This is a genomic window from Streptomyces sp. CNX435 (genome assembly GCF_059570575.1).
Genome location: NZ_JCANTA010000006.1, coordinates 283,694 through 340,354 on the forward strand (window position 1 = coordinate 283,694; position 56,661 = coordinate 340,354).

General features: G+C 73.9%; 49 protein-coding genes (1 of these 49 running past the window's edge). 26 read left to right on the top strand and 23 right to left on the bottom strand.

What is annotated here, in order from left to right:
• The 5 genes from T328_RS13880 to T328_RS13900 form a co-directional block, all read right to left on the bottom strand.
• On the bottom strand, positions 1–220 hold the start of the coding sequence (locus tag T328_RS13880; RefSeq protein ID WP_496496309.1) for a hypothetical protein. 761 nt of this gene lie to the left of the window's left edge; the window shows 220 of its 981 coding nt (coding positions 1–220); the start codon lies at positions 218–220; its stop codon lies off the left edge, out of view.
• Positions 205–885, bottom strand: a complete 681-nt coding sequence (locus tag T328_RS13885; RefSeq protein WP_496496310.1) for a hypothetical protein — start codon at positions 883–885, stop codon at positions 205–207. The genes T328_RS13880 and T328_RS13885 overlap by 16 nt, the downstream gene beginning before the upstream one ends.
• Before the next feature lie 199 nt (positions 886–1,084).
• On the bottom strand, positions 1,085–1,882 hold the full coding sequence (locus T328_RS13890; protein WP_496496311.1) for a sugar phosphate isomerase/epimerase family protein: 798 nt from the start codon (positions 1,880–1,882) through the stop codon (positions 1,085–1,087).
• 96 nt (positions 1,883–1,978) lie between these two features.
• Positions 1,979–2,899, bottom strand: a complete 921-nt coding sequence (locus T328_RS13895; protein ID WP_496496312.1) for a bifunctional helix-turn-helix transcriptional regulator/GNAT family N-acetyltransferase — start codon at positions 2,897–2,899, stop codon at positions 1,979–1,981.
• A 194-nt stretch (positions 2,900–3,093) separates the two neighbouring features.
• Positions 3,094–4,137 carry a LacI family DNA-binding transcriptional regulator gene (locus T328_RS13900; RefSeq protein WP_496496313.1) on the bottom strand — a complete coding sequence of 348 codons (1,044 nt, stop codon included), beginning with the start codon at positions 4,135–4,137 and terminating at the stop codon, positions 3,094–3,096.
• Positions 4,138–4,385: 248 nt separating this feature from the next.
• On the opposite strand from T328_RS13900, the gene T328_RS13905 reads away from it, so the two are divergent.
• The 3 genes from T328_RS13905 to T328_RS13915 are packed head-to-tail and all read left to right on the top strand — an operon-like array spanning position 4,386 to position 7,578.
• Positions 4,386–5,555, top strand: coding sequence for a Gfo/Idh/MocA family protein (locus T328_RS13905; RefSeq protein WP_496496314.1), 1,170 nt, complete (start codon positions 4,386–4,388; stop codon positions 5,553–5,555).
• Entirely contained in the window at positions 5,552–6,730 is a 1,179-nt protein-coding gene (locus T328_RS13910) for a dihydrodipicolinate synthase family protein (RefSeq protein ID WP_496496315.1), read from the top strand. Before T328_RS13905 ends, T328_RS13910 begins: the two co-directional genes overlap by 4 nt.
• Positions 6,727–7,578, top strand: a complete 852-nt coding sequence (locus tag T328_RS13915) for a sugar phosphate isomerase/epimerase family protein (protein ID WP_496496316.1) — start codon at positions 6,727–6,729, stop codon at positions 7,576–7,578. Before T328_RS13910 ends, T328_RS13915 begins: the two co-directional genes overlap by 4 nt.
• A gap of 90 nt (positions 7,579–7,668) precedes the next feature.
• Here T328_RS13915 and T328_RS13920 read toward each other — a convergent pair whose 3' ends face one another.
• Positions 7,669–8,265, bottom strand: coding sequence for a DUF937 domain-containing protein (locus T328_RS13920; protein WP_496496317.1), 597 nt, complete (start codon positions 8,263–8,265; stop codon positions 7,669–7,671).
• Between the two features lie 311 nt (positions 8,266–8,576).
• Here T328_RS13920 and recD2 point away from each other — a divergent pair, with 311 nt between their 5' ends.
• Entirely contained in the window at positions 8,577–10,793 is a 2,217-nt protein-coding gene (gene recD2 / locus T328_RS13925; RefSeq protein WP_496496318.1) for an SF1B family DNA helicase RecD2, read from the top strand.
• A 169-nt stretch (positions 10,794–10,962) separates the two neighbouring features.
• Positions 10,963–12,252 (top strand): citrate synthase, encoded by a 1,290-nt coding sequence (locus tag T328_RS13930; protein ID WP_496496319.1) that lies wholly within the window; start codon positions 10,963–10,965, stop codon positions 12,250–12,252.
• A gap of 401 nt (positions 12,253–12,653) precedes the next feature.
• Here the strand turns inward: T328_RS13930 and T328_RS13935 are convergent, their stop codons facing one another.
• Positions 12,654–12,881 carry a heavy-metal-associated domain-containing protein gene (locus T328_RS13935; RefSeq protein ID WP_496496320.1) on the bottom strand — a complete coding sequence of 76 codons (228 nt, stop codon included), beginning with the start codon at positions 12,879–12,881 and terminating at the stop codon, positions 12,654–12,656.
• Between the two features lie 291 nt (positions 12,882–13,172).
• Between T328_RS13935 and T328_RS13940 the strand changes: the two genes are divergently transcribed.
• The 5 genes from T328_RS13940 (at position 13,173) to T328_RS13960 (ending at position 21,074) form a co-directional block, all read left to right on the top strand.
• Positions 13,173–14,690 carry a CoA-acylating methylmalonate-semialdehyde dehydrogenase gene (locus T328_RS13940; protein ID WP_496496321.1) on the top strand — a complete coding sequence of 506 codons (1,518 nt, stop codon included), beginning with the start codon at positions 13,173–13,175 and terminating at the stop codon, positions 14,688–14,690.
• 260 nt (positions 14,691–14,950) lie between these two features.
• Positions 14,951–16,621, top strand: a complete 1,671-nt coding sequence (locus T328_RS13945; protein WP_496496322.1) for a vWA domain-containing protein — start codon at positions 14,951–14,953, stop codon at positions 16,619–16,621.
• Positions 16,622–16,891: 270 nt separating this feature from the next.
• Positions 16,892–18,010 (top strand): PucR family transcriptional regulator, encoded by a 1,119-nt coding sequence (locus T328_RS13950; RefSeq protein WP_496496323.1) that lies wholly within the window; start codon positions 16,892–16,894, stop codon positions 18,008–18,010.
• 169 nt (positions 18,011–18,179) lie between these two features.
• A complete protein-coding gene (locus T328_RS13955) occupies positions 18,180–18,932 on the top strand; it encodes a VTT domain-containing protein (protein ID WP_496496324.1) in 753 nt (250 codons plus the stop codon).
• Positions 18,933–19,016: 84 nt separating this feature from the next.
• Positions 19,017–21,074, top strand: coding sequence for an APC family permease (locus T328_RS13960; RefSeq protein WP_496496325.1), 2,058 nt, complete (start codon positions 19,017–19,019; stop codon positions 21,072–21,074).
• Between the two features lie 171 nt (positions 21,075–21,245).
• Here T328_RS13960 and T328_RS13965 read toward each other — a convergent pair whose 3' ends face one another.
• From T328_RS13965 to T328_RS13975, 3 genes are all read right to left on the bottom strand, one after another.
• A complete protein-coding gene (locus T328_RS13965; RefSeq protein ID WP_496496326.1) occupies positions 21,246–22,565 on the bottom strand; it encodes a hypothetical protein in 1,320 nt (439 codons plus the stop codon).
• 267 nt (positions 22,566–22,832) lie between these two features.
• Positions 22,833–23,573, bottom strand: a complete 741-nt coding sequence (locus tag T328_RS13970) for a cupin domain-containing protein (protein WP_496496327.1) — start codon at positions 23,571–23,573, stop codon at positions 22,833–22,835.
• A 364-nt stretch (positions 23,574–23,937) separates the two neighbouring features.
• Entirely contained in the window at positions 23,938–24,795 is an 858-nt protein-coding gene (locus T328_RS13975; RefSeq protein ID WP_496496328.1) for a polysaccharide deacetylase family protein, read from the bottom strand.
• Between the two features lie 378 nt (positions 24,796–25,173).
• On the opposite strand from T328_RS13975, the gene panD reads away from it, so the two are divergent.
• Complete coding sequence (panD, locus tag T328_RS13980; protein WP_496496329.1) at positions 25,174–25,578, top strand: aspartate 1-decarboxylase; 405 nt, start codon at positions 25,174–25,176, stop codon at positions 25,576–25,578.
• A gap of 100 nt (positions 25,579–25,678) precedes the next feature.
• On the opposite strand, the gene T328_RS13985 is transcribed toward panD, so the two are convergent.
• Positions 25,679–26,224: a YceI family protein gene (locus T328_RS13985; protein ID WP_496496330.1), complete on the bottom strand. Its 546-nt coding sequence runs from the start codon at positions 26,222–26,224 to the stop codon at positions 25,679–25,681.
• A 116-nt stretch (positions 26,225–26,340) separates the two neighbouring features.
• On the opposite strand from T328_RS13985, the gene T328_RS13990 reads away from it, so the two are divergent.
• Positions 26,341–26,925 (top strand): MarR family winged helix-turn-helix transcriptional regulator, encoded by a 585-nt coding sequence (locus tag T328_RS13990; protein WP_496496331.1) that lies wholly within the window; start codon positions 26,341–26,343, stop codon positions 26,923–26,925.
• A 133-nt stretch (positions 26,926–27,058) separates the two neighbouring features.
• On the opposite strand, the gene T328_RS13995 is transcribed toward T328_RS13990, so the two are convergent.
• Positions 27,059–28,045, bottom strand: coding sequence for a M28 family metallopeptidase (locus T328_RS13995; RefSeq protein ID WP_496496332.1), 987 nt, complete (start codon positions 28,043–28,045; stop codon positions 27,059–27,061).
• Between the two features lie 156 nt (positions 28,046–28,201).
• On the opposite strand from T328_RS13995, the gene ppgK reads away from it, so the two are divergent.
• The 6 genes from ppgK to T328_RS14025 all read left to right on the top strand — a co-directional run bounded on the left by ppgK (position 28,202) and on the right by T328_RS14025 (position 36,082).
• Complete coding sequence (ppgK, locus tag T328_RS14000; RefSeq protein ID WP_496496333.1) at positions 28,202–28,948, top strand: polyphosphate--glucose phosphotransferase; 747 nt, start codon at positions 28,202–28,204, stop codon at positions 28,946–28,948.
• Between the two features lie 83 nt (positions 28,949–29,031).
• Entirely contained in the window at positions 29,032–30,855 is a 1,824-nt protein-coding gene (locus T328_RS14005; protein WP_496496334.1) for a BCCT family transporter, read from the top strand.
• Positions 30,856–30,962: 107 nt separating this feature from the next.
• Complete coding sequence (locus tag T328_RS14010) at positions 30,963–33,221, top strand: MMPL family transporter (protein ID WP_496496335.1); 2,259 nt, start codon at positions 30,963–30,965, stop codon at positions 33,219–33,221.
• Between the two features lie 5 nt (positions 33,222–33,226).
• Positions 33,227–34,606, top strand: a complete 1,380-nt coding sequence (locus T328_RS14015; protein WP_496496336.1) for a sensor histidine kinase — start codon at positions 33,227–33,229, stop codon at positions 34,604–34,606.
• Positions 34,603–35,256, top strand: coding sequence for a response regulator (locus T328_RS14020; RefSeq protein ID WP_496496337.1), 654 nt, complete (start codon positions 34,603–34,605; stop codon positions 35,254–35,256). The genes T328_RS14015 and T328_RS14020 overlap by 4 nt, the downstream gene beginning before the upstream one ends.
• Positions 35,257–35,353: 97 nt before the next feature.
• The gene (locus T328_RS14025; RefSeq protein ID WP_496496338.1) at positions 35,354–36,082 is read left to right on the top strand and encodes a S1 family peptidase; all 729 of its coding nucleotides are present in this window, start codon (positions 35,354–35,356) and stop codon (positions 36,080–36,082) included.
• Here the strand turns inward: T328_RS14025 and T328_RS14030 are convergent.
• Positions 36,069–36,998 carry an alpha/beta fold hydrolase gene (locus T328_RS14030; RefSeq protein WP_496496339.1) on the bottom strand — a complete coding sequence of 310 codons (930 nt, stop codon included), beginning with the start codon at positions 36,996–36,998 and terminating at the stop codon, positions 36,069–36,071. The genes T328_RS14025 and T328_RS14030 overlap by 14 nt on opposite strands.
• A 113-nt stretch (positions 36,999–37,111) precedes the next feature.
• On the opposite strand from T328_RS14030, the gene T328_RS14035 reads away from it, so the two are divergent.
• Positions 37,112–39,874 (top strand): AfsR/SARP family transcriptional regulator, encoded by a 2,763-nt coding sequence (locus T328_RS14035; RefSeq protein ID WP_496496340.1) that lies wholly within the window; start codon positions 37,112–37,114, stop codon positions 39,872–39,874.
• Positions 39,875–39,917: 43 nt separating this feature from the next.
• On the opposite strand, the gene T328_RS14040 is transcribed toward T328_RS14035, so the two are convergent.
• The 4 genes from T328_RS14040 to T328_RS14055 form a co-directional block, all read right to left on the bottom strand.
• On the bottom strand, positions 39,918–40,403 hold the full coding sequence (locus T328_RS14040) for a pyridoxamine 5'-phosphate oxidase family protein (protein ID WP_496496341.1): 486 nt from the start codon (positions 40,401–40,403) through the stop codon (positions 39,918–39,920).
• A 235-nt stretch (positions 40,404–40,638) separates the two neighbouring features.
• Positions 40,639–41,235 (bottom strand): flavodoxin family protein, encoded by a 597-nt coding sequence (locus T328_RS14045; RefSeq protein ID WP_496496342.1) that lies wholly within the window; start codon positions 41,233–41,235, stop codon positions 40,639–40,641.
• 138 nt (positions 41,236–41,373) lie between these two features.
• Positions 41,374–42,414, bottom strand: coding sequence for a DUF3500 domain-containing protein (locus tag T328_RS14050; RefSeq protein WP_496496343.1), 1,041 nt, complete (start codon positions 42,412–42,414; stop codon positions 41,374–41,376).
• A 217-nt stretch (positions 42,415–42,631) separates the two neighbouring features.
• A complete protein-coding gene (locus T328_RS14055) occupies positions 42,632–43,303 on the bottom strand; it encodes a DUF6596 domain-containing protein (protein WP_496496344.1) in 672 nt (223 codons plus the stop codon).
• Here T328_RS14055 and T328_RS14060 point away from each other — a divergent pair.
• The 3 genes from T328_RS14060 to T328_RS14070 all read left to right on the top strand — a co-directional run bounded on the left by T328_RS14060 (position 43,292) and on the right by T328_RS14070 (position 45,028).
• A complete protein-coding gene (locus tag T328_RS14060) occupies positions 43,292–43,999 on the top strand; it encodes an MFS transporter (protein WP_496496345.1) in 708 nt (235 codons plus the stop codon). The two genes, T328_RS14055 and T328_RS14060, sit on opposite strands and share 12 nt — an antisense overlap.
• Before the next feature lie 227 nt (positions 44,000–44,226).
• The gene (locus T328_RS14065; RefSeq protein WP_496496382.1) at positions 44,227–44,601 is read left to right on the top strand and encodes a helix-turn-helix transcriptional regulator; all 375 of its coding nucleotides are present in this window, start codon (positions 44,227–44,229) and stop codon (positions 44,599–44,601) included.
• A 10-nt stretch (positions 44,602–44,611) separates the two neighbouring features.
• Positions 44,612–45,028, top strand: a complete 417-nt coding sequence (locus tag T328_RS14070) for a VOC family protein (protein WP_496496346.1) — start codon at positions 44,612–44,614, stop codon at positions 45,026–45,028.
• Between the two features lie 75 nt (positions 45,029–45,103).
• On the opposite strand, the gene T328_RS14075 is transcribed toward T328_RS14070, so the two are convergent.
• From T328_RS14075 to T328_RS14085, 3 genes are all read right to left on the bottom strand, one after another.
• Positions 45,104–45,703, bottom strand: coding sequence for a hypothetical protein (locus T328_RS14075; RefSeq protein ID WP_496496347.1), 600 nt, complete (start codon positions 45,701–45,703; stop codon positions 45,104–45,106).
• A gap of 243 nt (positions 45,704–45,946) precedes the next feature.
• Positions 45,947–47,446, bottom strand: coding sequence for a nitrosuccinate lyase (locus T328_RS14080; protein WP_496496348.1), 1,500 nt, complete (start codon positions 47,444–47,446; stop codon positions 45,947–45,949).
• Positions 47,443–49,458 carry an FAD/NAD(P)-binding protein gene (locus T328_RS14085; RefSeq protein WP_496496383.1) on the bottom strand — a complete coding sequence of 672 codons (2,016 nt, stop codon included), beginning with the start codon at positions 49,456–49,458 and terminating at the stop codon, positions 47,443–47,445. Before T328_RS14085 ends, T328_RS14080 begins: the two co-directional genes overlap by 4 nt.
• Positions 49,459–49,630: 172 nt before the next feature.
• Here T328_RS14085 and T328_RS14090 point away from each other — a divergent pair, with 172 nt between their 5' ends.
• Positions 49,631–49,966: a hypothetical protein gene (locus T328_RS14090; protein WP_496496349.1), complete on the top strand. Its 336-nt coding sequence runs from the start codon at positions 49,631–49,633 to the stop codon at positions 49,964–49,966.
• Here the strand turns inward: T328_RS14090 and T328_RS14095 are convergent.
• Positions 49,963–50,823 (bottom strand): helix-turn-helix domain-containing protein, encoded by an 861-nt coding sequence (locus tag T328_RS14095; RefSeq protein ID WP_496496350.1) that lies wholly within the window; start codon positions 50,821–50,823, stop codon positions 49,963–49,965. The genes T328_RS14090 and T328_RS14095 overlap by 4 nt on opposite strands.
• Positions 50,824–51,348: 525 nt before the next feature.
• Here T328_RS14095 and T328_RS14100 point away from each other — a divergent pair.
• Complete coding sequence (locus T328_RS14100) at positions 51,349–52,161, top strand: MBL fold metallo-hydrolase (RefSeq protein WP_496496351.1); 813 nt, start codon at positions 51,349–51,351, stop codon at positions 52,159–52,161.
• 120 nt (positions 52,162–52,281) lie between these two features.
• Here the strand turns inward: T328_RS14100 and T328_RS14105 are convergent, their stop codons facing one another.
• A complete protein-coding gene (locus T328_RS14105) occupies positions 52,282–54,288 on the bottom strand; it encodes a glycoside hydrolase family 9 protein (protein WP_496496352.1) in 2,007 nt (668 codons plus the stop codon).
• Positions 54,289–54,513: 225 nt separating this feature from the next.
• On the bottom strand, positions 54,514–55,128 hold the full coding sequence (locus T328_RS14110) for a short chain dehydrogenase (protein ID WP_496496353.1): 615 nt from the start codon (positions 55,126–55,128) through the stop codon (positions 54,514–54,516).
• Between the two features lie 144 nt (positions 55,129–55,272).
• On the opposite strand from T328_RS14110, the gene T328_RS14115 reads away from it, so the two are divergent.
• Together T328_RS14115 and T328_RS14120 are read left to right on the top strand one after the other, a co-directional pair.
• Positions 55,273–56,082 carry a helix-turn-helix domain-containing protein gene (locus tag T328_RS14115; RefSeq protein WP_496496354.1) on the top strand — a complete coding sequence of 270 codons (810 nt, stop codon included), beginning with the start codon at positions 55,273–55,275 and terminating at the stop codon, positions 56,080–56,082.
• Positions 56,083–56,175: 93 nt separating this feature from the next.
• The gene (locus tag T328_RS14120; protein WP_496496355.1) at positions 56,176–56,451 is read left to right on the top strand and encodes a hypothetical protein; all 276 of its coding nucleotides are present in this window, start codon (positions 56,176–56,178) and stop codon (positions 56,449–56,451) included.
• Positions 56,452–56,661: the final 210 nt, after the last annotated feature.

Sequence of the window (56,661 nt, forward strand, 5' to 3'; positions counted from 1 at the left end):
AGCACTTCGGCGGCGACCAGTTGCCGCCGATCGGTGTCATCGGCGAGGTCTCGCCGGAGCCCGGGCTGCTGGCGCTGTACTGCACCCGGGAGCCGATCGTGTCGGAGTCGCCCTGCTCCGTTCCGTCGCCCGCCGTCGCCGGCCCCGTCGTCGCGAGGACCAGGGCGGCGCCGGCTATGGACACCGCTGCCGTGCGCCGTGTGCTCAGGAGGTCACGCACTCTGCTTCTCCCTCTACGTCGGACTCGTGCACCATCTGCCAGACACCGTCCGCCGTCTTGCGCATGGTCGAGACGTGCTGGATGTAGTCGTCGTCGCTCGGCTCGGTCTTCAGCACCTTGCCGGACTCGGCGATCTTCGCGTATGAGTTCGTCTGGTCCTCGCAGTACTGGACGGACGCCACGTCGCCCTTGTGCGAGATGACCTCGCGGTCGTAATACCGCACGGTGCCGGTGACCGTCTTGCCGTCCGCGACGAACTCGTCGATGCCCGCGCGCCAGCCCACGAGGGCGTCGCCGGCGAGGTACCGCTCCAGGACGTCCAGGCGCGGGTCCTGCTTCGCGTAGCCGAGGCGGATCGACTGCACGGCGTAGCCGTGGTCACGCAGGATCGCGTCCTCGGCGGCATCGCCCGTCGGCTCGCTCTCCACCTCGACCGTGACGTCCTCGGGGAAGGCGAACTTCGGCGCGTCGGCGTCGCTGTCGGCGGCCCCGGACGGCGAGGCGGCCGGGGACTCGTTCGACTCCCCGGTCCTGTCCTTCGCGCCGGTGATCGGGTCCGCCTCATCGTCGGACGACCCGCACGACGTCAGCAGCGTGACCGCCATGGCCAGTGCCACGGCACTCGCCGGTGCGCAGAGCTTCATGGCGGATCGAACCCCCGTCATCCCGTGTGCTTCTGCAAGTCGGGGCCAGCGTAGGCAGAGCGCAAGGATTAGGCCAGTCGGCCCCTGGTTTCACAACCGGGCTGTGACATAAGGCGCCCCGGACCGCGGGCCCGAGACCCGCGCCGAGGTGCGGAGTTGAGCGGTCACCCACCGTGGCGGGGCCCCCGGGTGGCACCGGGCGCGCCGCGGGGCCGCGGATTCAGGCCACGTCCGCCAGCAGCCGCAGCAGGTGCTCGCGGCCCGCGGCCAGCAGGTCCGGCAGCTCCCGGGCGTCGGGGTACCAGCGCTTCTCGTACTCCCAGCACAGCCAGCCGTCCCAGCCCGCCTCCGTCAGCACCGCGAGGCACTCCGCCAGCGGCACCGACCCCTCGCCCAGCGCCAGCGGCGTCAGGTCCTCCGCCGACGCCACGTCCTTGACCTGCACGTAGCCGAGGTACGGGGAGAGCGCCGCGAGCGTGTCCCGCGGCTCCTCGCCGCCGAGCCAGGTGTGCATCACGTCCCACAGCGCACCGGTGCTCTTGTGCTTGACGAGGTCCAGCACGCGGGCGACGTCCGCGCCGGTGCGGTGCGAGTCGTGCGTTTCGAGCAGCACGCGCACGCCGAGGTCCGACGCGTACGGGGCCACCGCGGCGAGCCGGCGGGCGGCGGTGGGGTCCGCCTCGACGGGCGGCTGCTCGCCGCCGCGCGGGAACACCCGGATGTTCGCGGCACCCACGTCCCGGGCGAGCGCCAGCAACTCGCGCATCTCGGCCACGACCGGCTCGTCGTCCCCGGCCTCGGCGACGCCCGCGTAGCCCGCCAGCGTCAGGATCTCCACACCGGCCGCGGCGAACGCCTCGACCACGTCGGCCCGCTCCTCGATCCCGAGCCCGGTGTGCACCGGCTCCTCGGGGTGGCATCGCAGCTCCACGCCCTGGTAGCCGTCGTCACGTGCGAGCCGGACGACCTCGGCGAGGGGAAGCCGAGGCAGGCCGAGGGTGGAGAAGGCGAGTCGCATGCCGTGAGTCGATCAGACCCCATCGGCCCTGGCAACCCCGAAGTCCACCACCTGAACCAGCCGGCCGCACCGGCGACCGCCATGCGGTGGAACGGCTCAGAGCGCCAGCCGCCAGTACTGGCCCACCAGGTCCGCGCCGTAGCTGTGGTGCGGCTTCTCGGCTATCAGCTCGAAGCCCGCCTGCTCGTAGACGCGGCGGGCGGACGTCAGCACCGAGTTCGTCCACAGCACCAGCTCGCGGTACCCCGCCGTACGGGCGAAGCGGACGCACTCGTCGACCAGCCGCGCCCCCAGCCGGTGCCCCCGCACCTCCGGGTCCACCAGCAGCAGCCGCAGCCGGGCGGTGTCCGGGGCGTCGTCCCGTACGCACATGACCGTGCCGACCGGCCGGCCGCCGAGGTCGGCTATCCATGTCCGCTCGCAGGCCGGGTCGCGGTGCGCGGCGTGGTCCGCGACGATCCGGGCCACCAGCGCCTCGAAGTCCGCGTCCCAGCCGTACTCCTGCGCGTACAGCTCGCCGTGACGCTGGACGATCCAGCCCAGCTCGCCCGGCCCCGGCTCGCGCAGCTCGATCTCCCCGACCAGGTCGGGCACGGCCGACTCCGACAGCAGCTCCCGCACCGTGCCCATCGCGACGGCCAGCTGCGCGCGCCGGTCCGGCGGCACCTGCGCCAGCAGCGTCCCCACCTGCTCCCGCGAGCGTTCCTCCAGCAGATGGGCCGCCTCCCGCCCGCGCGGGGTGAGCGCCACCCGCTGCCGCCGGGCGTCGGCGGCCGACGGCCCGCGCGTGATCAGGCCGTCCTTCTCGAACTTGCCGAGCAGCCTGCTGAGATACCCCGCGTCCAGCGTGAGCGCCCCACGCAGGTCGGCGGCGTCCGCCTGCGGGGCGTGGTTCAGCTCGTAGAGGACGCGGGCCTCGGTGAGCGTGTACGGCGTGTAGAGATGGCGGCTGTAGTCGAGGGCGCCGATCAGATTCGTATAGAAGCGGTTGAACGAGCGGATGTCCTCGATGGTCACGGAACCCCACCTCCTGGCGCGCAGATTTTCTTTGACTGAGTCAAAGGTACCCCCGCGCGCCGACCCCGTGCAGAGTTATCCACAGGCGGTCTCGCTCCAGCCGGAACCCCCGAGGCCCCGCTGCCCCGCTGCCCCGCTGCCCCGCTGCCCCGCTGCCCCGCTGCCCCGCTGCCGCTACCCCGCGCCGCCCCCTGCTACGCCCGCGCCGCCGCCGTCGACGCCCGCGCCACCAGCTCCGCCGGCACCATGTGGCGCCCGCCCGCCGGCGACTCCTCCCGGCCCAGCGCCAGCCGCGCGGCCCGCGCCGCCGCCTCTTGCAGCGGCAGCCGCACCGTCGTCAGCGCCGGCGTCGCGTCCGAGCTGAACGGCAGGTCGTCGAAGCCGGCGACGGACACGTCGCCGGGGACGTCGATCCCCTTCTCGCGCAGCGCCGCGCAGATGCCCAGCGCCACCGCGTCGTTCGAGCCGACGACGGCGGTCAGCTCCGGCTCGCGGTCCAGCAGTTCGAGCGCGCCGTCGTAGCCGGACTGCCGGGAGTACGGGCCGTGCACCGTCAGCCGGCCGAGTTCCTCGGCGTCGCCGCCGAGGTCGTGGGCGGCGAGCGCGGCGCGGTGGCCTTCGAGGCGGTGCCGGGTGGTGGTGCGGTCGGCGGGGCCCGCAACGTAGCCGATGCGGCGGTGGCCGAGGGAGACGAGGTGCTCGGTGAGCCGGCGCCCGCCCTCCCGGTTGCCGAACTCGACGGCGAACGCGGAGCCCTCGGGGGCGGCGCTCGCCGGCCGGCCGAGGAGGACGACGCGGGTGCCGTTCGCCGCGAGCCGGCCCACCTTCGCCGCGCTGGCCGTCGCGTACTCGGGTGTCTCGACCGCGCTGCCGGTGATCACGACGGCGGCGGCGCGCTGGCGCAGCAGGAGCGTGAGGTACGTCAGCTCGCGCTCCGGGGAGCCGCCGGTGTTGCAGACGACGGCCAGCTTCTCGCTGCCCAGCTCGGACTGCACGGCGCTGGCCATGATGCCGAAGAAGGGGTCGGCGACATCGTTGACGAGGACGCCGACCAGGTCGGAGGTGGCGGCGGCGAGTGCGCTCGCGGGGCCGTTGATGACGTAGTCCAGCTCGTCCACCGCGGCGAGCACGCGCGCACGGGTGGCCTCGGCCACCGGGTAGTTGCCGCTGAGCACCCGGGAGACGGTCGCGGCGGAGACGCGGGCGCGGGCCGCGACGTCCGCGAGGGTGACTGCCATCGCTCTGCCTCCCGTTGGGTACGACGTTCCGGCCGGCGCCGGAATCCCCCGGGGCCCCGTGCGGGCCCCGCCCGGCGCCGGTCGTCGGCCCGAGCTGTGAGCGGAAGTCTTGCACGTCGCGGCGCCCGCGTCGCGGGAGTGGCAGGAGTGTGCACGGCCCGGGTCCGTACCCGGCCGGGCACTTGCGCGGCAGGCCGGGCGGGGATAACTTTCTCCCGGGGCAGCAAGCGCTTACTACAGGAGACCAGATGCCACGTAGGACGCTGCGTATCGCCATGAACGGCGTCACCGGGCGGATGGGGTACCGACAGCACCTCCTCCGGTCGATTCTTGCCATTCGCGAGGAAGGCGGGCTGGATCTCGGCGCCGGCGACGTGCTGTGGCCCGAGCCGGTTCTGGTGGGTCGCAGGGAGCACGCGCTGAAGGACATCGCCCGCCGGCACGACCTGCCGGAGTACTCCACCGACCTCGACGCCGTGCTCGCGGACGACTCCGTCGAGCTGTACTTCGACGCCCAGGTCACCTCCGCCCGCGAGGAAGCGGTGAAGAAGGCCGTCGCGGCCGGCAAGCACATCTATGTAGAGAAGCCGACCGCCACCTCCGCGTCCGCCGCCCTCGAACTCGCCCGGATGGCGCAGGGCGCGGGTATCAAGCACGGCGTCGTGCAGGACAAGCTCTTCCTGCCGGGCCTGCTCAAACTCAAGCGCCTCGTCGACGGCGGCTTCTTCGGCCGCATCCTGTCGGTGCGCGGCGAGTTCGGCTACTGGGTCTTCGAGGGCGACTGGCAGCCCGCCCAGCGGCCCTCCTGGAACTACCGCGCGCAGGACGGCGGCGGGATGGTGCTCGACATGTTCCCGCACTGGGAGTACATCCTGCACGAGCTGTTCGGCCCGGTGCGCAGTGTGCAGGCGCACGTGACCACGCACGTGCCGCGCCGCTGGGACGAGAACGGCGAGGCGTACGAGGCGACCGCCGACGACGCGGCGTACGGCATCTTCGAGCTGGCCGCGCCCGGCGGCCCGGTCGTGGCGCAGATCAACTCCTCCTGGACGGTCCGCGTTCACCGCGACGAACTGGTCGAGTTCCAGGTCGACGGCACCGAGGGCTCCGCCGTCGCGGGCCTGCGCGGCTGCCGCGTACAGCACCGGGCGGCGACGCCGAAGCCGGTGTGGAACCCGGACCTGCCGGTCACCGAGACCTTCCGCGACCAGTGGCAGGAGGTGCCGGACAACGCCGGTCCCGCCGGCTTCCCCAACGGCTTCCGCGCGCAGTGGGAGCTGTTCCTGCGGCACCTGGTGCTCGACGAGCCGTACCACTGGGACCTGCTCGCCGGCGCGCGCGGGGTGCAGCTCGCCGAGCTGGGCCTGAAGGCCGCCGCGGAGGGGCGGCGCGTCGTGGTTCCGGAGCTGGCCCGATGACGACGACGATCCCGCTGCCCCGCGCGGGGGGCGTACTGGAGGCGTACGAACCGCGCGCGGAGCCCGCACCGGCGCTCGCCACCGGCGGTCCGCGCCCCTCCTGCCGTACGGTCTTCGCCGCCGCGCACGTCGTCGCCGACCCGTACGCCGACGGCAGCCCCGGCGACCCGGCCGCCCCCGCCGCGGTCGACTGGGACGCCACCCTCGCCTTCCGCCGCCACCTGTGGTCCCACGGCCTCGCCGTCGCCGAGGCCATGGACACCGCGCAGCGCGGCATGGGACTGGACTGGCCCCGCGCCGCCGAGCTGATCCGCCGCTCCGCCGCCGAGGCCGCCGCCCACGGCGGCCGCGTCGCCTGCGGCGCCGGCACCGACCAACTCGCCGCCGCGGGGGCCACCCTCGCCGACGTGCGGGCCGCGTACGAGGAGCAGCTCGCCCTCGTCGAGGACGCCGGCGCGCAGGCGGTGCTCATGGCCTCCCGCGCGCTGGCGGCGTGCGCCCGCGGACCCGAGGACTACGTGGAGACGTACGGCGCGCTGCTGCGCCAGGCGCGCGAGCCGGTGATCCTGCACTGGCTGGGCGACATGTTCGACCCGGCGCTCGCCGGTTACTGGGGCGGCTCCGATCTCGACGCCGCCACGGACACCTTCCTCGACGTCATCGCCCAGCACCCGGACAAGGTCGACGGCGTCAAGGTCTCGCTCCTCGACGCCTCCCGCGAGGTCCGCCTGCGCCGCCGGCTGCCCACGGGAGTGCGCTGCTACACCGGCGACGACTTCCACTACCCCGAGCTGATCGAGGGCGACGAACACGGCTTCAGCCACGCCCTCCTCGGCGTGTTCGACCCGCTCGCGCCGCTGGCCGCCGAGGCCGTACGGACCCTCGACACCGGCGACGCCGCCGGCTTCCGCAAGGTCCTGGACCCGACCGTGCCGCTGGCCCGCCACCTCTTCCAGGCGCCGACGCGCTTCTACAAGACGGGCGTCGTCTTCCTGGCCTGGCTCGGCGGCCACCAGAGCCACTTCACGATGGTCGGCGGGCAGCAGTCCGCCCGTTCCCTGCCGCATCTCGCGCGCGTGTACGAACTGGCCGACACGCTCGGCCTGTTCCCCGAACCGCAGCTCGCGGCGCGGCGCATGACCTCCTTCCTCGCCGTCCACGGAGTCGCCCAGTGAGCACCGGACAGCGGGCGGGCGCGCAGGCCCGCCTCAGCCTCAACCAGGAGACCATCAGGCAGTGGTCGCTCCGCGAGCTGGCGGACGGCTGTACGGCCGCCGGGCTGCGCGGCGTGGGGCTGTGGCGCGCGCCCGTCCAGGAGTACGGAGTGGAGGCCGCCGCCAAGCTGTTCCGCGAGGCCGGGCTGACGGTGACGAGCCTGTGCCGCGGCGGGTTCTTCACCACCGACGACCCCGTGGAGCGCGCCGCGGCCCTCGACGACAACCGCCGCGCCATCGACGAGGCGGCCACGCTGGGGACGGACACGCTCGTGCTCGTCTCCGGCGGGCTACCCGACGGCAGTCGCGATCTGCACGGCGCACGGGAGCGCATCGCGGATGCGCTGGGTGCCCTCGCGCCGTACGCGGCGGAGCGCGCCGTGCGGCTGGCCATCGAGCCGCTGCACCCGATGTTCGCCGCCGACCGGTGCGTGGTATCCACGCTGGCCCAGTCGCTGGACCTGGCCGAGCGCTTCCCCGCGGACCGGGTGGGCGTGGTGGTGGACACGTACCACCTGTGGTGGGACGACACCGTCGCGGCGCAGATCACGCGCGCGGGGGAGTCCGGCCGGATCGCGGCCTTCCAACTGGCGGACTGGGTGACGCCGCTGCCGGAGGGGGTGCTGCTGGGGCGGGGGCAGCTGGGTGAGGGAAGCGTCGACCTGCGCTGGTTCCGGGAGCGGGTGGACGGGGCCGGGTACACCGGCTTCGTCGAGGTCGAGATCTTCAACCCGGGGCTGTGGGCGCGGGACGGCGCGGAGGTGCTGGCGGAGATCGTCGAACGGTACGAGCGGCTGATCGCGAACTGAGCGGCGCCCGGCGCCCGGCGCCGCCGTGCGCCGGGCGGTGGCGGTCCCGGGGCCGGCCCGTCGCGTACGGGCCGGCCCCGGGCCGTGCCGTCAGGCGCGGTGGCGTCCGCCGCCGTACGACTGCCCGCCGCCGAACAGCCGCGCCAGCGCACCGAGCGGCCCGCCCGGCGTACGGGACGCCTGCTGCTCCTCCGCGAGCATCGTGGACAGCCCCTCCGCCTCGATCCTGCGGTTCTTCGCCGTCCGGGAGACGGCGGTCATCGCGATCGGCGTGAGGATCTTCAGCGCCCGGGACACCTGCGCCATCGGGATGCCCGTGCGCTGCGAGACGGCGCGGGCCACGGGCATGCTCGTCCGGCCGATGATCGTCGCGAGCATCCCGCCGCCGAGCCCGCCCCCGGCGTACGGCATCGCGCCGGCCAGCGCGGAGGTGCCCTTCACCGGGCGTACGCCGACGCCGGCGCCCGCGGGCGCCGCCCCCTGTGCCTCGTCGAGCGCCTGCTCCACCTCGTGTGCCCCGTGCGCGGAGGAGGCCTCCTGCGCGAGCGAGCCGGTGAGGGCGGCGACCGTCTCGCCGACGACCCGCTTCGCGCCCCGGTTGCCGGTTCCCAGCTCGGTGGCGACCTGATGCAACCGCTCCGGACCGAGGTCGTCCAGGACAGCCTTGTGTATTGGTTTGTCCCTCATGTCTGAAACGTTACGGCCGATCACCGATGTCGGCACGTCGGATTACAGGTCGACGTCGGGTTACAGATCGATAAAGTGCCGAAGCCGTGCAACCCTTCGCCGCCGATCGGGGTCGTATAGGGCATCGGGCTTCCCGGGGGGGAGTACCAGGGGGGTGGGGAAGCCTTCGGAGGGGAACGTGAGGGGGCCCGGCCTGTGAGGGCCGGGCCCCCTCACTGCGCCCGGCCGCCCGCGGTGGCGGGTTGTCCACAACCGCCGAGTAGTCCACAGGCCGGGCCGCGATGTCGGGGCCGGGCGATAGCGTCTCTCCCATGACACAACCGGCGGTGGTGGAGGGGGTCCTTGAGCGGATCACGTACGCCAACGAGGACAACGGGTATACGGTCGCCCGCGTCGACACCGGCCGCGGCGCCCGCGACCTGCTCACCGTCGTCGGCGCCCTGCTCGGCGCCCAGCCGGGCGAGTCGCTGCGCATGGAGGGCCGCTGGGGCTCCCACCCGCAGTACGGCAAGCAGTTCACCGTGGAGAACTACACGACGGTCCTCCCCGCCACCGTCCAGGGAATCCGCCGCTATCTCGGCTCGGGGCTGATCAAGGGCATCGGACCCCGCATCGCCGAGCGGATCGTCGACCACTTCGGAGTCGACACGCTCGACGTCATCGAGGAGGAACCCGGGCGGCTCATCGAGGTCCCGGGCCTCGGCCCCAAGCGGACCAAGCTGATCGGCGCCGCCTGGGAGGAGCAGAAGGCCATCAAGGAGGTCATGCTCTTCCTCCAGGGCGTCGGCGTGTCCACGTCCATCGCCGTGCGGATCTACAAGTCGTACGGAGACGCCTCCATCTCGGTGGTGAAGAACCAGCCGTACCGGCTGGCCGCCGACGTCTGGGGCATCGGCTTCCTCACCGCCGACCGCATCGCCCGCTCCGTCGGCATCCCGCACGACAGCCCGGAGCGCGTCAAGGCCGGCCTGCAGTACGCCCTGTCCCAGTCCTCCGACCAGGGCAACTGCTTCCTGCCCGAGCAGCAGCTCATCACCGAGGCGGTCAAGCTGCTGCAGGTCGACACGGGCCTGGTCATCGAGTGCCTGGACGAGCTGGTGAAGGAGGAGGGCGTCGTCCGCGAGACGGTGCCCGGGCCGGCCGGCGAGGAGGACGTGCAGGGGATCTACCTCGTGCCGTTCCACCGCGCGGAGGTCTCCCTGGCCGCCCAGCTGCTGCGCCTGCTGCGCACCGAGCGGGACCGGATGCCCGCCTTCCAGGACGTCGACTGGGGCCGGGCGCTGACCTGGCTCGGCGATCGCACCGGCGCGGAACTCGCACCCGAGCAGGAGCAGGCGGTCCGGCTGGCGCTGACGGAGAAGGTCGCGGTGCTGACGGGGGGCCCGGGCTGCGGCAAGTCCTTCACCGTCCGGTCGGTGGTGGAACTGGCCCGCGCCAAGCGGGCGAAGGTGGTGATGGCGGCGCCCACGGGCCGCGCCGCCAAGCGGCTGGCGGAGCTGACCGGCGCCGAGGCGTCGACGGTGCACCGGCTGCTGGAGCTGAAGCCGGGCGGCGACGCCGCGTACGACCGGGACCGGCCGCTCGACGCCGACCTGGTCGTCGTCGACGAAGCCTCGATGCTGGACCTGCTGCTGGCGAACAAGCTGGCCAAGGCCGTGCCGCCGGGGGCGCACCTGCTGCTCGTCGGCGACGTCGACCAGCTGCCGTCCGTCGGCGCCGGCGAGGTGCTGCGCGACCTGCTTGCCGACGGCGGCCCGGTGCCCGCGGTCCGGCTCACCCGGATCTTCCGGCAGGCCCAGCAGTCCGGCGTGGTCACCAACGCCCACCGCATCAACTCCGGGGTCCAGCCCCTCACCCAGGGCCTCCCGGACTTCTTCCTCTTCGCCGAGGACGACACGGAGGCCGCCGGCCGGCTCACGGTGGACGTGGTGGCCCGCCGCGTCCCGGCCAAGTTCGGCCTCGACCCGCGCCGCGACGTGCAGGTCCTCGCCCCCATGCACCGCGGCCCCGCGGGCGCCGGCGCGCTGAACGGGCTCCTCCAGGAGGCCGTCACGCCCGGCCGCCCGGGGCTCGCCGAGAAGCGCTTCGGCGGCCGTACGTTCCGCGTCGGGGACAAGGTCACGCAGATACGGAACAACTACGAGAAGGGCCGCAACGGGGTCTTCAACGGCACCGTCGGCGTCGTCACCGCCCTGGACACCGACGAGCAGCGGCTGACGGTGCTCACGGACGAGGACGAGGAGGTGCCCTACGACTTCGACGAGCTGGACGAGCTGGCGCACGCGTACGCGGTCACCATCCACCGCTCGCAGGGCAGTGAGTACCCGGCGGTGGTGATCCCCGTCACCACCGGTGCCTGGATGATGCTCCAGCGGAACCTGCTGTACACGGCCGTCACCCGGGCCAAGAAGCTCGTCGTGCTGGTGGGCTCCCGCCAGGCCCTGGGGCAGGCGGTGCGCACCGTTTCCGCAGGCCGGCGCTGTACGGCGCTGGATCATCGGCTGCGTGGGCGAGTGGGGCTCCCATAACCCGTGCGGACAGGGCACGATGGCCGGTAGGTGGCACGCAGTGCCGTATGTTGATCCGGCAGCCGACCCCGAGTGCACGGAACCGCTCCGTATGGGGGAAGCTGGAGGGTAGTCAGGGCACCTCAAAGGCACCTCAAAGAAGAGGCACGATACGTCGGGTGAGGACAGAGTGAGCGACAAATCTGCAGTACTTCGGTACGGCGACGGTGAGTACACCTTCCCGGTCGTCGACAGCACCGTCGGAGACACCGGCGTCGACATCGGAAAGCTGCGCTCCCAGACCGGGCTGGTGACCCTGGACAGCGGTTACGGCAACACCGCGGCGTACAAGTCGGCCATCACCTATCTGGACGGCGAGAAGGGGATCCTGCGTTACCGCGGCTACCCCATCGAGCAGCTCGCCGAGCGCAGCACGTTCCCGGAAGTCGCCTACCTGCTGATCAACGGTGAGCTGCCCACCGTCGACGAGCTGTCGGTGTTCAAGGGTGAGATCACCCGCCACACCCTCCTGCACGAGGACGTCAAGCGCTTCTACGACGGCTTCCCGCGGGACGCGCACCCGATGGCGATGCTGTCCTCCGTGGTCAGCGCGCTGTCGACCTTCTACCAGGACAGCCACAACCCGTTCGACGAGGAACAGCGGCACCTGTCGACGATCCGGCTGCTGGCCAAGCTGCCGACGATCGCGGCGTACGCGTACAAGAAGTCCGTCGGCCACCCGGTGGTCTACCCGCGCAACGACCTCGGGTACGTCGAGAACTTCCTGCGGATGACGTTCTCGGTGCCCGCCGCCGAGTACGACCTGGACCCCGTCGTGGTCAGCGCGCTCGACAAGCTGCTGATCCTGCACGCCGACCACGAGCAGAACTGTTCGACCTCCACCGTGCGGCTGGTCGGCTCCTCGCAGGCCAACCTGTTCGCCTCCATCTCGGCGGGCATCAGCGCGCTGTGGGGGCCCCTGCACGGCGGCGCCAACCAGAGCGTGCTGGAGATGCTGGAGGGCATCCAGGCTTCGGGCGGCGACGTCGACACCTTCATCCGCAAGGTGAAGAACAAGGAAGACGGCGTGAAGCTCATGGGCTTCGGGCACCGCGTCTACAAGAACTTCGACCCCCGGGCGAAGATCATCAAGGCGGCGGCGCACGACGTCCTCTCCGCGCTGGGCAAGTCCGACGAACTGCTGGACATCGCCCTGAAGCTGGAGGAGCACGCGCTCGCCGACGACTACTTCGTCGAGCGCAAGCTGTACCCGAACGTCGACTTCTACACCGGCCTGATCTACCGCGCGATGGGCTTCCCGACCGAGATGTTCACGGTGCTCTTCGCGCTCGGGCGGCTGCCGGGCTGGGTCGCCCAGTGGCACGAGATGATCAAGGAGCCGGGCTCCCGCATCGGCCGTCCCCGGCAGATCTACACCGGTGAGGTGTTGCGGGACTTCGTCCCGGTCGAGGAGCGCTGAGCGGCCGGCACGCACGCCTGCCCCATGGCCAAAATGGCCAAAATGGCCAAAAGGAAACGACGCGCAGGAACGCGAAGGCGCCCCGTCTGCGATCCCCCCACGGATCTGTCGACGGGGCGCTTCGCTCTCCCGGCTCCGGTAGGGGCCGGGCGCCTCGTGCCGCCGGGACGCCGCCGCGGGAGGGGCCGCTCAATGCTCCTCGCACGTGCCGTCCCGGCCTCGTGCACGTCGACTCCGCCGGGTGTCGACGTCACCCGAATAGACACGCGACCGGCACCGATGGTTACCCCCCGATCGGTGTGATCTCGATCACTCCCACGCGCGCCGTGCTACCGGCGGCCCCGACGCCGACGCCGCCCCCGCACGAGGCGGCGGGGACGGCGTGCGGAGGGGTGTGCGGGTCAGGCCCTGCCGACCAGCTCGTACCCGGCCTCGTCGACGGCGGCGCGCACCTTCTCGTCGTCGAGCGGGGCGGCGGAGGTGACGGTCACCTCGCCGGTGGCGGCCGTGGCCTTGGCCGAGGAGACGCCGTCGAGCCCGGAGAGCTCGGCGCTGACGGCGCCCTCGCAGTGCCCGCAGGTCATGCCGGAGACCTTGTAGACGGTGGTGACGGAGGTCTGTGCGCTCATGGATGTCTCCCTTGTCGACGGTGGGCGCAGCCGTGTCCTGCTCCCGGTGTTCACACTATACCCCCTAGGGGTATTTTCGCATCCTGCTGATCACGCGGTCAGCCGGGCGGGCGGGGCGCCGGGGCGGCGCCCCGGCCGACCACCGCCGGGGTGTTGTCGAGCAGCTGTGGTGGGGAACCCGCGTAACCGTGACATTGGTGACGGGGCGCGCGCGCAGCGTGATCGGCGCATGATTGACACGCTCCACGGCGGAGGTTAGACCGAACCCGTAGCTGGACGAAGGGATTGCCCATGAAGACCATCGGCCACTGGATCGGCGGCAAGGCAGTCGAGGGCGCCTCGGGACGGTCGGGACCGGTCTACGACCCCGCCACCGGAGCGCAGGCCGCCGAGGTCGCGTTCGCCGCCGCCGCCGAGGTGGACGCCGCCGTCGCCGCCGCCCGTCAGGCACTCGCGCAGTGGAGCGTGTCGTCGCTCGCGCAGCGCACCGCCGTGCTGTTCCGCTTCCGCGAACTGCTCGCCGCCCGCCGCGAGGACGTCGCCCGGCTGATCACCGCCGAGCACGGCAAGGTGCGTTCCGACGCGCTCGGGGAGGTGGCCCGGGGGCTGGAGGTCGTCGAGGTGGCCTGCGGCATCCCGCAGTTGCTCAAGGGCGAACTGTCCACGCAGGTCTCCAGCCGCGTCGACGTCGCCGCGATCCGGCAGCCCGTCGGCGTGGTCGCGGGCATCACGCCGTTCAACTTCCCCGCCATGGTGCCGATGTGGATGTTCCCGCTGGCCATCGCCTGCGGCAACACCTTCGTCCTGAAGCCGAGCGAGAAGGACCCGTCGGCGTCCGGCCTGCTCGCGGAGCTGCTGGCCGAGGCGGGGCTGCCGGAGGGCGTGTTCAATGTCGTCAACGGCGACAAGGAGGCCGTCGACCGGCTGCTGGAGCACCCGGACGTCGCCGCCCTGAGCTTCGTCGGCTCCACCCCGATCGCGCGGTACGTCTTCACCACCGGCACCTCCCACGGCAAGCGCGTCCAGGCGCTCGGCGGGGCGAAGAACCACATGCTGGTCCTGCCCGACGCCGACCTGGACGCGGCCGCGGACGCCGCGGTCTCGGCGGCGTACGGCTCGGCGGGGGAGCGCTGCATGGCGGTCTCCGCCGTGGTCGCCGTCGGCGGCACCGGCGACGAGCTGGTGGCGAAGATCGCCGAGCGGGCGCGCAAGGTCCGTATCGGCCCCGGCGACGACCCGGACTCCGAGATGGGCCCGCTCATCACCCGCGCGCACCGCGACAAAGTCGCCGGCTATGTGCGGGGTGCCGCCGCGCAGGGCGCCGAGGTGGTCGTGGACGGCACCGGCTACACCGTTCCGGGCCGTGAGGAGGGCCACTGGATCGGGGTCAGCCTGCTGGACCGGGTGCCGGTGGAGTCCGACGCGTACCGGGACGAGATCTTCGGGCCGGTGCTGTGCGTGGTGCGGGCGGAGACGTACGAGGAGGGCGTGCGGCTCGTCAACGACTCGCCGTGGGGCAACGGCACCGCCATCTTCACCCGCGACGGCGGCGCCGCCCGCCGCTTCCAGCTGGAGGCCACCGCCGGCATGGTCGGCGTGAACGTGCCGATCCCGGTGCCCGTGGGCTACCACTCCTTCGGCGGCTGGAAGGACTCCCTCTTCGGCGACCACCACGTCTACGGGGAGGACGGCGTCCGCTTCTACACCCGGGCGAAGGTCGTCACGACCCGCTGGCCCGCCGTGCCGGTCAGCGGCTCCGCCGCGGGCGCCGACGGCGGAGTCGACCTGGGCTTCCCGACGTCCCGCTGAAAACCGGTGCCGTCGTCGGGGAGGCGGATTGTGCGGTCGGGGAGTATTTTTCGAGTATCGGTGCGACTTGTCTGCTGCACCGGGATCCGGACGGTTCCGGTGTTCCGCACCGCCTCCACCATCAACCGTCGCGTGGGCGAGGAGCTGATGCCGTGTCACTGATGTCCCGGGCCGAGACCGAGTATTCGGCGGAGTAACGGCACCGAATCGCCCCCTCCTTCGTCACAGTCCCGATGAGGACAGCACGAGGGAGGGGCGCGATGAGACGCGCGGTGCTTACGGGAATCGCAGGAATGCTGACGGTGCCGCTGCTGCTGACGGGCTGCAGCGGGGACGGGAACGACGGAAAGGAGCAGGCTTCGGCGGACATGGGCGGCGGCGGAGGAGGTGCGCCCCCGCCGGACGCGGCCCCGGCCCCGGCCGCCCCCGAGGGTTCGAACGACGCCGCCCCCGAGGCCGCCGGCAAGGAGCGGACGGACGCGATCGTGCCCGAGCCGGACATGGTCTCCACCTTCGCGCTGGACGTGGACACCGCCTCGTACAGCTACGCCCGCCGCACCATCGGCGCCGGGTCCCTGCCGCAGCCGGACACCGTGCGGCACGAGGAGTTCATCAACAGCTTCCGCCAGGACTACGCCGCGCCCGAGGACGACGGCTTCTCCGTCACCACCGACGGCGCCCGCGCCCCGGCCGGCGGCGAGGCCGACGAGGCCGGCGAGGCGGGCGACGGCTGGTCGCTGATGCGGGTGGGGCTGTCGACCCGCCCGGAGAGCAACGAGTACGGCACGCAGGCGCGCCGGCCCGCGGCGCTCACCTTCGTGGTGGACGTCTCCGGCTCGATGGCGGAGCCCGGCCGGCTCAGCCTCGTACGCGAGGCCCTGCACACCGCGGTCGACGAGCTGCGCGACGACGACTCGCTGGCGCTCGTGGCGTTCAGCGACGAGGCCCGCACCGTGCTGCCGATGACGGCCGTCGGCGGCGCCGAGGACCGTATCCACGACGCGGTCGAGGAGCTGCAGCCCACCGACAGCACCAACGTCGAGGCCGGCATGACCCGCGGCTACGACGAGGCGGTCGACGGCCACCGCAAGGGCGCCACCAACCGCGTCGTCCTGCTCTCCGACGCCCTCGCCAACACCGGTGCCACCGACGCCGACACGATCCTCGACCGCATCGCCGCGGCCCGGGAGGACTACGGCATCACGCTGTTCGGCGTCGGCGTCGGCAGCGAGTACGGCGACGCGCTGATGGAGCGGCTGACCAACCAGGGCGACGGTCACACCACCTACGTCTCCGAGACCGACGAGGCCCGCGAGGTGTTCGTCGAGGACCTGCCGCGCAACGTCGACCTGCGCGCCCGCGACGCCAAGGCGCAGGTCGTCTTCGACCCGGACGCCGTCTCGGACTACCGGCTGATCGGCTACGACAACCGTCAGGTCGCCGACGAGGACTTCCGCAACGACGCGGTCGACGGCGGCGAGGTCGGCCCCGGCCACAGCGTCACCGCGCTCTACGCCGTCCGGCTCGCCGAGGGCGCTTCGGGCAGCGTCGCCACGGCCACCGTGCGCTGGCTCGACCCCGACACCCGCGCCCCGCACGAGGAATCCAGCACCGTCGACGCGGCCGCCCTGACCGGCGACCTGTGGGGCGCGGCCTCGCCCCGGCTGCAGGTCACCGCGCTCGCCGCCTACTTCGCCGACGCCCTGCGCGGCGGCTCCGGCGCCGGCACCACCCCGGAGCCGTACGAGGACGACGGTGCGGACACCAGGGAGGGCGGCGGTGCCACCGGCGGCGGGCCCGCCCCGCTGCCCGGGGCGCCGACGGTCGGCGAGCTGGCCGGTTACGCCGAGGATCTGGCCGCCGAGACCGAGGACCCGGCGGTGGGCGACCTGGCCGAGACGGTCCGGCAGGCGGTCGAGCTGACGAGCTGAGGCGCAGAGGCGCTGAGGCACTGAGGCACTGAGGCACTGAGGACGAAGACGCGCTGACGCGCCGATGCGGTGACGCCCTGCGGCGCAGTCGTGCCGGCGGGCGGTCGTAGCGAGGGCCGGGGCGGCGGGGACAACAGGGTCCCGCCGCCCCTCACCTCGTACGGGCCGAACTTCCCCGCCCGACCCCCGTGCCGTACCCTGGGCGCCACATTTCCGGGACCCGGCAGCGACGGCGGTGTCCCGTCTCCAGGATCCGGCAACCGGGGAGCGGTGGTGGCGCGAACGCGCGTGGCGGGGTCATGCCCCGACGTCCTCGTCGGCTACGCGGAGTTGCTGGCCGACGTGTCCGCCACCGGCCGGCTGCTGCGCCGCCCCGAACTGGACGCGCTCCGCGAGCTGGGCGAGCAGGCCGCCGAGTCCGGCCGCAGCCTGCGCGAGCTGGTCGTCGACCACCTCGCCGAGACCCGCCGCACCTGGGGCACCCTGCCCGGCGTGGCCCGGGCCGCGAGCGCCGCCGAGCGCGCCCGCAGCGGCGACGCCGTACTGGCCGCGGTCGAGGCGGCCGTCACGGCGCTCGGCGAGGGGCACGAGCGCGCGCAGCGGCTCGCGGTCCGGCAGGAGGAGGCCGAGCGCCGCGAGTTCGTCGACGACCTGCTCTACGGCCGCAGCGACCTCGGCCGGCTCGCCGAGCGCGCGGAGCGCTTCGGTCTGCGCCTGGCCCACGCCCACGCGGTCGCGGTCGCCGCCGGCGAGGAGCCCTTCGCCGACGTGCACCCGCTGGTGCGGCGCATCGAGCGGGAGCTGCTCGGCCGCTTCGGCGAGCGCGACGTGCTGCTCACCACCAAGGAGGGCCAGCTCGTCTGCGTCGCCGGCAGCAGCGAGCGCGCGCTGCTCGACGCCTTCGCCAAGGTGGCCCTGGAGCCGGGCAGCGGGTACGCCGCCGCCACCCGTGTCGCCCTGGGCCGCGAGCACGCCGGCCCCGGCGGGGTCGTACGCAGCTACGAGGAGGCGCTCGGCGCACTCGACATGGCCGGTGCGCTCGGCCTGGTGCAGCCGGTATTGCAGGCCGCGGAGCTGCTGGTCTTCCCGGTGCTGCTGCGCGACCGGGCGGCGATGGCCGATCTGGTACGCACCGTCCTCGGGCCGCTCACGCAGGCCCGCGGCGGCGCCGAGCCGCTGCTCGCCACGCTGCAGACGTGCGCCGCCGCCGGGTACGTCAACGCCGAGGCGGCCCGGCGGCTGGGCGTGAGCGTGCGCACGCTGTCCTACCGGCTGGCGCGGATACGTACCCTGACCGGCTACGACGTGGCGGACTCCCTGCACCGCTACACCCTGGAGACCGCGGCCATGGGCGCCCGTCTCCTCGGCTGGCCGGAGCAGCAGGTCTGAACACCGCGCCCCGCGCACCCCGCCCCGCGCACCCCTCCGCCCCGCCGCCTCGCCGCGCCCCGCGCCCCGCCCGGCGTCCGGAACCGCACACCTCCGGCTTGCGTTCTCACCTGTGGGTGGCCCACTCTTCTCCCTGCCGCCCGTCCCAGATGTCTGGAGTCCCGAACCCATGAACACGCTTGCGCTCGGACCGGGATGGCTGGATCCCGACTTCCTGATCGACAAGTTCGGCGTGCTCGGCGTGCTCGTGATCGTCTTCGCCGAGTCGGGGCTGCTCATCGGGTTCTTCCTGCCGGGCGACTCGCTGCTGTTCACCACCGGCCTGCTGATCACCTCGGACGTGCTCGACTTCCCGCTGTGGCTGATGTGCGTGCTCATCGCCCTCGCGGCCGTCGTCGGCGACCAGGTCGGCTACCTTTTCGGCCGCAAGGTCGGCCCCACCCTCTTCAGACGCCCGGACTCCCGGCTGTTCAAGCAGGAGAACGTGCAGAAGGCGCACGAGTTCTTCGAGAAGCACGGCCCGAAGTCGCTGGTGCTGGCCCGCTTCGTGCCCATCGTGCGCACCTTCACCCCGATCATCGCCGGGGTGAGCCGGATGAACTACCGGACGTTCGTCATCTTCAACGTCATCGGCGGCATCCTCTGGGGCGTCGGCGTCACTCTCCTGGGTGCCGCGCTCGGCCAGGTCGACTTCGTGCACCAGAACATCGAGGCGATCCTCATCGGGATCGTGCTGCTGTCGGTGCTGCCGATCGTCATCGAGTACCTGCGGGCCCGCAGCCGCGCCAAGCAGGCGCCCCCGGCAGGCTCTTCGGCAGGCCCTTCGGCAGGTCCGTCCGGCGATTCGCCGGCCGCCCCGTCGGAGCCCGCCGCCGACGGCGGCGACGGCGGGCCGCAGAGCGGTCGGCATGCCCGGCGTTAGGGTTGCGTCAAAACCAGGGCGCTGTCCTGGGCAAAGCGCACTTCGCTGCCCACAGCGGTATTTCGGATCACTTACGATCGCCCCGTGTCCAAGCTGACCGAACTGCCGAAGCGCATACTGATCGGCCGTGCGCTACGCAGCGACCGGCTCGGCGAGACGCTGCTCCCCAAGCGCGTCGCGCTCCCGGTCTTCGCCTCCGACCCGCTGTCCTCGGTGGCGTACGCCCCGGGCGAGGTGCTGATCGTCCTGTCGATCGCCGGCGTCGGCGCGTACACGTACAGCCCCTGGATCACCGGGGCGATCGTCGTGCTGATGGTGGTCGTCGTCGCCTCGTACCGCAAGACGGTGCACGCCTACCCCAGCGGTGGCGGCGACTACGAGGTCGCCACCACCAACCTCGGCCGCCGGGCCGGCCAGGCCGTGGCCAGCGCGCTGCTCGTCGACTACGTGCTCACCGTCGCGGTGTCGGTCTCCGCGGGCGTGGAGAACCTGGGCTCGGCCTGGAGCTTCGTCGCCGAGAACAAGGTGCTCTGCGCGCTGATCGTGATCGGCCTGCTGACCACCATGAACCTGCGCGGCGTGAAGGAGTCGGGCACCCTCTTCGCCATCCCGACCTACGTCTTCGTCGCCAGCGTGCTGATCATGATCGGCTGGGGCGTCTTCCGCGCCGTCGCGCTCGGCGACACGATGCGCGCCCCCACCTCCGACCTGGAGATCCACAGCGAGCACGCGGGCGGCCTCGCCGGCTTCGCGCTGATCTTCCTGCTGCTGCGGGCCTTCTCCTCCGGCTGCGCCGCGCTCACCGGCGTCGAGGCGATCAGCAACGGCGTGCCCGCCTTCCGCAAGCCCAAGAGCCGCAACGCGGCCACGACGCTGGCGATGATGGGCGCGCTGGCGATCGCCATGTTCGTCGGCATCATCGCCCTCGCCATGCACACCGACGTGCGGATGGCCGAGCGGCCGGCCGAGGAGCTGTTCCGGAACGGCGAGGCGGTCGGCTCGGAATTCGTCCAGCACCCGGTGATCGCCCAGGTCGGCGCGGCGGTCTTCGGCGACGGCTCGCTGCCGTTCGTCATCCTGGCGGCGGCCACGGCGATGGTGCTGTTCCTGGCCGCCAACACCGCGTACAACGGCTTTCCCGTGCTCGGCTCGATCCTCGCCCACGACCGCTTCCTGCCGCGCCAGCTGCACACCCGAGGCGACCGGCTGGCGTTCAGCAACGGCATCCTCTTCGTCGCCCTGCTTGCCGGCGCCCTCGTCTACTTCTTCGAGGCCGACTCCACCCGGCTGATCCAGCTCTACATCGTCGGCGTCTTCGTCTCCTTCACCTTCAGCCAGACGGGCATGGTCCGGCACTGGAACCGGATGCTGGAAACCGAGCACGACCCCGCCGCCCGCCGCCGTATCCTCAAGTCGCGGGCGATGAACGGCTTCGGCGCGGTGTTCTGTGCGCTGGTGCTGGTGGTCGTGCTGGTCACCAAGTTCACCCACGGCGCGTGGATCGCCGTCGCCGGCATGGTCTTCTTCTACGCGGTGATGGCCGCCATCCGCCGCCACTACGACCGGGTCGCGCAGGAGGTCGCGGTCGCCGAGGACGAGGACGAGGACGCCATGCCGCGCCCCGGACACGTGCACTCCATCGTGCTCGTCTCCCAGCTGCACCGTCCCACGATGCGCGCGCTGGCGTACGCGAAGCTGGTGCGCTCCGACAAGCTGGAGGCGCTGACCATCGGGGTCGACGCCGAGGAGACCAGGCAGCTGCAGCAGCAGTGGGTGGACAGCGAGCTGGACGTGCCGCTGACCGTCATCGAGTCGCCGTACCGGGAGATCACCAGGCCGCTGATCGAGTACGTCAAGCGGCTGCGCCAGGAGAAGCCGGACACGGTCGTCAGCGTCTACATCCCGGAGTACGTCGTCGGGCGCTGGTACGAGCACCTGCTGCACAACCAGAGCGCGCTGCGGCTGAAGGCGCGGCTGCTGTTCACGCCGGGGGTGATGGTGACCTCGGTGCCGTACCAGCTGGGCTCCAGCGAGCGGGCCAAGCGGCGGGCGCGGCGCGGCGCGGAGTGGCAGGCGCCGGGAGCGGTGCGCGGGCCGGCGCCGGCGGGCGCGCGGAAGCGGCGGGAGACGGCGGGCCGGTAGGCGTCGTCGTAGTCGAAGCAGCAGGACCGCGTACGGCGTACCGCGTACGGGGGTGGCGGGGGGCGGGCGAACGGGTACGGAGCCGGGTGCCCGGTGCGTACGGGGGCGTGCGCCGTGACGCGTGCGCTCGACATCCTGGAGCTGGGTCCGGCACGTACCGGGGGCGTGCGCTCAGAAGCCGCCGAAGTCCCCGCCCCCGCCCCCGCCGCCGAAGTCGCCACCGCCGAAGCCCCCGCCGAAGTCGCCGGAGTCGAAGTCAGCGCCGGTCTGGTCCCCGCCCTCGTAGCCCCCCTCGCCCATGCCGTCGGTCGCCGCCCAGACGCCCGGCGCGTACATGAGCTGCCCCAGCATCGTGCCCACCAGCAGCGCCGGCAGCAGCCCGCCGCCGAAGTAGCCGCCCGCCCAGGGCGCGTACGCCGGGCCGGCGTTCCAGTACGGCTGCCGCCCGCGGTCCGTCTCCACCGTGCGGGTCATCGGCTCCTCGTCCGCCGCCAGCAGGTTCGCGTCCGCCGCGCACGCCGGCACCGTACGCGCCGCGGCGCCCGGCGGCGCCCACTCCACGTCGGCGGTCGACGGTCCGTGGCGCGGGTCGAAGAAGCACGGCGGGCGGTGCTCGGGCAGGGCCGCGCCGGTGCGCCGCGCCGCCAGCGTCGTCAGCGCGAACCGCCCCTCCTCCAGCGCCTGCGTCACACCGCGCACGTCGCCGGGGACGCGGGCGGCGTCCATCCGGGACTTGGCCGTCTCGTAGGCGTCGAGCGCCTTCTGGTAGTCCTCGCGCATCGCGTCGTCCGCGGCCGGGTCGGCGGGGTCGAAGGCGATACGGGTCATTTCCTCGCCGTACGCCGTGATGTCCTCGTCGACGACCGTGCGCAGTCGGGCCAGCTCCACCCGGGCCTCCTCCGCGCGCCGGCGCCTGCCGCGCTGCCGGACGAGCAGGACGCCGCCGGCGACCAGCAGGACCACCACGCCGAGGGTGACCACCCCGGTCACGCCGATGCCGGCGCTGTCGTTCCAGCCGGACGGTTCGCTGCCGCGGGCCTGCTCGGCGGCCTCGTCGGCGAAGGTGACGAGCTGGTCGGTGGCGTCGTCGGGGTGGGCGCCGACGGCGGCGCGGCGGAGGTTGTCGACGGCCCGCTCGGAGAGCACCCGGGAGTCGGCGGCGGCGCCGAAGCCGTCACCGAGGCGGACGGCGTAGACGCCGGCGATGCCGGTGCGGGCGCGCAGGTTGGGCAGCACGTCGCGGGTGGCGATGTCGGAGTCCGCGGGGAGCACGGCGACGAAGACGGGGCGGTCGGCGTCCTTGAGCCGGGCGGCGAGGTCGTTGGCCCGGCCGACCGACATCTGGTCCCGGGCGTCGGGGTGGACGTAGACGGGGCGTTCGCGCAGCGCCTCGGCGGCGTCGCCGACGGGGTCCGAGTTCTGGGCGTGCGCGGGGGACGCCGTGAGGAGTGCGGCGAGGAGGGCGACGAGCGCGACCACGATCCGGTACATATCACACATTCTTCCCAATGAGTGCGTGGTTGTACCCCGGGTTCCCGCGGTTGCCGCGACTCAGTCCCGTACGGGCGGATCGGTGGGCGGCGGCGGCGGGGGGCGCCGGGTGGGGCGCTCGGGTGCGGTGGCGCTGTCAGAGGGGGTGCCTACCCTTGGGCGGGAGTGCGGGGATGGGGCGTGTGCGGGCGAGAGCGAGGGGGCGTGGGGTCTCGTGGCCCTTCGCCGGCCCCCGGCCGCGACTCGCTACGCCCCGACCGCGACTCGCTACGTCCCGACCGCGACCGCCCCGTCCAGGTCGCACGCCTGCAGCCGCCCGCACATCCCGTACCGCGACGCCGCCCCCGCCCGCTGTACCGACGCGGCCCGCAGGTGGCCGGCGTCCGTGCGCAGCGCGTCGAGCTGCGTGTCCGTCGCCGCCGCGGCTGCTGCCGGGCCCCGTTCCCAGCGACTGCGCCAGTCGTCCAGGTGTGGCCGTACGAGCTGCGCGGCCCGCTCGTGGAACGCCAGCAGCGGCCCCGTGTCGCCGCCCCGTGCGGCCCCGGCCAGCTCGGCGAAGCCGGCCAGCGCCAGGTCGCGGCGCGCCTGCGCGGACTTCTCCGGCTCCGCCGGGTCGAGCGCGGCGGCGCGGGCGTAGGCGGCGTCGTCGTAGAGGACGTCGGACGGGAAGGGGAAGGCGGCGTCGCCGGCCTCGGGCAGGCCCGCGTTCTGCATCACGACGAGGATGTCGAGCCGGCCGTCGGCGTTGACGAGGCGGTGGATGGTGCCGGGCGTGAACCAGACGACGGTGTCCTCGGCCAGCTCGGTCTCGGCGTACCCGGAGGCGGTCAGGGTCTGCACGGCGCCGTGGCCGCCGAGGACGACGTACGCCTCGGTGCAGGCGAGGTGCAGATGCGGGGTGCCGCCGCGGAGGCCGTCGGGGGCCTGCCAGTCGTAGACGCGGAGCCGGGAGACGCTGACGCCGCCGGGGAGGGGCGGGAGTGCGGGATCGGCCATGTCCACCAGCATGACGCAAGCGCTTTCTACGGGCCAGACCCCCGACCTGCCCGATCTGCGGCCCTCCCGCGGCACCGTACGGGTGGCGTGCCCGCGGGTGGTGGGCCGGAGGTCGGTGCGCCGGAGGTCGGTGGCCCGGGGGGAGGCGCACCCGGGCGAGGTGGGCCGGAGGGCGGCGCGCCCGAAGTCGGTGGCCCGGAGGGTGGCGCGCCCGAGGGAGGAGCGCCGACGGGAGGCGCGCCCCCGGGCGGTGGACCGCGGGCCGGCGCGTCGGCGGGCGCTACTCGCCTCGGGCGGTTCTGTCGGTGGGGCGGCCTACCCTTGGGCGGGGTGTGCGGGGGAAGTGGGGGAGGCGGGGGAGGCGGGCTTTCCGGCGTCACGCCGGCTGCACCAGCCTGTACCCCTCGTCCAGCAGCCGCGGCAGGTAGTACTCCAACGCCCGCACCGTCGCCCACCGGTTGCCCCCGCCGTCGTGCGCCAGCACGATCGCGCCCGCGTGCGCCCGGCCCAGCACGGTGGTCTCGATGAACCCCTGGTCGCGGTTGTCCCAGTCGAGGGTGTCGATGTCCCACTGGAAGGGCTCCATCTGCAGCTGCGCGCAGACCTGCAGGCTGGGTCCGTGCCACATCCCGTACGGCGCCCGCGCCAGCCGCGGCGGCGCACCCAGCTCCTTCGCCACCAGCTCGCTGCACCGCTGCAGCTCCTCGTACACCCGCGGGGTGCTGATCAGGTCGAGCTGGGGGTGGGTGTAGGAGTGGTTGCCGACGATGTGGCCGTCGGCGGCGATCCGGCGCAGCACGTCGCGGTTCCCGGGGATGTTCTCGCCGATGACGAAGAACGTCGCGCGCGCCCCGTAGCGCCGCAGGATCCGCAGGATCGCCGGCGTCTGCGTCGCGTGCGGGCCGTCGTCGAAGGTGAGCGCGATCTTCTTGCCGGTCTCCCGGAGCGTGGTGTGCGGTGCGGCGCGTACCGCGACCGGCCGGGTCGGGCCGGCGATACGGGCCATGCCGCCGGAGGTCGTCATGGGTGCGGCGCCGGTGCGGCCGGCGGCGGGGCGCAGCCGCTGCGAGGCGCGGGCCAGCGGCTTGCCGTCCCCGACCGCCGCCCGGCCCGCCGTGCCGGGCCGGGGGGTGTGCGCGTCGGGAGCGATGGCCAGCTGGTACGCGCCGAGCAGGCCCAGGCAGAGCGCGGTGCGCCGGGGCAGCCCCCGTCTGGGGTACTTGTCGTATTTCATGACCAACGGGTCTCACAGGGCGGAGCCCGGGCGGGTCAGCGACACGGTGCGCCGCGGCGAAGCACCGGATCGGTCCCCGGCGAGTGGCGGGGCGGTCCGGAACGGGTTAGACAGGGGAGGGAGTTGCGGCCGTCGCGCGTCCGCCGGCGCCCTGCGCTGCGCGTACGCCCGCTGCCCCGTACGCCCGCAGTCCGTGCGCCTACTGCCCCGTACGCCGGCAGCCCGTACGCCTGTGTCTGCACGGGAAAGGGCCGTGTGCGCGGGGAAGGGCCGGGCGGTGGCGTCGCTCACAGTTCGCCGCCCGCGGGCCCGGCCCGCCGCGGCGGCGCGGTTACCCTGACGTCGCCCCCGTACCCCTGACCGCAGACGAGGCCGCCCGTGTTCCGGACGATGCTGAAGTCCAAGATCCACCGCGCCACCGTGACGCGGGCCGACCTGCACTACGTCGGGTCGATCACCATCGACGAGAACCTCATGGAGGTCGCGGACCTGCTGGCCGGTGAGCAGGTCGACGTCGTCGACATCGACAACGGCGCCCGGCTCACCACCTACGTCATCGCCGGACCCCGGGGCAGCGGCATGATCGGCATCAACGGCGCGGCCGCCCGGCTGGTCAGCCCCGGAGACCTGGTGATCGTCATCAGCTACGCGACGGTGGCAGACGCCGACGCGAAGGCGCTGCTGCCGCGGATCGTCTTCGTGGACGGGGACAACCGCGTCGTACGGCACGGCTCGGACCCGGCCGAGGCGCTGCCCGGCACGGGCACGGTGCGAGGCGACTGAAGTGGCCGGGGACCGAGCGGACGTCACCGGCGGGGTCGCCCCGCACCGTGGTCGGGGGCGCGGGCGGCGCGGTGGCCACCCGCTGTGTCGGGCGGGTGCTTCAGGAGCGCCCGGCCTCGATGTCCAGGCTGATCTTGATCTTGTCGCTGACCACCGAGCCCGCCGCGCCGCCGGTCACGCCGAAGTCGTTGCGGCTGATCTCGGTGGTGGCGGAGAACCCGGCGACCACGTGGCCCTCCTGCATGCCCGGCCCGAAGCCGCCGACCTCGGTCTCCAGGGTCACGGGGCGGGTGACGCCGCGCAGCGTCAGGTCACCGTCAATCAGGTAGATGCCGTCATCGAAGCGGATGCCGGTGGACGTGAACGTCATCTCGGGGTGCGTCTCGACGTCCAGGAAGTCGGCGGTGCGTACGTGGTCGTCGCGCATGTCGTTGCGCGTGTTGACCGAAGCGGTCTTGATGGCCGCGGTGACCTGGGACTGCAGCGGGTCCTCGGTGGTCACGATGGTGCCTTCCACGTGGTCGAAGGTGCCGCGGACCCGCGAGACGCCCAGGTGGCGGACGACGAAGGAGACGTCGGAGTGCACCGGGTCGATGGTCCAGGTGCCGGTCTGGAAGCCGGGGGCGTGCTCGGTGTGGGTGGTCATGGGGATAAACCTCTCCGTAGCGTAGTGATGCCAACCACCATGGGCGACGTGGTTGAACTTTCACTAAAACCGTAACACGCTCTGGTTGAGGTCTCAACTATAGGTATGCTGGACGCATGACCGACGTGCGCTGGCTCACCGATGACGAACAGCGGATATGGCGTCTCTTCATGAACGCCGTCCGCGACTTCAACGCGCATCTGGACCGCCAGCTGCGGCGCGACTCCGGGATGCCCGTGGCGTACTACGAGATCCTCGTGCACCTCTCCGAGGCCCCCGGGCGCCGCCTGCGGATGAGCGAGCTGGCCGACCTGGCCCGCTCCTCGCGCAGCCGGCTGTCGCACGCGGTGGCGGCGCTGGAGAAGGGGGGGTACGTCTCCCGATGCGCCACCGACGTCGACCGCCGCGGCTCCGTGGCGCAGCTGACCGACGCCGGGTTCGCCGTACTGGAGGCGGCGGCGCCGGGGCATGTGACGGAGGTGCGCAAGCACCTCTTCGACGTGCTCACGCCCGAGCAGCAGCGCATGCTGAGCGAGATCAGCAGGGCGGTGCGGGACGGGCTGCGGCCGATCTGTGCGCAGGCGCTTGCGGAGGACGCGGAGGCCGAAGCCGCGGCGGACGCGGAGACCGCAGCGGTGGCGGACGAGGAGGGGGGCGCCGGGGGCGGGGCCGCCGCCCGCGAAGCCGCCTCGGAGGTCTGACCGGCGCCGCCGCGTCCCGGGCGCGCCCGGGCTTCGGGGCGGGCGCCGCGGGCGCCCGCCCCGCCCGGGGGCGTGCCTTCCGGAGCGGGGCGGGCAGGTTCCGTACGACGTGCGCGAGGCGACCGCGTACGGGCTACTCCGCCAGCGTCCACACCGCGTGGGCGAGGGCGTCGCTGTTGCGGTCGAGCGCCGTGCCGTCGACGTTCGACGTGGTGTCGCACTCGCTGTGGTAGCACCCGTCGAAGGGCTCGCCGGCCGTGCCGCCCCACTTCTCCGCCTGCGCCGCCGACTTCGTCCGGCTCGCGCCGGTGAACAGCCCGCCGACCGGCACGCCGGCGTCCTTGAACGCCGCGTGGTCCGACCGGCCGTCGCCCTCGGTCTCGATCTCGGTGGGGACGTCGAGGCCGGTGTAGTAGTCCTGGAAGACCTTCTCGATCTCCGGGTCGTCGTCGTAGACGAAGTACCCGGGGTTGGGCGAGCCGATCATGTCGAAGTTCAGGTAGCCGGTGAGCGCGGCGCGGTCCGCGGACGGCAGGTTGGAGACGTAGTACCGCGAGCCGACCAGGCCGAGTTCCTCCGCGCCCCACCAGGCGAAGCGGAGGTGTTCGCGCGGCTGGAAGCCGGAGCTGGCGACGGCGAGGGCGGTCTCCAGGACGGCGGCGGAGCCGGTGCCGTTGTCGTTGATGCCGGGGCCGGCGGAGACGGAGTCGAGATGGGCCCCGGCCATGAGGACCTGGTTCGGGTCGCCGCCGGGCCAGTCGGCGATGAGGTTGTAGCCGGTGCCGCCGCTGGCGCTGAACTGCTGGATGCTGGTGGTGAATCCGGCGGCGTCCAGCTGCTCCTTGACGTAGTCGAGCGAGGCCTGGTAGCCGGGGCTGCCGTGGGCGCGGTCGCCGCCGTTGGCGGCGGCGATGGACTGGAACTGGGACAGGTGCGCCTGGACGTTCGTGACGGGTATGTCGGGCGCCTGCTCGGGTGCGACGCGCGCCGCGGGTTCCGCGCCGACCGCGACCGGCACGAGCAGTGCGGTCAGCAGTCCGCCGGCGAGGATGGCGCCGACCGGCCGTGACCTGAGCCGTGACCTGAGCCGCGACCTGAGACGTGCACGACGGAGGGGCATGGGTGCTCCCAACGGTGGGGGATTGTCGTGCACATGAGGCTGACGGAGCTGATGAGGCCGCGTCAAGAACCGATCCGGTCGCGGCGACCCGGATATCGGACAGCGGACAGCGGGGTACGCTGCCGCCGGGCTCTCGCCGCCGTATCGTCAGGGGCTATGGACATCATGGGAGTCGACATCGGCGGCTCGGGCATCAAGGGCGCCCCCGCCGACCTGGACACGGGCACTCTCGCGGAGGAGCGGCACAAGGTGCTCACCCCGCACCCCTCCGCCCCGGACGCCGTCGCGGAGGGCGTCGCCGCGGTCGTCGGGCACTTCGCCGGGCACGACGGCCCCGTGGGCGTCACGTTCCCCGGCGTCGTCACCGACGGCGTCGTCCGTACCGCCGCCAACGTCGACAAGAGCTGGATCGACGTCGACGCCGCCGCCCTCCTCGGCGACCGCCTCGGCCGCCCCGTGCGCCTCGTCAACGACGCCGACGCCGCCGGCATCGCCGAGATGACGTTCGGTGCCGGCCGTGGCCGCACCGGCACCGTCATCGTGCTGACCTTCGGCACCGGCATCGGCAGCGCGGTCTTCACCGGCGGCCGGCTCGTCCCCAACACCGAGCTGGGTCACCTGGAACTGCACGGCCACGAGGCGGAGAAGCGCGCCTCCGCCAAGGAGCGCGAGGACAAGGACATGAGCTGGAAGCACTGGGCCCACCGGGTGCGGGACTACCTCGCCCACCTGGAGATGCTCTTCACGCCCGAACTGTTCGTCATCGGCGGCGGCGTGAGCCGCAAGGCCGACAGGTTCCTCGACGACATCACCGGCATCCGCGCCGCCGTCGTCCCCGCCGAACTGCAGAACAACGCGGGCATCGTCGGCGCCGCGATGGCCGCCGCCGCGGCCGAGCGCTGACGCCGCCGTTCCCGGACGCTCCGCCCGGTCTCCCCTAGGGTAAGGGGTTCTGTGTGCGGAGCGTAGGGAGACGGTGACCGAGCGTGCTCGATGAACGGGTGGACAAGCCCGCGGAAGACGGCGGCGCACCGGGGCGCGCACCGCGCACCGACGCGGTGGTCTTCGGTGTCGCCGCCGCGCTGACGCTGGCGTTCGTGATCTGGGGCGCCGTGGCGACGGACTCCCTGGAGGACGCCTCCACCTCCCTGCTCAACGACACGATGCACTACGGCGGATGGGCCTTCGTGCTCGCCGCCTCCGGCTTCGTGATCTTCGCGCTCTGGCTGGCCTTCAGCCGCTACGGCCGCATCACCCTCGGAAAGGAGGGCGAGCCGCCGGAGTTCCGCACCGTGTCGTGGGTGGCGATGATGTTCAGCGCCGGCATGGGCATCGGGTTGATGTTCTACGGCGTGAACGAGCCCCTGTCGCACTTCACGTCCCCGCCGCCGGACACCGTCGGCGCCGGCGCCCCCGCCGCCGAGCGGATGGAAACCGCGATGGCGACCACCCTCTTCCACTGGACGCTGCACCCCTGGTCCATCTACGCCGTCGTCGGACTCGGCATGGCGTACAGCGTCTTCCGCCGCAACCGCAGGCAGACCATCAGCGCCGTCTTCACCCCGCTCATCGGCCCGCGGCACGCCAACGGCGGCGTCGGCAAGGTCATCGACATCCTGGCCATCTTCGCCACCCTCTTCGGCTCCGCGGCCTCGCTCGGGCTCGGCGCGCTGCAGATCGGCAGCGGCGTCCAGGAGGTCGGCTGGACGTCGAAGGAGGTCGGCGAAGGGCTGTTGATCCTCATCATCGGCGTGCTCACCGCCGCCTTCGTCGCCTCCGCCGTCTCCGGCATCGAGCGGGGCATCCAGTGGCTGTCGAACATCAACATGGTGCTCGCGGGCCTGCTCGCCCTCTTCATCTTCATCGCCGGGCCGACGATCCTCATCCTCGACCTGCTGCCGACCTCGGTCGGTTCGTTCTTCGCCGACCTGCCGCAGATGATGGCGCGTACGGAGGCCAGCGGCGGCGAGGACGTCGCCGGCTGGCTGTCGGGCTGGACGGTCTTCTACTGGGCCTGGTGGATCTCGTGGACGCCGTTCGTCGGCATGTTCATCGCGCGCATCAGCCGCGGGCGCACCATCAGGCAGTTCGTCGGCGGCGTGATCCTCGTACCCAGCGTCGTGAGCCTGCTGTGGTTCTGCATCCTCGGCGGCACGGCGATGCGGCAGGAGGCCGAAGGGGCGGGCATCGCCGAGGAGTCGACGCAGGAGGGGCAGCTCTTCGCGGTGCTGAACGAGTACCCGATCACCGGCGTCACCACGCTGCTGGTGATGGTCCTGGTGGGCATCTTCTTCGTCTCCGGCGCCGACGCCGCGTCGATCGTGATGGGCGCGCTGTCGCAGAAGGGGACACTGGAGCCGACGCGCGGCGTGGTCGTCGTCTGGGGTGTGCTGACCGGCGCGGTCGCCGCCGTCATGCTGCTGGTCGGGGGCGGCGGGGACGCGGCCCTGACGGGCCTCAAGAACCTCACGATTCTCGTCGCGGTGCCGTTCTCCCTGGTGATGATCGGGCTGTGCGTCGCGCTCATGCGCGACCTGCGGCACGACCAGCTCATCCTCATCGGCGAGCGGGGCGAGAAGGCGGTCGAGACGGCGGTACGGGCAGGACACCGGCGCTACGACGGCGAGTTCGAGCTGCAGATCCGCGGGCGCGCGAAGCGGCTGCGGGCCGGCCGGGGCGGCGACCGGGACCGGGCTCGCGGCCGGACCGCGGTCCGGGACCGGGGCGAGGACGAGGCCGGCGGGATCGACGGGGCCAGTGGGGCTGGTGGGGCCGATGGCCCGGAGGACACCGCGCCGCCCGCCGACTGAGCCGCGCCGGAGCCTGCCCCTCCCGCGGGGGTCCACCGGTCGGTGGACCCCCGGTTCAACCGCTCGCGGCTGTCGGCGACAGGCCCGCGATCGCGAGCATTTCGGGTATGAGAAAACTTCCCGTTCGCATGGCCCGCTGGAGCGCCCGGCACCCGTGGCGCGCGATCGTCGGCTGGTTCGTCTTCGTCGTACTCTGCCTCGGCACCGGTATCTCCCTCGGCGGCAACCCCGCCACCACCGAGGACTTCTGGGTCGGCGAAGCCGGCCGCGCCGAGCAACTGGCCACCGAGGGCGGCCTGCAGCGCAAGCCCACGGAACACGTCCTCATCCGCGCCGAGTCCGGCCGCTCCCTCGACCCCGCCGCCGCCCGCGCGGCGGCCCGGGACGTCACCGACCGGATGGAGCGGCTGCCCGAAGTGGCGTCCGTCGCCGCGCCCGTACGCGCCGAGGACGGCGACGCACTGCGCGTCCCGGTCGTGCTGAAGGGCGCCGAGCTGGACGGCAAGAAGAACGTCGGGCCGCTGCTGGAGCAGACGGAGGAGGTGGCCGCCGCCCACCCCGGCGTCGTCGTCGAGGAGACCGGCTCGCCCGCGATCAGCCAGGGCGTCAACGACCAGCGCGGCGAGGACCTGGCGCTCTCCGAACGCATCGCGCTGCCCGTCACGCTCGTCACGCTGCTCGTCGTCTTCGGGTCCGTCGTCATGGCCGGCGTGCCGCTGCTGCTGGCGCTGACGTCCATAGCCGCGGCGCTCGGCCTGTCCATGGTGGCGTCCCACCTGCTGCCCGACCCCGGTGTCGGCACCAACCTGATCCTGCTCATCGGCCTCGCGGTCGGCGTCGACTACACGCTCTTCTACCTCAAGCGCGAGCGTGAGGAACGCGCCCGCCCCGGCCACCGGCTGTCGTCCGAGGCCCTCGTTGAGCTGGCGGCGGCAACCGCCGGGCGGGCCATCGTCGTCTCCGGCCTCGCCGTCATCGTCTCCACCGCCACCCTCTACCTCGCCACCGACGTCATCTTCTCGTCCCTGGCCACCGGCACGATCCTCGTCGTGGCCGTCGCCGTCGCCAGCTCCCTCACGGCGCTGCCCGCGCTGCTCGTGACCATCGGCCGCCGCACCGAACGCCGGGCCGCGCGCCGGGCCGAGCGCCGGGCGGCGCGCGGTGCCGCCCGCGGGACCGCCCGGCGCGAGCGGGGGCAACGCCCCGAGCACGGGCGCGTCTTCGCCGCCCTGCTGCGGCCCGCGCAGCGCCGCCCCGTGGCCACGCTGGTCGCCTCCGTGCTGGCCATGCTGGCGCTCGCCGCGCCCGCGCTGGGCATGAAGCTCGTGGACCCCGGCAAGGACACCTTCTCCCGCGACATCCCGGCCATGCAGACGTACGACCGGCTGACCGCCGCCTTCCCCGAGCTGAAGGTGCAGCACGAGGTCGTCGCCCGGGCCACCCCCGAGCGCGCCCCCGAGGTGCGGCGGGCGCTGACCGAGCTGGGCCGGCGGGCGTCGGCCGACCCGCTGTTCGTCCGCGACGCCGAGCCCACGGTACGTACCTCACCGGACGGCCGGACGAGCGTGCTCGTGCTCTCCGTACCGCACTTCGCCAACTCCCAGCCCGCGAAGGACTCCCTGGAGCACCTGCGTGACGACCACATCCCCGCCACCGCCGGGCAACTCGCCGGCGTGGAGACCGCCGTCAGCGGCGACGTCGCCCGCGGCGTCGACTACGTCGAGGACGAGCGCGGCAAACTGCCGCTGGTCATCGGCGCCCTGCTGCTGGTCACGTTCCTGGTGACGCTGATCGCGTTCCGCTCGGTGGTCATCGGGCTGCTCGGCGTCGCGCTGAACCTGCTCTCCGCCGCCGCCGCGCTCGGCGCGCTCGTCGTCGTCTTCCAGGGCACATGGGCCGAGGGCCTGCTCGACTTCGACTCGATGGGCGCGATCGCCTCCCGGGTGCCGCTGTTCCTCTTCGTCATCCTCTTCGGGCTGTCGATGGACTACCAGGTGTTCGTGGTCAGCCGGATCAAGGAGGCCAGGGACGCCGGGATGCCGGCCCGGGAGGCGGTGACCGCGGGCATCGCCGCGTCGGCGAAGGTCGTGACCAGCGCGGCGGTCGTGATGGTCACCGTGTTCGCCGGGTTCGTCGCGCTGCACCTGACCGAGATGAAGCAGATGGGCTTCTGCCTGGCGCTCGCCGTGCTGCTCGACGCGGTGGTGATCCGGATGATGGTGCTGCCCGCGGCCCTGCTGCTGCTCGGCGAGCGGGCCTGGTGGCGGACGCCGCGCCGGCCCGCACCGCCGCCGCCGGCGATGGCACCGGTCGTGACCAGCGGCGTAACCGAGCCTATGGCGAGCACGTCGGGGAACGTACGCTGACCGGCATGCTCCCTCGACCACGGCGCGGCGACCCCCTCTGGATCTGGATGCTCCACGGCTGGGACGTCTTCTCCTGGGCGATCATCGGTCTGCTGACCCTGGTGACGATCCTGGGAGACGTCCCGGCGGGGGACCGGTACGGGTCGCTCGCGCTCGTGGCCGTGCTCGGCCTCGGCTACGGAATCGTGCGCAGCCGCCCCGGGAACCCGGTGCGGCTCGCGTACGGCTACCTGGTCCTGCTGATCGTCGTCCTGGGGTGGCTGTCGTGGCTCCGTGACGGCTTCGGCGTGCTGTACACGGTGACCCTGTCCCAGTTCGTGATCTTCGTGGACAGCCTGCGGGGCGCCGTCGTCTACAGCGGCCTCGGCGCCGCCGCGATCACCGTCGGTGGCGCGGCGCGTGAGGGCTGGAGTGTTGACACCGTCTCCACCAACGCCGTCTCGTCCGTCGCCGTGTACGCGGTCAGCGTCGTGATCGCGCTGCTGACCCCCCGGGCGCTGGCGGTACGCGACGAGCGCGCCCGGCTGCGCAGCCGGCTGGCCGACACCGAGCAGCAGCTGGCGGAGGCGCAGAAGCGGCAGGGCGCCGCCGAGGAGCGGGAGCGTATCGCGCGGGAGATCCACGACACCCTCGCGCAGGGCTTCGCCTCGATCGTCGTACTCGCCGAGGCGGCGCGTGCCGGGCTGGCGGCCGAGCCCGGCAAGAGCGCGCAGCAACTGCGGTCCATCGAGCGCACCGCCCGCGAGAACCTCGCCGAGGCCCGCGTCCTCGTCGGCGCCGCCCCGCGGGACGGCGTCGCCGCCGGCTCCGTCGCCGACACGCTGCTCCGCACGCTGGACCGCTTCGCCGAGGACACCGGGCTCGTGGTCGACGCCGAGTTGCCGGACGTCGACTGCGACCAGCCGACCCGGATCGCGTTGCTGCGCTGCACCCAGGAGTCGCTGGCCAACGTGCGCAAGCACGCGGAGGCGTCGGCGGTCGGGGTGGTGCTGGCGGCGGGGCCGGAGGGCATCGAGCTGGAGATCACCGACGACGGGAAGGGGTTCGTGCCGGGGTCGGCGGGACGGGACGGGACCGGTGGTGCCGGCGGGGACGGCGGGGACGGCGGTGGCCGGGACGGTGCCGTACCGGCCGGGGGGTTCGGGCTGGACGGGATGCGCCGGCGGCTCGCCGAGTTCGGCGGCGAGCTGACCGTCACCAGCTCGCCCGGCGACGGCACCCGCATACTCGTCACCGTGCCCGCGGCCGGGACCGCAGCGGACGGCCGCCTCCCGGACGCCCTCCCCGGGGCGCCCCTCCCACGGACGGAGGTCCCACGGACGGAGATCCCGCGAACGCAGCACGAACGACCGGAATCGCCACGGACGGACAGGTCTGAGACATGACGACGACACCCACGCCCGCCACACCGCTCCGCGTCATCGTGGCCGACGACCACACCGTGATGCGCGCCGGCCTCGTCGCGCTCCTCGCCGCCGAGCCCACCATCGACGTCGTCGGCGAGGCCGGCGACGGCCACGAGGCCGCCTCGCTCGTCGCCCGCCTCGACCCCGACGTCGCCCTCCTCGACCTGCGGATGCCGCTGCTCGACGGCGTCGGCGCCACCGCCGCGATAGTCGGGGAGGCGGCGCGAACCCGGGTGCTGATCCTCACCACGTACGACACGGACTCCGACATCGAACGGGCCGTCGAGGCCGGCGCCACCGGCTACCTGCTGAAGGACGCCACCCGCGCCCAGCTGGTCGACGCCATCCACGCGGCCTCCCGCGGCGAGACCGTCCTCGCGCCCCGCGTCGCGCAGCGCCTGGTCGCGAAGATGCGCAGCCCCGACCCGGTGACGCTCACGCCGCGCGAGTCCGAGGTGCTGGCCGGTGTCGCCGAGGGGCTGTCGAACGCGGAGATCGGCAAGCGCCTGTTCATCGGCGAGGCCACCGTGAAGACGCACCTGCTGCGCATCTTCGCCAAGCTGGACGTCGGCGACCGTACCCGCGCGGTCGTCGTCGCCCTGGAGAACGGCCTGCTGCCGAGCCGCTGACCCGGTTTTCGCCCCGCACCTGACACGCCCTCTTCCTGGTTCCGCGCACCGCGAGCACAATGCGGTCGACACCGTCGCCGCCCGGAAGGCAGGACCCGTGAGCCGAAGACGACGCCGTACCGCTCCTCCGTTACGCACCCTCGCCACCGGCACCGTGCTCGCGGTGCTCGGCGCGCTGCTGACCCTCCTCGCCCCGCCCGCCGCCGCGGCCCCCGCCGCCCCGTCCGCCGCCCCGCCCGGCACAGCGGCGACCGAGCTGCGCGGCGGGGACGCGCTGTACGGCACCTCCTACTCCTGCACGCTCGGCTTCAACGCCGTACGGGACGGCGCCTCGTACGGCATCATCCCCGGCCACTGCGCCGACCTCGGCGGCGACTGGTACGCCGACGCGCAACGCACCGTGCCGGTCGGCGTGACCGAGGGCGTGAGCTTCCCCGGCAACGACTACGCCGTCATCGGCTACACCAGCACCTCCGTGTCGTACCCCGGCGAGGTCAGGGGCAGCGGCGGCGCCCCGGTGGACGTCGCCGGCGCCACCGACCCGGCACCCGGCATGGCCCTGTGCCACTACGGGCGGGTCAGCGGCTACCACTGCGGCACGCTGCGGCAGATCGGCCTCACCGTGAACTTCCCCGAGGGCACGGTCTCCGGCCTCTTCAGCGCCAACATCTGCTCCGAGCCCGGCGACACCGGCGGCCCGGCGTTCTCCGGCGGCAAGGCGGTCGGCATCATCGTCGGCAGCACCGGCGACTGCACCAGCGGCGGCACGACGTACTACCAGCCGGTCAAGGAGATCCTGGCGGCCTACGGGCTCACGATCCCGTAGCGGTGGCGGCGGGCGTACGGGCGAGGAGGTCGCGCAGCGCGGCCACGACCTCGTCCGGCGCCTCCTCGGCCATGAAGTGACCGCAGCCCACCGTGGCATGCTGCAGGTCAGGCGCCCAGGCGCGCCACCTCGCGGCCGCGTCGAAGCCGAGCGCGGCGCCCCAGTCCTGCTGCAGGACGGCCACCGGCATCCGCAGCCGGTGGCCGGCGTCGCGGTCGGCGCGGTCGTGCTCGACGTCGACGCCCGCGGAGGCCCGGTAGTCCGCCACGATCGACGGCACCGCGGCGCGGGACGCCGCGAGATACACGGCGCGCACGTCGGCGGGGATGGCGGCGGGGATGGCGTCCGCGCCGGCGCCCGCGGACCAGACGTCGAGGAAGTGGCCGAAGAACGCGTCCGGGGCGGCGGCGATCATCTCCTCGGGCAGGCCGGGCGGCTGCGCCATGAGGTACAGGTGGAAGCCGACCGCCGCCGACGCCCCGTGCAACACGTCCCACATGTCCAGCGTCGGCAGCACGTCCAGACACGCCAGGTGGGTGACGGCCCCCGGGTGGTCGAGCCCGGCGCGGAACGCCACCAGCGCGCCGCGGTCGTGCCCCGCCAGCGCGAAGCGCTCATACCCCAGCGCGCGGGCGAGCGCCACGACGTCGTCGGCCATCGTGCGCTTCGCGTACGTGCCGGGGGAGGCTTCCGCCGGCTTGTCGCTGGCGCCGTAGCCGCGCAGGTCGGGGCAGATGACGGTGTGGTCGGCGGCGAGCCGGGCGGCGACGTGCCGCCACATGAGGTGGGTCTGCGGAAAGCCGTGCAGCAGCACCACCGGGCTGCCGGCGGGGTTGCCGCCGACCGCGGCGCTGAGGGCGACGCCGTCGGCGACGGGGACGCGGCGGTAGTCGAAGCCGGGGATGCGCGGGGACATCGGGGGTTTCCCTTCGTAGCCGATCGTTGTCCTCAGCGTGCGCGGCGCGGATGAGCAGCCGATGAGCGCGCTGTACGGTGGCGGCCAGCGGGGGTCGGGAGAGGTGGTCGGTGGTGCGGGTCCGGTTCGGCGTGCTGGGGCCGGTGACGGCCTGGGACGACGGGGTGGGCGGGGACGGGGACGGGGACGCCGGCGGCGGCTGGGCCGGTGTCGGCGTGGGCGGCGACGGGGGCGTCGGCAGCGGCGCGATCGCGCTGAAAGGGCCGCGGCACCGGGCCGTGCTGGCCCGCCTGATCGTCGCGCGCCGCCGCGTCGTGCCGGTCAACCTGCTGGTCGATGACCTGTGGACCGACCCGCCCGCGGACGCCGTGGGCGCGGTGCGGACGTTCGTCGCCGCGCTGCGGCGCGGGCTCGAACCCGCGCGCCCGCCGCGCGCGCCCGCGCGGCTGCTGGTCACGCAGGGCCCCGGGTACGCGCTGCGCGCCGAGCCGGACGCCGTCGACGCCTGGTGCTTCGAGACGGCGATGGCCGACGCCCGGGCGCTGCCGCCGCGGGCTGCGGCGGCCCGGCTGGCGGAGGCCCTGGGCTGGTGGCGCGGGCCCGCCTACGCGGAGTTCACCGACCTGCCCTGGGCCCGTACCGAACGCTCCCGCCTCGCGGAGCTGCGGCTGCACGCCGTCGAGCGGCACGCCCGCGCCCGGCTGTCCCTGGGGCTCGCCGCCGAGACCGCGGCGGACCTGGACGGCCACGTGGCCGCGCACCCCTGGCGCGAGGACGCCTGGCGGCTGCTGGCGCTGGCCCTCTACCGCGCCGGCCGCCAGGCCGACGCCCTCGCGGTGCTGCGCCGGGCGCGCACGATGCTGGGCGAGCAGCTGGGCGTGGACCCCGGTCCGGCGCTGCGGCGGCTGGAGACGGACATCCTGACGCAGGCGGACCACCTGGAGGCGGCGGAGGACGGGGGAGAGGGGTGGCCGGGTGCGGAGGCGCCGGGCGCGGGCGCGTACGGGAAGGCCGGTCGGCCCGGGACCGGCGCTGGGCCGGACGCGGTCGGGGACGACGGTGAACGGGGCGACGGCGAGACCGCGGGACGTGGCTCGGCTGGAGCGGGCGGCGACCGGGACGGCGCGGGGCCGGAGGAGGGCCGGCCGGAGGCCGGCGGTGTGCCGAAGGCCGGTGGTTCGACCGGCGTGGCGGGAGCGCCGGGGCGAGGCAGCGGCGGCAGCGGCGGCAGCGGTGGTGACGACGGTGCCGGGAGGCGCGGTTCGGCGAGGGCGGACGGCGGTGCCGGACCCGTCGACGGGGCGCCGGGGCGAGGCGGTGGTCGCGGTCGGGGCGGTGGTGAACGGGGTGGCGGGGCCGGGCCGAAGGACGGCAGGCCTGAGGCGGGCGGCGTGCCTGAGGACGGTGGTCGGGTCGGCGCGGCTGTGGAGCCGGAGCGAGGGGGCGGTGGGAGCGGTCGTGACGGCGGTGCCGGAGGGCGCCGTTCGGCGGGGACGGGCGGCGATGCCGGACCGGCTCCGGGGGAGCGCGGCGCGCCCGACGCCGTCGGCGGCGGCGAGGACGGCGCGCGGCGGGTCTGGGCGGAGGCGGCGGCGGCGTACGACCGCGCCGTCGCGCCCGGCGCCCGCGCCCGGCTCGAATCCACCGTCGGCCTGCTCCGCAACCTCGCCGTCACCGGCGGCGGCGGGCTGCAGGCCGCCCGGCGGCACCGGGTAGCCGCCGTCGTGGCGGCCGAGGAGCTGGGCGACCCGGAGCTGGCCGCGCGGGTCATCGGCGCGTACGACGTCCCCGCGATCTGGACCCGCGTTGACGACCCGGCGCAGGCGACCCGCGTCGTGGCCGCCGCCGAACGCGCCCTCGCCACGCTCCCGCCCACCGAGCACGCCGCCGCGCGGGCCCGGCTCCTGGCCACCGTCGCCGTCGAGTCGCGCGGCACCCGCTCCGCGCGCGGGCCGCAGGCCGCCCGGCAGGCGGAGCGGCTGGCCCGCCGGCTGGACGACCCGGCGCTGCTCGCGTTCGCACTCAACGGCGTGTTCATGCAGACCTTCGAGCGGACGGGCCTGGCCGCGGAACGGGACCGGATCGGCGCCGAGCTGGTCGGGCTGTCGGCCCGGCACGGGCTCGTGACGTACGAGGTGCTGGGGCATCTCGTACGCATGCAGGCCCGCGGCGCGCTGGCGGACTTCCCGGGTGCGGACGCGCACGCCGCCGCCGCGGACGGGCTCGCCGAGCGGCACGAACTGCCGCTGGTCGCGGTGTTCACGCGCTGGTACGCGGCCCTCCGGCTGGCCGAAACCGCCGCCCCCGCCCCGCCTCCCTCCGCCTCCTCCGCCTCCTCCGCCTCCGCGGCCGACGCCGCCCCCGCCGCCTCCGCCACGTCCGCGGCCGACGCCGCCTTCCGTGCCGCCGCCGACCGGCTCGACGGCGCCGGCATGCCCGGGCTGGAGCGCGGGCTGCTGCCGCTGGCGCTGCTCTGCCTGCGCCTGCGACCCGGCCTCGCCGTACCCGTCGACGAGGCCGTCGAGGGCGCCACCGACACCGCTCCCGCCGGCGCCACCGGCACCGGCTGGGGCCCGTACGAACCGTGGGTACGGCCCCTCGTACTGCTGGCCGAGGGGCGCCGCGCCGAGGCCGCGAAGGCACTGCGCGCCGTGCCCGAGCCGCCGCGCGACCTGATGCTGGAGACCGCGTGGTGCCTCGTCGCACGGGCGGCCGTCGAACTCGGCGACCGCGAGACGATGGCGCGTGCCCGGGACCGGCTCACCCCCGCGGCGGCCGAACTGGCCGGAGCCGGCACCGGCCTGCTCACCCTGGGCCCCGTCGCCGACCACCTCGCCACGCTCACCGCCGCCCTGGGCACCCCGCCCCGCGCCTAGCCGTCACGGCCCGGCCCACCGTTCCGACCGCCCTGTCGCCGGGTCAGGGCCGGACCGCGCGGCGGGTGTCCACGCCGGTGCCGTACGCGGGGTCGCGACCGGGTATGTGCACCTCCCAGCTCGTGGCCCGCGCGCGGTACAGCCGGAACTCGGCGGCACCGCTCACGTCCGCCGGCCGGAACCGCCGCACCCCGGCGTCGGTCACGTCGGCGAACGCCTCATCGCACGCCGCCGCCAGCTCCTCCGCCGGCACCTGCTCCGCCGTCGCGCCGACGTAGACCGCGCGGCCGGCGCCGACCGGCGCGCTGGAGTCGTACACGACGAACGCGACCTCGGGCCGGGCGGCGACGTTGGCCGAGTGCCGTGAGTGCGGTGAGGAGACCCAGTAGAAGGTGCGGTAGCCGGCGTGGGTGAAGTACACCGGGGACACCCGCGGCCGGCCGTCGGGCTCGGTCGTGCCGAGGGTGAGGTACCGGTTCGTGTCGAGGACGCGCCGCGCCAGCCCGGCCAGGTCGTCGGGGAGCGTCACGGCCGGACCTCCTCGCCGCACCCGTGCCCGCGCAGCCGTATCGGCGGTCGCCACCGCACGTCGACGGCGGCGACGGCCGGGGGAAACACCGCGTACCCGAAGTCCCTTTCCATGCCTGGAGCCTACGGCCGCCCGCGTCCCGGCGGCATCCCCTGTGGATAACTCCGGACCCCCCGTCCACAGCGAGGGCGCCGAGACCCGCGCCGGGTCGGCCGGGGCGTTCGGACCGGCCCGGTCAGCCGATGCCGAGCGCCGCCCGCCCCGCGAGGACCACCGCCGTGTGGCGCGCCACGCGCCCGCCGAGGTGCTCGGCCGTCGCGACGTCCGCCTTGTGTACGGAGTCGGTGCCCAGGTCGCCCATCGTGGTCGCGGCGGCGCCGTTGAAGTACCCGAGCCGGTTCAGGTCGTCCTCGCTCTCGTGGCTCAGGTGCCAGCCCGGGGCCAGCCCGAGGTTGACCCAGTGCATCTGGTGCTGGGCGGCGAGCGTCGCGAAGTACCCGAGAGTGATGTGCTTGTCGCCCGCCTTGCACGACGAGTGCGTGAACCCCGCCCCGATCTTGTCCTTCCAGGACTGTGTGCTCCAGCGCTTGCTGGTCGACTCGGCGAAGGCGTGGAACGCCCCGGACGCGGAGCCCATGAGCGTCGGCGCCCCGAACACGATCGCGTCCGACGCGTCCAGCGTCTCCCAGTCGGACTCCTGCATGTCCTCGACGAGGACCATGGTCACTTCGGCGCCCTCGGCCTCGGCGCCGGTCCTGACGGCCTGCGCGAGCAGCTGGGTGTGTCCGCGGCGCGAGTGGTAGGCGACCGAAATCCTGGGCGATCTGTCCATTCGGCCAGGATCCGCCGCGAGAGTTGGCTGAGGCTAACCGTTGACTTGGCGGTGACTTGATGCCGACTTGACGCCGCCGTGCCGTCGGAGCCGGCCCGGCGCCGGCCCGGTGCCGTACGACGGCACAGGGCCGGTCCGCTATCCGTGCCCGACCTCGTGCCCGTCCGCGTGCCCGCCTTCGTAGTGCGCCCGCAGCAGGTCCAGGCCCCAGTCGTGGCGCACGTGCCGCCATACGGAATGGGCGTGGTTGCCGTCGTCCTGGGTGTTGTCGTACTCGATGAGGAAGTCCGGGGCGCGTACGCAGTAGTAGTGCCGGTCACCGGGGACCAGGCCGCCCGCCCAGGCGAAGGAGAGCGTGTCCAGCCCCAGTGCCACCGCGTCCGCCCAGCATTCCCGCGCGTACGCCTCGGGCGCCCGGTCCAGGTAGCGGCGCACCAGCCGCTCCAGCAGCCGCCGCTGGCCGGCCGTCATGTCCCCGTACGACAGGCCCGCCGGCAGCAGGTCCGGGTCGGCGAAGGGGTCGGCGCGGGTGAGGATGTCGTCCGGCGGCTCGGCGGCGAAGACGGCCGCGGTGCGCGCGCCGGGGCCGAGGTCCGTGACCAGTTCGCGGGCCATGTCCTCCTCCGGCCCCAGCAGCCGGCCGGCCCCCGGGCCGGCCGTGATGAGCGCAGGCTCGGAGCCGATGAAGTGCGGGGTGACCCGCAGGCCCCCGGCCGTGATCAGCACGTGTACGGCCAGGTGGTGGCCGTTCATCCGCCAGCCCCACGGGCCGTCGCCGTCCGGGTCGCCCAGCAGCCGCAGCCAGTAGCGGTCGGGCCCCGGGCGGCCGACCAGCTCGCGGCGGTGCCGCTCCACCTCGATCGCGCCGACCGCCAGCCGCCCGCCGTGCGCGCTGTGCGCCGCGGCGAGCAGCGCGTCGACGGCCGCGCGCTGCTCGCCGCCCAGTTCCTCGGTGGACAGGCCGGGGCGGGGGCCCGGCAGGTACGTCCACTCCCGCAGCGCGGGCGCGTCCAGCCGGGCGGGCGCGTCGCGCAGTTCGCGTACCTGCGCCGGCTCCAGCACGGCCAGCAGCGCCCGCGCGGCCTCCCGCATCCGCGCCGCGGTCGCCGCGGTCGCCGCCGTGGCCGGCGGGGTGCCCGCCGCCCCGGCCGCCGCCGTCGATTCCCCGGACCCGCCCACCCGTTCCTCCGCCCGTCGCCGGATCACCGGGGGCGACGCCCCCGGTGATCCATGGTGCAACACGTTCCCCGTGCGCGGGCGTGGCTCACGCCGTGCTGAGCGTCCACTTCTGGTTCGTGCCGCCCGTACACGACCAGTTCTGTGTCTCCGTGCCGTCCGCGGGGGTGTTGCCGGTGACGAGCGGCGCACCGTCAGGCTGCGAACGGGATCCTCACAGTCAGGTCAGGGCGTCGAGGCGGTGCTGCAGGTAGTGGCGTTCGGCGTCGTTGGTGACGAGGGCGAGGGCGGCGCGGTAGGCGGCGGCGGCCTCCTGGGGGCGGTCGGCGCGGCGCAGCAGGTCCGCCTCGGTGGCGGGGACGTAGTGGTTGCCGGGGAGGTGGTCGGCGAGGCGGAGGTCATGGAGCAGGGTGATGCCCTGGGTGGGGCCATGGGCCATGGCGACGGCCACGACGCGGCTGAGCTGGACGTACGGCGAGGGGGTCAGGGCGGCCAGTTCCTCGTAGAGCGCGGCGATGGCCGGCCAGTCGGTCGCGGCGGCCGTGGGGGCGGTGGAGTGGTGCGCGGCGATCTGGGCCTGGATCAGGTACGGGCCGCGGGTGCGGGCAGCGCGCTCGGCGGCGTCGAGGATGCCGGTGCCCTCGGCGAGGCGGTCGCCGTCCCACGCGGTCCGGTCCTGTTCCTCCAGCGGCACGAGGTGGCCGGCGGCGTCCACGCGGCCCCGGCGGCGGGCGTCGTGCAGCAGTTGCAGCGCCAGCAGCCCGAGGACGTCCGGCTGGCCCGGCAGCAGCCGGTCGAGGGTGCGGGTGAGCCTGATCGCCTCGCCGGAGATCGGCGCGCGGCCTCCTTGAGCTTGCGGGCCTCGGTGCCGGCACGGCGGATGCGGTCCCACGCCCGGTTGCGGGCGGTGATGCTCGGCGGCGTGGTCCTGGGTGCCGTGCTGACGCCGGCTGCCGGGGGATCGGCCGAGGAGGGCGCCGAAAGGCGGCACCGTGGCGGGTGGCGCAAGGGCTGGTCGGGCGCCGTGGTGCGGCTGGGCGTGGCCGGGATGGTCCTGATGGTCTGCGAGGGCGCGGTCCTGGGCTGGAGCGGCATCCTCCTGCACGACAGCCGGGGTGCCTCACCGGCCGTGGCGTCCACGGCGGTCATGGCGTTCACCGCCGGCCAGGCCGCCGGCCGCGTCGTGGGCGACCGGCTCAGGCTGGCGTACGGCGACGCGGCGCTGTTCCGCGTCGGCGGCCTGATCGGCGCGGGCGGCCTGGGGCTCGCGGTCCTCAGCCCCGAGCCGGCGGTCGCGGTGGCCGGCTTCGCGGTGCCCGGGCTGGGCAGTTCGACGCTCATCCCGCTGACTTTCAGCGCGGTCGGGCGCGTCGCGGGGGACGACGAAGGCGCGGCGGCGGCCCTGCCGCGGTTCACGACCTTCACCTACGCCGGCATCTTGCTCGGGCCCGCTCTCATCGGCTGGAGCGCCCAGCTGGCCGGGCTGCAGTGGACGCTCGCGGCGCTGGTGCCGTTGCTGGGGTGCGTGGCCCTGGCCGTCCGCCTGCCGGTGGCGGCGGCCTCTCGGACCTGCGACCGATCGGCCTAGCGTCCTGAGTCGCACACCTGAGTCGCACACCGCAACACGATCCGCGACCGCAGAGCCAACGCCTGCGACGTCTTCCGGCGACGAGCCCACCCGGACACCACACCGAGCGCTCCTCGTCGGACAGCACCACCGGATCAGGCGTCGGCGCGTAGCGGCCCGGGGAGCTGTGGCAAGGTGAGGGCGTGAGGGTCGAGGACCTCGTCCGGCTGCGCCGGGCCCGAGACGCGATGGACCGCGACTACGCGCAGCCGCTGGACGTGGCGGAGCTGGCGCGGGTCGCGCTCATGTCGCCGGGGCACTTCTCCCGCAGCTTTCGGGCCGCCTACGGAGAGACGCCGTACAGCTACCTGATGACGCGCCGGATCGAGCGCGCCAAGGCGCTGCTGCGCCGCGGCGACCTGACGGTGACCGAGGTGTGCTTCGCGGTCGGCTGTTCCTCGCTGGGTTCGTTCAGCTCGCGCTTCACCGAGCTGGTCGGCGAGAGCCCCAGCGCCTACCGGGCCCGTACCCACGACGACGGCGCCGCCGTCCCGGCGTGCGTCGCCAAGATCCACACCCGGCCGGTGCGGCGGCCGGGCGCGCGGGACACCCTCCTCCGGTAGCGTGAGACGCATGGGTATCGCGCTCTCGGAATGCTTCATCGCCGTCGATGACCATGACAAAGCACTCGCCTTCTACCGTGACGTTCTCGACCTGGAGGTCCGCGCTGACGTCTCGTTCGAGGGCATGCGCTGGGTGACCGTGGGCTCGCCCGCGCAACCCGACGTGAACATCGTCCTCGAACCACCCCTGCCCGACCCGAACGCCACGCCCGCGGACCGCGAGGCTATGGCCCAGCTGCTTGCGAAGGGTCTGCTGCCAGGCGTCATCTTCGCCACCGACGACTGCGACGCGACCTTCGAGCGCATCGCCGCCTCGGGCGCGGAGGTGCTGCAGGAGCCGGTCGACCAGCCCTACGGCGTACGGGACTGCGCGTTCCGCGACCCGTCCGGCAACCTGCTCCGGTTCAACCAGCCGCGCAGTTCCTGACGCCGCCGCCACGCCTCGCGCCGCGCCTCGCCGCCCCTCCCGGCCCGCCTCCGGCCACCTCTTCCGCCCCGCCTCCTACCGCGTGCCCTCCAGCCGGGCCGACCGGGCCGCGGCGGCCTCCGCCACCCGGCGGCTCTCCCGCGCGGTGCGCTCGGCGTCCGCCACCCGCTCGCGGGCCTTCTCCACCTGCCAGTGCGCCGCGTCCCGCGCCGCGCTCGCTGCCTCCATCTCCCGCTCCAGGGCGGCGATGTACTCCTGCGCCTGGCGCAACCCGGCCTCGGCCCGGGCCCGCTGCTGCTCGGCCTGACGCCGCTCGCCGTCCAGCCGGACCGCCTGCCACTGCGCCTCCTCCGCCTCCTGGCGCGCACTGAGCATCTCCAGGAAGCCGGCCAGGTTCCGCACCGCGCCGGCCATCTGCTGCAGCATGAACGCGGCGGCGGCCACGTCGTGCACCTCGAAGTTGTTGGCGCTGTCGGCCTCGTCCGACACCCTCAGGAACGGCCGCCCCGGGCGGCCGTCGGTCAACGAGTACGCGCACAGATCCACATCGAACCCCACTGTCTGGCGCGGGTCGTCCCGCCCCTGGAACATCGCGCCGGCATTCCAGCCCAGGTGCAGCACCCGGGTCAGGTCGTCACCGTGAGCCCCGAAATGGTCTTCCGGTGAGTCGGCCATGTTGCACCACGGCGGACAGACGAATTGGAGGCACTCATCCATGACGGTCACCCCCTCCGTATCGTCACGAGCCGCCCCGGACTGGAGGGTTGATCACCCGCAGGGGGTACAGGGGGCGGGAGTGGCGACGACGAACGGCGCCGAACTCGCCGCGTACGCCCAGGTGATGGCGGTCCGTACGCAGCGTGCGCACCGTCGCGTACGCATGCGCGCGCGGGTCAAGTCGTCTGCCCGGCCGCGGAGTTACGACTCCGCCAGCGCCCGGTCCACCAGCGCGCCGGCCGCGCCGGTGTACGAAGCGGGGTCGAGGAGGGCCGCCAGCGCCCGTTCGTCGAAGTGTTCGGCGATCGCGGGAACCGCCGCGAGAATCCCCGCCAGGGGACGGTCCGTACGCTCCGACTCCGCCGCGGCGTCGGTGAGCAACCGCTTCGCGGGCGCCTTGCCCAGCAGCGGGGCGAGCACCGCCGCGACCCGCTCGGAGGCGACCAGGTTCTCCGTCGTCCGCAGGTTGGCGCGCATCCGGTCGGGCCTGACCTGCAGCCCCTCGGCGAGTTCGGCGGCGGTGTGCGCCGCGCCGCCCGCCAGCCGCAGGCACTCGCGCAGCAGGTGCCACTCGGCGTGCCAGGCGCCGGCGGAGCGCTCGTCCTCGGTGACCATGCACTGGGTCACGGCCGCGGCCAGCGCCGGGACCTGGAGGGAGGCGCTGCGGACGAGGGTGGCGAGCACCGGGTTCCGCTTGTGTGGCATCGCGGAGGAGCCGCCGCGGCCGGCCACCGCCGGCTCGGCCACCTCCGCGACCTCGGTCCTGCCGAGGGACTGCACGTCGACGGCGATCTTGCCGAGCGCCCCCGCGACGACGGCGGTGGCGGCGGCGACGTCGGCGACGGGGGTGCGCAGGACGTGCCAGGGGAGTGTGGTGAGGGCGAGCCCGGTCTCGTCGGCGTACGCGGCGGTCAGCCGGGCGGCGTACGCGCCGGGGGCCCCGGGGTCCGTTTCCGCGCCGGCTCCGGCTCCTGATCCGGCTCCCGCGCCGGTTTCCGCTCCCGCTCCCGTTCCCCCTCCCGCTCCGTCCAGCGCCGCGTACTCCAGATACCCGGCCAGCGTCCCCGCCGCCCCGCCGAGCGACACGGGTAGCCCGCCGTCGAGCACCCGCTCCACCCGCCCGGCCGCGTCCAGCACCCCCCGCCGCCAGCCGGCCGCCTTGAGCCCGAACGTCGTGGGCACCGCGTGCAGCGTCAGGGTCCGCCCGGCCATTAGCGTGTCGCGGTGCTCCGCCGCCAGCCGCGCCAGGGCGCCCGCGGTGCGCAGCAGGTCGGCGTGGACGAGGCGCAGCGCCCGGTCGCACACCAGCATGGCGCCGGTGTCGAACACGTCCTGGCTCGTCGAGCCGCGGTGCACGTACTCCGCGGCCCCGGGGTCGCGTTCGGCCACGACGGCGGTCAGCGCTCCGACCAGCCCGACGACCGGGTTGGCGGTCTCCCGCGCGGCGCACGCGAGCGCGCGCAGGTCGAGCAGGTCGGCGCGGGCCGCCGCGGTGATCGCCGCGGCGGCGGGCGCGGGCATGGTGCCCGTACGGGCCTGGGCGCGCGCCAGCGCCGCCTCGGCGTCCAGCATCGCCTGCAGCCACGCCCGGTCCGACACGGCGGCTTCGACGGGGGTGCCGGCCCGCACGGGGGAGAGCAGGCCGGCGTCGAGGTCTGGGTCGTCGTGCGCGTCGGCGTCTGGTCCTGGGGACGGGGTCACGAAAGCTCCTCGGTGGCGTGGGGGCGCGTACCGCCCGCGGGGGTGAGAGCGAGGACGGCGCGGGCGATGGCGTCGGAGTCGCCGAGCGTCACGGAGTTCACCCCGGGGCGTATGCCCGCCGCGGTCACCCAGTGCACGGCCTCGGTCGGAACCCCGTAGGCGAAGCGGCGGGGGTGGGTCCGCCCGGCGGCGTCGACGAGGCGGTACGGTCGCCCGCTCACGGCCAGTCCGCCGGTCACCACGTCGGCGCCGGCGTCGCTGGAGATGGTGTACGGGCGGCACTGGCCGGTGGCGAGCAGGTGGGTGAGCAGGGGGTCGGCGGTGCGGCGGATGTCGGGCTCGGGCAGCCGCGCCTCGATCAGCGCCGCCGCCCGCACCGGCGGGCCCTTGACCCGGCTGGACTCGGCGACGAACGCCGGCGCCGGGCCCGTACGGTCGACGCGTACGCGCAGCTCCGGGCCCATGAACGCAAGGACACCGGCGTTGGCCAGCGCGATGGTCTCCTCGATGCGGGAGGCGGGCGGGCCGATGGACAGGTAGGCGTTCAGCGGCGTGTACCAGTTCTGCAGGTCATCTCTGTAGGAGATGCCCTCCAGGCCGCCGTGGTCCACCACCAGGCGGATTTCGTTACGCAGGTCGCGCAGCACGTCGAGCGCCGCCTTGAGCGGCCCGCTGACGTTGCCCTCGCGGGCCTCCCGTACGTCGTCGGCCAAGTGGCCGAGCAGCCAGTCGCGGAACTCCTCGCGGCTGTGGAACTCGCGTGTCGCGTACGGGCGGTCGATGCGCTTCCAGTCCCAGCGGTCCGCGGCCGGGATGCCGTGCTCGTCGAGCAGCGCGGCCTCCACCGCGGCGGAGGGCGCGGCGAGGTAGCGGGCGACGAACGCCTCCCGCTCCGCCGCCCGGCCGTCGGCCGCGAGGAGGGCACCGTAGTAGACGCTCGCGACCTCCTTGGCGATCAGCGGCCACAGGTCGACGGCGAAGTACACCCGGCGGCCCTCGGCGGCGCGCTCGCGCAGCCGGGCGATGACCTCGGGGGTGAGCAGCCGCGGTTCGTAACGGCCGTGTGCGCCCTTCTCGTTGTGGCCGCGGGCGTGGTACGGAACGCCGCGCCGGGAGCCGGCGTACAGCCGCGGCTCGCGGCCGGAGGGCCGGTACACGAGGCGGTCGCCGCTGCGCTCGAACCGGCCGCCGCGGCCGGTGGTGAGCAGCGCGAGGTGGTCGAAGAAGTTCAGCCCGAGCCCGCGCAGCACCACGGTCTGACCGGGGCGGATCGCGGACAGGTCGGCGTCGGCGGGGCTGACGGGCGAGACGAGTACAAGCCCGCACTCCGCCGCCTCCCGCGCCAGCTCCTCCTCGCGCGCGGTGGCCCGCGCCGGCAGGTGCCCCTGCGCGAGGACGACGGCGTCGAGGCGGTGTAAGCGGGTGCCGTCGGCGAGGGCGAGGCACTGACCGGCCGCGCTCGTCACCCGGCCCGGCTGCTCTGCGTCCAGGTCGCCCACGACCCGCTGCTCCGGGTCCGGCTCCTCCTCATACAGAGAGACCGCGGTGGACCGGTGCACCTGCACCGTCACGTGCTCCGGCGCGCCGGCCACCACCCGGCGGAAGACGTCCGCCAGGTAGTGCCCGTAGAACGCCCGCGTCGGGTAGTCGTCCGCCCCCAACTGCCGCGCCTCGGCGAGCACCCCGCCCGGCAGTGCCGGCCCGGCCTCGTCCCCGCGTACGACGGACCGCGCCCACTCGTACAGGCTCGGCCCGCCCTCGATCGGCCCCTCCATCTCCACGCTGGCGTCGGTGTAGATGGTGACCTGTGAGGCGACGGTGTTCATCAGCAGCAGATCCGGCTGGTCCGTGCGCCACACCCGCCCCGCCCCGGGCTGATGGGGGTCGACGACGTGGATCCGCAGCGCCTCGTGGGCGGGGGACTTGCGCTCGTTGGCGCAGATCCGCTCCAGCACCGACAGCCCCCGCGGCCCGGCGCCGACGATGCAGACGTTCAACTCCCCGTGGGGCATGGACACCTACTCCTCGGTGACGACGTACCCGAACCTGATAGGGGAAGTTTCCACAATGTCTGACCTCACAGCGATGACAAGTTCCTGTGAGGGGTACGGTCGCGGGCGCCCGGGAGGTGCGCTGACGTGCTGATGCGGTAGGAAGACCTGGGGCGGTACAGGCCAGGAGGCGATGCGGGTGGAGAACGTCCTGCCGGGGGTCGTGGGGGCGTTCATCGGGCTGGCGGGTGTGCTGCTCGGCACCTGGGCGACCGGGCGCAGCGAGGACCGGCGGTGGCTGCGGGACCAGAAGCTGAGGAGCGCCGCCGACGTGATCACGGCCGGCCTGCATCTGTACGAGTCGCAGCTGGACGGCAGCGATCAGCGCCGGCTCAGCACGGCGGACCGGGTGGCGGGGCAGGACCGGCCGCAGACGGGAAGGTCGCACATCCACCTGCTGTGCGGCGCCGAGACGCGCGCGGCGGGGCCGACGGGGGCGTCGCGGGGCGGAGTACGGCCCGGAGGTTAGGGCGGCGGGCGGGGAGCGGTGGGTCCGCCCGGTCCGGGGGCGGGGGCGAGAAGGGCCCGCAGACGGCCCGGGGGGAGCCCGGACTCGGCGCGTACGACGTGCGTCATGTGCGCCTGGTCGGCGAAGCCGAGTTCGGCCGCGAGGCCGCCGAGGTCGCGTTCGCCGCCCGCCAGCCGTTCCAGCGCCCGCGCGGCGCGCAGCCGGTTGCGGTAGCGGCTCAGCGTGGCGCCGGTCGCCGCCCGGAACACCCGGCTCAGGTGGTGTGGCGAGCAGCCCAGCTCGGCGGCGAGGGCGAGCAGCCCGAGCCGCGGGTCCGCGGTCAGCGCCTCCCGGGCCCCGTCGGCGAGCCGCTGCCGGGCCGCGGCCGTGGCCGGAGCGCCGCTCGCCACCCGGCGCGCGTCGAGCTGCGCCAGCGCCGCTGCGGCCAGGGCGACGGCCGACTCGGCGGCCCCGAAGGCGTCCCCGTCCCCGGGACCGCGGCCGGAGGCCGCGCACAGCAGCCGGTGCCGCAGCGCCATCGCGGGGGTGGTGAACACCAGCCCCTCCGGCACGGTGGGATCGCCGCCCAGCAGCGAGGCGAGCAGCGGCTCCGAGGGAACGAGCTCCGTGTAGCGGTCGGCGCCGCGCGGGTGCGCGAACTGCTGCTCGCTGCCGAGCCGTTCGACGTACACCGACGCGGGGTCCATCGTCTGCTCCACGCCGTCCACCCGCGCCCGTACGACACCGTCGCGTACGAGGACGAGCCCGAAGACCTCCGTGGCGCGGGCGGGCGTCCACCCGACCGGCGGGTCACCGCAGCGTACGTCGGCGACGAAGAGGTCATCGCCGGTGAGGAGGGTGCGCCGGGTCGCGGCCATGCGGATGAGCCTTGCATACGGGGGTGGGGATCGCGCACGAACTTACAAGCGGGGACCGGGGGGTGGGCGGGAGCGTGGGCGGGGAGCGGCGGTGTGGGGCCGTCGGAGGAGGGAGTGGTGATGGGGCGGGTGTACGGCGAGGGTGTGGAGCCGGGTGCGGGTGTGCGTGGGGGCACGGGGGACGTCGGACCCGGTGGCGCGGGAGCGGAGGTGGGTGCCGGAGACGTCGGCCGGGGCGGGGAGAGAGCGGAGCCGGGTGCTCGGGCCGTCGGACCCGGTGGCGCGGGAGCGGAGGCGGGGGCTCGGGGCGTCGGACCCGGGGGCGGGCGCGCCGACGCCGGTGGTGCGGCTGCGCCTGGCGGGCTTCGTATCCCGGTGGGCCGCGTGTGGGGGCGGCGGCGGGTGTTGCGGGAGGTTGGGACGGTGGCCGTGGGGTCCGTTGCCGCGTCAGCGGGCGGCGGGGCTGCCGCCGTATCCCGGCCGCGCCCTGATGGCGCAGATGGTGCGGTCGACGCCTCCGCCGGCGTGGCCCGCTGCCGGGCCGGGCGGTTCGAGGTCGTGGCGCTGCTCGACGCGCACGGTACGTTCCCCATGCCGCGCGCCGACGCCTTCCCCGGCGCCTCCGCCCCCGCCTGGGCGCACGCGCGCCGCCTCGACCCCCGGGCCTTCGGGCCCGACGGCGCCTGGGAGCTGGACTTCCGCTGCTTCGCCGTACGGCGGCCCGGCGGCCGGGTCGTACTGGTCGACTCCGGCATCGGCCCGGCCGACAGCCCGGCCGCGAGCTGGGCGCCGGTCCCCGGCCGGCTGCACGAGCGGCTGGCCGCGGCCGGCATCGCGCCGGCCGATGTCGACACCGTCGTGCTCAGCCACCTGCACGAGGACCACTACGGCTGGTCCGTGACGCCCGACGGCGTACCGGCCTTCCCCCGTGCCCGCTACGTCGTCCAGGCCGCCGAACTCGCCGCCCTCGCCCCCGGCGACGCCGCGACGACGTACGCCGTCGCCCCGCTGCGCGCGGCCGGGCAGCTGCACGTCGTGGACGGCGCCACCCGGCTCGTCGCCCACCGCGACGGGGACGCCGTCACGCTCGTACCGACGCCCGGCCACACGCCCGGACACCAGTCGGTGGTCGTCGACGGCGGGCGCTGGCAGGTCGTCATCGCCGGGGACGTCGTCGTGCACGCGGTGCAGCTCGCCGACCCCGCCGTGCGGTACTTCTTCGAGGAGGACCCGGACCTCGCCCGCCGCACTCGGCGCCTGCTGCTGGAAGGGGCCGGGCCGCGCGGCGCGGTGCTCGCCACGGCGCACCTGAACCGCCCGTTCGTACCCCTGCGCTGACGTGGGCTCTCCGGCGGGTAGTGATGCCGCCATGAGCGTTAGCAAGGTCCTGGACGCGGAGATCGAGCGGCTGACCTGGCTACGCGACCGCCTTGCCGCACTCGATCCCGCGCGTACGGCCTAACCTCCGGGCGTCGGACCCGGCTCCTCGCCCCAGACCCGCTCGCCCGAGTCGTAGAGCGGGATGTTCCCGGCGCTGGTCGGCTGGTTGGTCAGGCCCTGGTACGACCAGTCGTCGGTGGGGTCCCAGCCGGCGCCCCCGGTGATGCGGAACTGCACCTCGGCGCGGTGCTGGGCCTGGCCGCCGGGGAAGATCGCCTTCCCGGTGCAGTCCAACTCCACGTAGTACAGGTCGCCCTCCGCCTGGAAGGGCCCGCGCAGCGGCGAGGGACACTCGCTGTAGCCGGAGAACAGGGTGAGGTCTGCCGGGTCCACGCCCTCGTCGAGGGTGAACCAGTAGCGGAAGGCGCCTTGGTCCAGCGTCCGTGCGGGGAAGCCGCTGCGGTTGCGGACGGTGGCCTTGACCTCGGTGAATCCCGCTCCGTCGGCGTTCAGGGACGCCTCGACGTACATCTCCGGGCCGTCGGGCTCCTCGGGCTGCGGGAAGTCGGGCAGCGGGGTGCCGCCGTGCCGTTCGACGAGGGCGGCGAGGGCGCCGGACAGGCCGGCGTTGTAGTCGGTGGCGACCTCGTTGGCGACGTAGTCCTGGCGGTCGTCGGTGTACTCGTCGTCGGGGCCGGAGGGGCCGCCGACCAGGGCGCCGTAGAGCACGTGGCGGTTGGTCTCGGGCGCGGTGAGCTGGTCGGTCCAGGAGCCGTGGGCGGTGCGGTGGTGCGGGTTGCGCGGCGGGTTGGCGCCGAAGCCGACGACGTAGCTGGAGTCGCGCGGGTTGTCGCCGAGCATGTAGTCGATCTGGCGCTCGCCGAACGTGCGGTAGCGCGTCGCCCGGTCCGGGTCGCTGCCGGCGAGCCAGTCGGAATAGACCAGGGCGACGAAGGAGGTGTTGGCGGCGTAGCGCAGCGAGCCCCAGGTGTCGAGGACGGCCTGGCCGCCGGGCGAGTACGGCACGCGCTGTCCGTCCACGCCGGTGGTCCAGTAGTCGAGCCAGCGGTTGGCGTCCTGGACGTACCGGTCGTCGCCGGTCTCCATCGCCAGCAGCGCGTAGGCACCGTACGCCTTGTTGTCCCACGCCATGGTCCAGCGGTAGCTGCGGGTGTCGGTCTGCGGCTCGGTGCCGAGGCGGTCGTACTCGGTCTCGGCCTTGGCGAGGTAGGAGGCGTCGCCGGTCGCCTTGTAGAGCCAGTACGCGCCCCAGACGAGCTCGTCCTGGTAACCGGACCAGGAGCGGTAGAAGTTGCCGGCGGGCACGCAGTCCGAGTAGACGCCCCGGTGGGTGTCGGCGAAGTCGTACAGCTCCTCGGCGTGCCGGACGAGGGTCGCGGCGTACGACGGATCGTCGTCGGCGAAGAGCAGCGAGGACGACGCCATGGCGGCGGCGGTCTCGCCGGCGACATCCGATCCCGGGCAGCCGGGGTGCACCCGGTAGGACGGCCGCTCCATCGGCATGACCTCGGCCGGTCCCCACCACCGGTGGTCGGCGTCGCCGTCGCCGACCTGGGCGTAGAGGACGTCGGGCTCGGGGTGCGCGCGGATGAAGTAGTCGTTGACCCAGCGCAGGTTGTCCTTGAGGTACGCGAGCTGGCCCGACTGCCGGTAGCCGTCCTCCGCGGCCAGCCCGCCCCAGGCGAGCAGGGTGGTCGTGAACGCCATCGGGAAGCCGAACTTCACGTGGTCGCCGGCGTCGTACCAGCCGCCGGTGAGGTCGACGCCGACGTCGGAGCCGTCGTCGAGCGCGGAGTCGCCGCGCCAGCCGACGCGGTTGCCGGCCGGGAGGTCGCCGGAGCGCTGCGCCTCGTAGAAGAACATCGACTTCTGCAGCGCCTCGGCGTAGTTGAACCCCGCCTCCGGCGACTCGCCGGCGTCTGCCGCGGGCGGGGCGAGCAGCCCGCCGCCGAACACCACGCCGGCGATCAGCCCGACGACGAGCCCGGGCCGCCCGCGACTCCATCGGCGGGGGCCCCAGCGGCCGGCGCTGCGGGCGGGACTGGCGGATGCGGAAGTCGGCATGCGGCGGCCCTATCTGATTCCGTGGTCGGCGGGATCCCGGGAATGGGAGCGCTCCCATGGTCTTCCTGCGCCATGCCCACGTCAATGACGCGGGGGGAGCCCCGGACTCGGCGCGTACGACATGCGTCATGTGCGCCTCGTCGCACCATACGGATGCCGCAGGCAGGGGCCGGGTCCTGGCAGCCGGCTCCGGGGCCCCGCGAACGAAGGACATGCGCGGTCGTGTCATGCCGGCAACCGTTCGGTGCCCGGCCGAAGCGTGCGCCCCTGGTCCCGACCGGTCACGGCAAGGGCGTAGGTCCGCGCCACCTCCGCCGCCGGCGTTCCCGGCGCGGGGTCCATGCCGAGTGCCTCCAGGGTCTCGGTGACCCACCCCGGGCTGACGGCATTGATCCGCAGACCCCGCGGCAGTTCCACGGCCGCGCACGCGACGAATGCCTCCAAGCCGGCGTTCACCAGCGCCGCGAACGAGTAACCGGGCGCCGGACGGCCGATGAAGCCGCTGGTCAGCGTGATGGAACCGCCGTCTCGCAGTCGGGGAAGGGCCAGTCGCACCAACCGCAGCTGGCCGAGGAGCTTGCCGTCGAGCCCGGTGGTGAACTCCGCGTCCGTACCCTCGTCCAGCCGGACCAGCGCCCCGCTGGCCGCACAGCACACCACCGCGTCCAGTTCGCCGACGTCGTCCAGCAGCGCGGCCACCGAGCCGGGGTCGGCCAGATCCACCCGAGGGCCCGCCGAGCCGCTCCGGGAGGCGCGCACGACCTCGTGGCCCGCCGTCGCCAACTCCGCCGAGACCGCCCGTCCAATGGTGCCGGTGGCACCGATCACCAGAATCATCATGACCACCACCCTCACCTGTCGCCCCGCGCCCAGCCAGCACCCCGCCGTGACCATCCCCAGCAGGTGCAGGCTCCGGCAGCGGCCCGCGGCCGAGATGGCCGGGAACTGCGGGGCGGCCGGGAGACCGCGGCATACTTGGCAGGCGTGCGACCTCACTCCGACATCGGCTCCTTCCTCCGATCGCGCCGCGCCCGCTTGCGGCCCGCCGACGTCGGGTTGCCCGAGTACGGCGGCCGGCGTCGCGTGCCGGGGCTGCGCCGTGAGGAGCTGGCTGGGCTGGCAGGCATCAGCCCCGGCTACTACACGCGGCTGGAGCAGGGCCAGACGCCGCGGGTGTCCGATGAGGTGCTGAAGGCGGTGGGCACGGCGTTGAGACTGGACGCGACGGAACGGTCCCATTTGCGCGCCCTGGCCCGGCCGCGGCACGCCGCGGGGCCCGGGACCGAGTCCGTACGGCCTTCTCTGCGGATGCTGCTGGACTCGCTGGGCGCTACCCCGGCCCTCGTCCTGGGTCGGCACGCGGACATCCTGGCCTGGAACCCGGTCGGTCACGCCCTGATGGCCGGTCACCTGCCTTTCGACGAGCCGCCCAACGCCGTCCGCCTGGTCTTTCTCGACCCGGCCGCGCGTCGGCTGTTCGGCGACGGCTGGGCCCGCAAGTGCCGGGACACCGTTGCCGACCTGCGGCTGATCGCCGGCAGGCGGCCGGACGACCCGGTGCTGGCCGCGCTGATCGCCGAACTGACGGAGCGCAGCGCGGAGTTCGCGACGCTCTGGCGGGCGCACCCGGTGGCTCTCTGCGCGTCACGCACCCGCCACTACCGGCACCCTTCCGCCGGCTCGCTCACCCTGTCCCACCAACTGCTCGACATGGGCGACGACAGCGGGCAGCGGCTCGTGCTCTACGCCGCCGAGCCCGGCAGCCCCTCGGCCGCCGCCCTGGCCCTTCTCTGAAGCCCGCTTCCCTCCACCGACCGCCCTCGACCGGTGCCCCGTGCCGGGAGTGTGTGAGTGAGGTATTTGGGTACTCGTGCACCGGAGGTGGTCATGACGGCAGCAGCGCACCCGTCCAGGCAGTCGCCTCTCAAGGTGGACCCGGAAACGGACAAGCTGATCAGTCAGGGGGCCCATTTCTTGGGCCTGACGAAGAAGGATCTGGTCGCCGAGGCGGTACGGGCCTACCTGGAGCAGCGGCGTGAGGACCTGCGCCTGGGCATGGTCGAGGCGATCAGTGTGCTGGACGGCTCACTGAAGGCCGACGTGATGATGCTGACCGGGCTGAGTGCCGATGACATTGACGCGGTCGGCGGGGCCGACGAGTGAGCGGAGGCGCCGGGATGCGGCCCGCCCGCCCCACTATGCGCTGTCTTCGTGAGGACTTGGAGTTGCGCCGATCCATGCGGTCACGGTCCCGCTCGAAGCGTTCGAGAGCCGGCGTGGAACGGTCCATGGGGGTGGCAAGCAGTTCATTGCCGGGGATCTTGCGGCGAGCCGGAGCCGGCCGGTGAACCCGCAGGTTGGGCCCTCCCTGGG

Excerpts from the sequence above, each read along its gene's own strand:
- T328_RS13885 (WP_496496310.1), bottom strand. The coding sequence starts at position 885 with ATGACGGGGGTTCGATCCGCCATGAAGCTCTGCGCACCGGCGAGTGCC.
- T328_RS13890 (WP_496496311.1), bottom strand. The coding sequence starts at position 1,882 with ATGCGACTCGCCTTCTCCACCCTCGGCCTGCCTCGGCTTCCCCTCGCC.
- T328_RS13900 (WP_496496313.1), bottom strand. The coding sequence starts at position 4,137 with ATGGCAGTCACCCTCGCGGACGTCGCGGCCCGCGCCCGCGTCTCCGCC.
- T328_RS13905 (WP_496496314.1), top strand. The coding sequence starts at position 4,386 with ATGCCACGTAGGACGCTGCGTATCGCCATGAACGGCGTCACCGGGCGG.
- T328_RS13910 (WP_496496315.1), top strand. The coding sequence starts at position 5,552 with ATGACGACGACGATCCCGCTGCCCCGCGCGGGGGGCGTACTGGAGGCG.
- T328_RS13920 (WP_496496317.1), bottom strand. The coding sequence starts at position 8,265 with ATGAGGGACAAACCAATACACAAGGCTGTCCTGGACGACCTCGGTCCG.
- recD2 (WP_496496318.1), top strand. The coding sequence starts at position 8,577 with ATGACACAACCGGCGGTGGTGGAGGGGGTCCTTGAGCGGATCACGTAC.
- T328_RS13935 (WP_496496320.1), bottom strand. The coding sequence starts at position 12,881 with ATGAGCGCACAGACCTCCGTCACCACCGTCTACAAGGTCTCCGGCATG.
- T328_RS13940 (WP_496496321.1), top strand. The coding sequence starts at position 13,173 with ATGAAGACCATCGGCCACTGGATCGGCGGCAAGGCAGTCGAGGGCGCC.
- T328_RS13945 (WP_496496322.1), top strand. The coding sequence starts at position 14,951 with ATGAGACGCGCGGTGCTTACGGGAATCGCAGGAATGCTGACGGTGCCG.
- T328_RS13955 (WP_496496324.1), top strand. The coding sequence starts at position 18,180 with ATGAACACGCTTGCGCTCGGACCGGGATGGCTGGATCCCGACTTCCTG.
- T328_RS13965 (WP_496496326.1), bottom strand. The coding sequence starts at position 22,565 with ATGTACCGGATCGTGGTCGCGCTCGTCGCCCTCCTCGCCGCACTCCTC.
- T328_RS13970 (WP_496496327.1), bottom strand. The coding sequence starts at position 23,573 with ATGCTGGTGGACATGGCCGATCCCGCACTCCCGCCCCTCCCCGGCGGC.
- T328_RS13975 (WP_496496328.1), bottom strand. The coding sequence starts at position 24,795 with ATGAAATACGACAAGTACCCCAGACGGGGGCTGCCCCGGCGCACCGCG.
- T328_RS13985 (WP_496496330.1), bottom strand. The coding sequence starts at position 26,224 with ATGACCACCCACACCGAGCACGCCCCCGGCTTCCAGACCGGCACCTGG.
- T328_RS13990 (WP_496496331.1), top strand. The coding sequence starts at position 26,341 with ATGACCGACGTGCGCTGGCTCACCGATGACGAACAGCGGATATGGCGT.
- T328_RS13995 (WP_496496332.1), bottom strand. The coding sequence starts at position 28,045 with ATGCCCCTCCGTCGTGCACGTCTCAGGTCGCGGCTCAGGTCACGGCTC.
- ppgK (WP_496496333.1), top strand. The coding sequence starts at position 28,202 with ATGGACATCATGGGAGTCGACATCGGCGGCTCGGGCATCAAGGGCGCC.
- T328_RS14010 (WP_496496335.1), top strand. The coding sequence starts at position 30,963 with ATGAGAAAACTTCCCGTTCGCATGGCCCGCTGGAGCGCCCGGCACCCG.
- T328_RS14015 (WP_496496336.1), top strand. The coding sequence starts at position 33,227 with ATGCTCCCTCGACCACGGCGCGGCGACCCCCTCTGGATCTGGATGCTC.
- T328_RS14020 (WP_496496337.1), top strand. The coding sequence starts at position 34,603 with ATGACGACGACACCCACGCCCGCCACACCGCTCCGCGTCATCGTGGCC.
- T328_RS14030 (WP_496496339.1), bottom strand. The coding sequence starts at position 36,998 with ATGTCCCCGCGCATCCCCGGCTTCGACTACCGCCGCGTCCCCGTCGCC.
- T328_RS14045 (WP_496496342.1), bottom strand. The coding sequence starts at position 41,235 with ATGGACAGATCGCCCAGGATTTCGGTCGCCTACCACTCGCGCCGCGGA.
- T328_RS14060 (WP_496496345.1), top strand. The coding sequence starts at position 43,292 with ATGCGGTCCCACGCCCGGTTGCGGGCGGTGATGCTCGGCGGCGTGGTC.
- T328_RS14065 (WP_496496382.1), top strand. The coding sequence starts at position 44,227 with ATGGACCGCGACTACGCGCAGCCGCTGGACGTGGCGGAGCTGGCGCGG.
- T328_RS14070 (WP_496496346.1), top strand. The coding sequence starts at position 44,612 with ATGGGTATCGCGCTCTCGGAATGCTTCATCGCCGTCGATGACCATGAC.
- T328_RS14075 (WP_496496347.1), bottom strand. The coding sequence starts at position 45,703 with ATGGCCGACTCACCGGAAGACCATTTCGGGGCTCACGGTGACGACCTG.
- T328_RS14085 (WP_496496383.1), bottom strand. The coding sequence starts at position 49,458 with ATGCCCCACGGGGAGTTGAACGTCTGCATCGTCGGCGCCGGGCCGCGG.
- T328_RS14090 (WP_496496349.1), top strand. The coding sequence starts at position 49,631 with ATGCGGGTGGAGAACGTCCTGCCGGGGGTCGTGGGGGCGTTCATCGGG.
- T328_RS14095 (WP_496496350.1), bottom strand. The coding sequence starts at position 50,823 with ATGGCCGCGACCCGGCGCACCCTCCTCACCGGCGATGACCTCTTCGTC.
- T328_RS14105 (WP_496496352.1), bottom strand. The coding sequence starts at position 54,288 with ATGCCGACTTCCGCATCCGCCAGTCCCGCCCGCAGCGCCGGCCGCTGG.
- T328_RS14110 (WP_496496353.1), bottom strand. The coding sequence starts at position 55,128 with ATGATGATTCTGGTGATCGGTGCCACCGGCACCATTGGACGGGCGGTC.
- T328_RS14120 (WP_496496355.1), top strand. The coding sequence starts at position 56,176 with ATGACGGCAGCAGCGCACCCGTCCAGGCAGTCGCCTCTCAAGGTGGAC.